At 36.2% G+C, this 57,671-nt stretch carries 58 protein-coding genes and 1 other annotated feature (2 of these 59 running past the window's edge); of the genes, 51 read left to right on the top strand and 7 right to left on the bottom strand.

Annotated elements, in window-relative coordinates:
* Nucleotides 1–36, top strand: the end of a protein-coding gene (locus tag MHH42_RS19930; protein ID WP_000358079.1) for a PhoH family protein. Its footprint begins 1,293 nt before the window's first position; the window shows 36 of its 1,329 coding nt (coding positions 1,294–1,329); the start codon falls outside the window, past its left edge; its stop codon occupies nucleotides 34–36.
* 128 nt (nucleotides 37–164) lie between these two features.
* Nucleotides 165–1,627, top strand: a protein-coding gene (locus MHH42_RS19925) for an IS1182 family transposase (RefSeq protein WP_375166148.1) whose coding sequence is annotated in 2 segments (ribosomal slippage) — nucleotides 165–726 and nucleotides 726–1,627 — 1,464 coding nt in all. Because the reading frame shifts where the segments join, the coding sequence is not laid out codon by codon here.
* Between the two features lie 43 nt (nucleotides 1,628–1,670).
* On the opposite strand, the gene MHH42_RS19920 is transcribed toward MHH42_RS19925, so the two are convergent.
* Complete coding sequence (locus tag MHH42_RS19920) at nucleotides 1,671–2,168, bottom strand: hypothetical protein (RefSeq protein ID WP_001289791.1); 498 nt, start codon at nucleotides 2,166–2,168, stop codon at nucleotides 1,671–1,673.
* Between the two features lie 150 nt (nucleotides 2,169–2,318).
* On the opposite strand from MHH42_RS19920, the gene MHH42_RS19915 reads away from it, so the two are divergent.
* The 3 genes from MHH42_RS19915 to pyc all read left to right on the top strand — a co-directional run bounded on the left by MHH42_RS19915 (nucleotide 2,319) and on the right by pyc (nucleotide 7,689).
* Nucleotides 2,319–2,606 (top strand): YlaN family protein, encoded by a 288-nt coding sequence (locus tag MHH42_RS19915; protein WP_000135695.1) that lies wholly within the window; start codon nucleotides 2,319–2,321, stop codon nucleotides 2,604–2,606.
* A 125-nt stretch (nucleotides 2,607–2,731) separates the two neighbouring features.
* Nucleotides 2,732–3,910 carry an FtsW/RodA/SpoVE family cell cycle protein gene (locus tag MHH42_RS19910; RefSeq protein WP_340893948.1) on the top strand — a complete coding sequence of 393 codons (1,179 nt, stop codon included), beginning with the start codon at nucleotides 2,732–2,734 and terminating at the stop codon, nucleotides 3,908–3,910.
* Between the two features lie 332 nt (nucleotides 3,911–4,242).
* The gene (gene pyc, locus MHH42_RS19905) at nucleotides 4,243–7,689 is read left to right on the top strand and encodes a pyruvate carboxylase (protein WP_340893945.1); all 3,447 of its coding nucleotides are present in this window, start codon (nucleotides 4,243–4,245) and stop codon (nucleotides 7,687–7,689) included.
* 84 nt (nucleotides 7,690–7,773) lie between these two features.
* On the opposite strand, the gene ctaA is transcribed toward pyc, so the two are convergent.
* The gene (ctaA, locus tag MHH42_RS19900) at nucleotides 7,774–8,709 is read right to left on the bottom strand and encodes a heme A synthase (RefSeq protein ID WP_001188753.1); all 936 of its coding nucleotides are present in this window, start codon (nucleotides 8,707–8,709) and stop codon (nucleotides 7,774–7,776) included.
* A gap of 498 nt (nucleotides 8,710–9,207) precedes the next feature.
* Between ctaA and ctaB the strand changes: the two genes are divergently transcribed.
* From ctaB to MHH42_RS19865, 7 genes are all read left to right on the top strand, one after another.
* Nucleotides 9,208–10,131, top strand: coding sequence for a protoheme IX farnesyltransferase (gene ctaB / locus MHH42_RS19895; protein WP_001015063.1), 924 nt, complete (start codon nucleotides 9,208–9,210; stop codon nucleotides 10,129–10,131).
* A 93-nt stretch (nucleotides 10,132–10,224) separates the two neighbouring features.
* A complete protein-coding gene (coxB, locus tag MHH42_RS19890) occupies nucleotides 10,225–11,274 on the top strand; it encodes a cytochrome c oxidase subunit II (protein WP_000745270.1) in 1,050 nt (349 codons plus the stop codon).
* A 60-nt stretch (nucleotides 11,275–11,334) separates the two neighbouring features.
* Nucleotides 11,335–13,170: a cytochrome c oxidase subunit I gene (ctaD, locus tag MHH42_RS19885; RefSeq protein ID WP_170957719.1), complete on the top strand. Its 1,836-nt coding sequence runs from the start codon at nucleotides 11,335–11,337 to the stop codon at nucleotides 13,168–13,170.
* Nucleotides 13,170–13,793 carry a cytochrome c oxidase subunit III gene (gene ctaE / locus MHH42_RS19880; RefSeq protein ID WP_000557861.1) on the top strand — a complete coding sequence of 208 codons (624 nt, stop codon included), beginning with the start codon at nucleotides 13,170–13,172 and terminating at the stop codon, nucleotides 13,791–13,793. The genes ctaD and ctaE overlap by 1 nt, the downstream gene beginning before the upstream one ends.
* Before the next feature lie 3 nt (nucleotides 13,794–13,796).
* Entirely contained in the window at nucleotides 13,797–14,129 is a 333-nt protein-coding gene (gene ctaF / locus MHH42_RS19875; RefSeq protein WP_001007827.1) for a cytochrome c oxidase subunit IVB, read from the top strand.
* 86 nt (nucleotides 14,130–14,215) lie between these two features.
* A complete protein-coding gene (gene ctaG / locus MHH42_RS19870; protein WP_000069007.1) occupies nucleotides 14,216–15,121 on the top strand; it encodes a cytochrome c oxidase assembly factor CtaG in 906 nt (301 codons plus the stop codon).
* A gap of 248 nt (nucleotides 15,122–15,369) precedes the next feature.
* The gene (locus MHH42_RS19865; protein WP_000535796.1) at nucleotides 15,370–16,368 is read left to right on the top strand and encodes a formamidase; all 999 of its coding nucleotides are present in this window, start codon (nucleotides 15,370–15,372) and stop codon (nucleotides 16,366–16,368) included.
* 46 nt (nucleotides 16,369–16,414) lie between these two features.
* Here the strand turns inward: MHH42_RS19865 and MHH42_RS19860 are convergent, their stop codons facing one another.
* A complete protein-coding gene (locus MHH42_RS19860) occupies nucleotides 16,415–16,780 on the bottom strand; it encodes a YugN family protein (protein ID WP_001160935.1) in 366 nt (121 codons plus the stop codon).
* A gap of 206 nt (nucleotides 16,781–16,986) precedes the next feature.
* Here MHH42_RS19860 and MHH42_RS19855 point away from each other — a divergent pair, with 206 nt between their 5' ends.
* The 6 genes from MHH42_RS19855 (at nucleotide 16,987) to MHH42_RS19830 (ending at nucleotide 20,447) form a co-directional block, all read left to right on the top strand.
* Nucleotides 16,987–18,021 carry a CAP domain-containing protein gene (locus MHH42_RS19855; RefSeq protein WP_000735382.1) on the top strand — a complete coding sequence of 345 codons (1,035 nt, stop codon included), beginning with the start codon at nucleotides 16,987–16,989 and terminating at the stop codon, nucleotides 18,019–18,021.
* Between the two features lie 112 nt (nucleotides 18,022–18,133).
* Nucleotides 18,134–18,580 carry a YlbD family protein gene (locus tag MHH42_RS19850; protein ID WP_001143329.1) on the top strand — a complete coding sequence of 149 codons (447 nt, stop codon included), beginning with the start codon at nucleotides 18,134–18,136 and terminating at the stop codon, nucleotides 18,578–18,580.
* Between the two features lie 11 nt (nucleotides 18,581–18,591).
* Nucleotides 18,592–18,837, top strand: a complete 246-nt coding sequence (locus tag MHH42_RS19845) for a YlbE-like family protein (RefSeq protein WP_001206442.1) — start codon at nucleotides 18,592–18,594, stop codon at nucleotides 18,835–18,837.
* A gap of 77 nt (nucleotides 18,838–18,914) precedes the next feature.
* The gene (locus MHH42_RS19840; RefSeq protein WP_000134951.1) at nucleotides 18,915–19,487 is read left to right on the top strand and encodes a histidine phosphatase family protein; all 573 of its coding nucleotides are present in this window, start codon (nucleotides 18,915–18,917) and stop codon (nucleotides 19,485–19,487) included.
* 114 nt (nucleotides 19,488–19,601) lie between these two features.
* Nucleotides 19,602–20,054, top strand: coding sequence for a YlbF family regulator (locus MHH42_RS19835; RefSeq protein ID WP_000634357.1), 453 nt, complete (start codon nucleotides 19,602–19,604; stop codon nucleotides 20,052–20,054).
* 126 nt (nucleotides 20,055–20,180) lie between these two features.
* Entirely contained in the window at nucleotides 20,181–20,447 is a 267-nt protein-coding gene (locus MHH42_RS19830; protein ID WP_002093356.1) for a YlbG family protein, read from the top strand.
* A 56-nt stretch (nucleotides 20,448–20,503) separates the two neighbouring features.
* On the opposite strand, the gene MHH42_RS19825 is transcribed toward MHH42_RS19830, so the two are convergent.
* The gene (locus MHH42_RS19825) at nucleotides 20,504–20,893 is read right to left on the bottom strand and encodes a DUF7147 family protein (protein WP_000616007.1); all 390 of its coding nucleotides are present in this window, start codon (nucleotides 20,891–20,893) and stop codon (nucleotides 20,504–20,506) included.
* Between the two features lie 651 nt (nucleotides 20,894–21,544).
* On the opposite strand from MHH42_RS19825, the gene rsmD reads away from it, so the two are divergent.
* Both rsmD and coaD read left to right on the top strand, forming a co-directional pair.
* Nucleotides 21,545–22,111, top strand: a complete 567-nt coding sequence (gene rsmD, locus MHH42_RS19820) for a 16S rRNA (guanine(966)-N(2))-methyltransferase RsmD (RefSeq protein WP_001266984.1) — start codon at nucleotides 21,545–21,547, stop codon at nucleotides 22,109–22,111.
* Nucleotides 22,108–22,599, top strand: a complete 492-nt coding sequence (coaD, locus tag MHH42_RS19815; RefSeq protein WP_000200597.1) for a pantetheine-phosphate adenylyltransferase — start codon at nucleotides 22,108–22,110, stop codon at nucleotides 22,597–22,599. Before rsmD ends, coaD begins: the two co-directional genes overlap by 4 nt.
* Here the strand turns inward: coaD and ylbJ are convergent.
* Complete coding sequence (gene ylbJ / locus MHH42_RS19810) at nucleotides 22,591–23,820, bottom strand: sporulation integral membrane protein YlbJ (RefSeq protein WP_016109036.1); 1,230 nt, start codon at nucleotides 23,818–23,820, stop codon at nucleotides 22,591–22,593. The genes coaD and ylbJ overlap by 9 nt on opposite strands.
* 113 nt (nucleotides 23,821–23,933) lie before the next feature.
* On the opposite strand from ylbJ, the gene MHH42_RS19805 reads away from it, so the two are divergent.
* Nucleotides 23,934–24,725 (top strand): patatin-like phospholipase family protein, encoded by a 792-nt coding sequence (locus MHH42_RS19805; protein WP_000662585.1) that lies wholly within the window; start codon nucleotides 23,934–23,936, stop codon nucleotides 24,723–24,725.
* On the top strand, nucleotides 24,718–25,764 hold the full coding sequence (locus tag MHH42_RS19800) for a SepM family pheromone-processing serine protease (protein WP_340893938.1): 1,047 nt from the start codon (nucleotides 24,718–24,720) through the stop codon (nucleotides 25,762–25,764). Before MHH42_RS19805 ends, MHH42_RS19800 begins: the two co-directional genes overlap by 8 nt.
* 16 nt (nucleotides 25,765–25,780) lie before the next feature.
* Here the strand turns inward: MHH42_RS19800 and MHH42_RS19795 are convergent, their stop codons facing one another.
* Nucleotides 25,781–27,022, bottom strand: a complete 1,242-nt coding sequence (locus MHH42_RS19795; protein ID WP_165406209.1) for a nucleotidyltransferase — start codon at nucleotides 27,020–27,022, stop codon at nucleotides 25,781–25,783.
* Nucleotides 27,023–27,175: 153 nt separating this feature from the next.
* On the opposite strand from MHH42_RS19795, the gene MHH42_RS19790 reads away from it, so the two are divergent.
* The 3 genes from MHH42_RS19790 (at nucleotide 27,176) to MHH42_RS19780 (ending at nucleotide 28,547) form a co-directional block, all read left to right on the top strand.
* Nucleotides 27,176–27,676, top strand: a complete 501-nt coding sequence (locus MHH42_RS19790) for a YceD family protein (protein ID WP_000872142.1) — start codon at nucleotides 27,176–27,178, stop codon at nucleotides 27,674–27,676.
* A gap of 61 nt (nucleotides 27,677–27,737) precedes the next feature.
* Nucleotides 27,738–27,911 (top strand): 50S ribosomal protein L32, encoded by a 174-nt coding sequence (rpmF, locus tag MHH42_RS19785; protein WP_001984764.1) that lies wholly within the window; start codon nucleotides 27,738–27,740, stop codon nucleotides 27,909–27,911.
* Nucleotides 27,912–28,040: 129 nt separating this feature from the next.
* Nucleotides 28,041–28,547, top strand: a complete 507-nt coding sequence (locus tag MHH42_RS19780; RefSeq protein ID WP_000246458.1) for an RsfA family transcriptional regulator — start codon at nucleotides 28,041–28,043, stop codon at nucleotides 28,545–28,547.
* A 32-nt stretch (nucleotides 28,548–28,579) separates the two neighbouring features.
* Here MHH42_RS19780 and MHH42_RS19775 read toward each other — a convergent pair whose 3' ends face one another.
* On the bottom strand, nucleotides 28,580–29,053 hold the full coding sequence (locus MHH42_RS19775) for an N-acetyltransferase (protein WP_000506686.1): 474 nt from the start codon (nucleotides 29,051–29,053) through the stop codon (nucleotides 28,580–28,582).
* Between the two features lie 294 nt (nucleotides 29,054–29,347).
* Between MHH42_RS19775 and panE the strand changes: the two genes are divergently transcribed.
* The 26 genes from panE to ileS2 all read left to right on the top strand — a co-directional run.
* Nucleotides 29,348–30,232: a 2-dehydropantoate 2-reductase gene (panE, locus tag MHH42_RS19770; RefSeq protein WP_016109034.1), complete on the top strand. Its 885-nt coding sequence runs from the start codon at nucleotides 29,348–29,350 to the stop codon at nucleotides 30,230–30,232.
* A 79-nt stretch (nucleotides 30,233–30,311) separates the two neighbouring features.
* The gene (bshC, locus tag MHH42_RS19765; RefSeq protein WP_016109033.1) at nucleotides 30,312–31,928 is read left to right on the top strand and encodes a bacillithiol biosynthesis cysteine-adding enzyme BshC; all 1,617 of its coding nucleotides are present in this window, start codon (nucleotides 30,312–30,314) and stop codon (nucleotides 31,926–31,928) included.
* A gap of 369 nt (nucleotides 31,929–32,297) precedes the next feature.
* Complete coding sequence (rsmH, locus tag MHH42_RS19760; protein WP_000472506.1) at nucleotides 32,298–33,230, top strand: 16S rRNA (cytosine(1402)-N(4))-methyltransferase RsmH; 933 nt, start codon at nucleotides 32,298–32,300, stop codon at nucleotides 33,228–33,230.
* Nucleotides 33,231–33,245: 15 nt separating this feature from the next.
* Entirely contained in the window at nucleotides 33,246–33,608 is a 363-nt protein-coding gene (gene ftsL, locus MHH42_RS19755) for a cell division protein FtsL (RefSeq protein WP_000182809.1), read from the top strand.
* A gap of 21 nt (nucleotides 33,609–33,629) precedes the next feature.
* Nucleotides 33,630–35,780: a penicillin-binding protein gene (locus tag MHH42_RS19750; RefSeq protein WP_000739951.1), complete on the top strand. Its 2,151-nt coding sequence runs from the start codon at nucleotides 33,630–33,632 to the stop codon at nucleotides 35,778–35,780.
* An 81-nt stretch (nucleotides 35,781–35,861) separates the two neighbouring features.
* On the top strand, nucleotides 35,862–37,778 hold the full coding sequence (locus tag MHH42_RS19745; protein WP_001266240.1) for a stage V sporulation protein D: 1,917 nt from the start codon (nucleotides 35,862–35,864) through the stop codon (nucleotides 37,776–37,778).
* A 208-nt stretch (nucleotides 37,779–37,986) separates the two neighbouring features.
* The gene (locus MHH42_RS19740; protein ID WP_000766323.1) at nucleotides 37,987–39,462 is read left to right on the top strand and encodes a UDP-N-acetylmuramoyl-L-alanyl-D-glutamate--2,6-diaminopimelate ligase; all 1,476 of its coding nucleotides are present in this window, start codon (nucleotides 37,987–37,989) and stop codon (nucleotides 39,460–39,462) included.
* Nucleotides 39,463–39,484: 22 nt separating this feature from the next.
* Nucleotides 39,485–40,459, top strand: coding sequence for a phospho-N-acetylmuramoyl-pentapeptide-transferase (mraY, locus tag MHH42_RS19735; RefSeq protein ID WP_000893065.1), 975 nt, complete (start codon nucleotides 39,485–39,487; stop codon nucleotides 40,457–40,459).
* Nucleotides 40,460–41,812 carry a UDP-N-acetylmuramoyl-L-alanine--D-glutamate ligase gene (gene murD, locus MHH42_RS19730; RefSeq protein WP_000860109.1) on the top strand — a complete coding sequence of 451 codons (1,353 nt, stop codon included), beginning with the start codon at nucleotides 40,460–40,462 and terminating at the stop codon, nucleotides 41,810–41,812. It abuts the gene before it with no gap.
* A gap of 90 nt (nucleotides 41,813–41,902) precedes the next feature.
* Nucleotides 41,903–42,994 (top strand): stage V sporulation protein E, encoded by a 1,092-nt coding sequence (gene spoVE, locus MHH42_RS19725; RefSeq protein WP_000753526.1) that lies wholly within the window; start codon nucleotides 41,903–41,905, stop codon nucleotides 42,992–42,994.
* A 101-nt stretch (nucleotides 42,995–43,095) separates the two neighbouring features.
* Nucleotides 43,096–44,190 carry an undecaprenyldiphospho-muramoylpentapeptide beta-N-acetylglucosaminyltransferase gene (murG, locus tag MHH42_RS19720; protein WP_001265419.1) on the top strand — a complete coding sequence of 365 codons (1,095 nt, stop codon included), beginning with the start codon at nucleotides 43,096–43,098 and terminating at the stop codon, nucleotides 44,188–44,190.
* A 62-nt stretch (nucleotides 44,191–44,252) separates the two neighbouring features.
* On the top strand, nucleotides 44,253–45,158 hold the full coding sequence (gene murB / locus MHH42_RS19715) for a UDP-N-acetylmuramate dehydrogenase (RefSeq protein WP_000437054.1): 906 nt from the start codon (nucleotides 44,253–44,255) through the stop codon (nucleotides 45,156–45,158).
* Between the two features lie 98 nt (nucleotides 45,159–45,256).
* Nucleotides 45,257–46,027: a cell division protein DivIB gene (gene divIB / locus MHH42_RS19710; RefSeq protein WP_000798216.1), complete on the top strand. Its 771-nt coding sequence runs from the start codon at nucleotides 45,257–45,259 to the stop codon at nucleotides 46,025–46,027.
* Nucleotides 46,028–46,428: 401 nt separating this feature from the next.
* Nucleotides 46,429–47,736, top strand: coding sequence for a cell division protein FtsA (gene ftsA, locus MHH42_RS19705; RefSeq protein ID WP_001087556.1), 1,308 nt, complete (start codon nucleotides 46,429–46,431; stop codon nucleotides 47,734–47,736).
* Nucleotides 47,737–47,775: 39 nt separating this feature from the next.
* Nucleotides 47,776–48,930 carry a cell division protein FtsZ gene (ftsZ, locus tag MHH42_RS19700; RefSeq protein ID WP_000888976.1) on the top strand — a complete coding sequence of 385 codons (1,155 nt, stop codon included), beginning with the start codon at nucleotides 47,776–47,778 and terminating at the stop codon, nucleotides 48,928–48,930.
* 384 nt (nucleotides 48,931–49,314) lie between these two features.
* The gene (gene spoIIGA, locus MHH42_RS19695) at nucleotides 49,315–50,232 is read left to right on the top strand and encodes a sigma-E processing peptidase SpoIIGA (protein ID WP_000261990.1); all 918 of its coding nucleotides are present in this window, start codon (nucleotides 49,315–49,317) and stop codon (nucleotides 50,230–50,232) included.
* A 19-nt stretch (nucleotides 50,233–50,251) separates the two neighbouring features.
* The gene (sigE, locus tag MHH42_RS19690) at nucleotides 50,252–50,971 is read left to right on the top strand and encodes an RNA polymerase sporulation sigma factor SigE (RefSeq protein ID WP_000976947.1); all 720 of its coding nucleotides are present in this window, start codon (nucleotides 50,252–50,254) and stop codon (nucleotides 50,969–50,971) included.
* Nucleotides 50,972–51,128: 157 nt separating this feature from the next.
* Nucleotides 51,129–51,908 carry an RNA polymerase sporulation sigma factor SigG gene (gene sigG / locus MHH42_RS19685; RefSeq protein WP_000197755.1) on the top strand — a complete coding sequence of 260 codons (780 nt, stop codon included), beginning with the start codon at nucleotides 51,129–51,131 and terminating at the stop codon, nucleotides 51,906–51,908.
* A 171-nt stretch (nucleotides 51,909–52,079) separates the two neighbouring features.
* Nucleotides 52,080–52,364: a YlmC/YmxH family sporulation protein gene (locus tag MHH42_RS19680; RefSeq protein ID WP_033657297.1), complete on the top strand. Its 285-nt coding sequence runs from the start codon at nucleotides 52,080–52,082 to the stop codon at nucleotides 52,362–52,364.
* A gap of 118 nt (nucleotides 52,365–52,482) precedes the next feature.
* The gene (gene pgeF, locus MHH42_RS19675) at nucleotides 52,483–53,301 is read left to right on the top strand and encodes a peptidoglycan editing factor PgeF (protein WP_001209014.1); all 819 of its coding nucleotides are present in this window, start codon (nucleotides 52,483–52,485) and stop codon (nucleotides 53,299–53,301) included.
* Entirely contained in the window at nucleotides 53,298–53,972 is a 675-nt protein-coding gene (locus MHH42_RS19670) for a YggS family pyridoxal phosphate-dependent enzyme (protein ID WP_000218001.1), read from the top strand. The genes pgeF and MHH42_RS19670 overlap by 4 nt, the downstream gene beginning before the upstream one ends.
* A 19-nt stretch (nucleotides 53,973–53,991) precedes the next feature.
* On the top strand, nucleotides 53,992–54,462 hold the full coding sequence (locus MHH42_RS19665; protein ID WP_000119137.1) for a cell division protein SepF: 471 nt from the start codon (nucleotides 53,992–53,994) through the stop codon (nucleotides 54,460–54,462).
* Between the two features lie 6 nt (nucleotides 54,463–54,468).
* Entirely contained in the window at nucleotides 54,469–54,732 is a 264-nt protein-coding gene (locus MHH42_RS19660) for a YggT family protein (protein ID WP_000214326.1), read from the top strand.
* Between the two features lie 15 nt (nucleotides 54,733–54,747).
* Nucleotides 54,748–55,515 carry a YlmH family RNA-binding protein gene (locus MHH42_RS19655; protein ID WP_000029703.1) on the top strand — a complete coding sequence of 256 codons (768 nt, stop codon included), beginning with the start codon at nucleotides 54,748–54,750 and terminating at the stop codon, nucleotides 55,513–55,515.
* 89 nt (nucleotides 55,516–55,604) lie between these two features.
* Complete coding sequence (divIVA, locus tag MHH42_RS19650) at nucleotides 55,605–56,111, top strand: septum site-determining protein DivIVA (RefSeq protein ID WP_001131611.1); 507 nt, start codon at nucleotides 55,605–55,607, stop codon at nucleotides 56,109–56,111.
* Between the two features lie 51 nt (nucleotides 56,112–56,162).
* Nucleotides 56,163–56,387: a binding site (T-box leader), on the top strand.
* Nucleotides 56,388–56,458: 71 nt separating this feature from the next.
* Nucleotides 56,459–57,671, top strand: partial view of an isoleucine--tRNA ligase gene (gene ileS2, locus MHH42_RS19645; protein WP_016109031.1) — the beginning only. 1,553 nt of this gene lie beyond the right edge of the window; the window shows 1,213 of its 2,766 coding nt (coding positions 1–1,213); the start codon lies at nucleotides 56,459–56,461; the stop codon falls past the right edge of the window.

Genomic DNA, 57,671 nt, shown 5'->3' with positions numbered 1-57,671 from the left:
TCGAATTTAGCTCAACTAGCAGCGGATTTATTATAAAAAGGAGTGAGCTTCAGCTCACTCCTTTTTCAGGCTGTGGAGAAAGTCTTCTCCACAGCCTGTTTATGTGTCTGAACCTCTTTTTATGTGTCAACACTGATAAAAAAGAGGTAAAGGAGAGATTTTTTATGATGGGTGCTTTAAAAAATCATCGTGATGAGCGTGTATCCGTTTCTGTAGAAGAATTAGTTCCGCAAGACCATTTCCTTCGTGCGATTGAAGCGACAATCAGTTTTGATTTTATTGAGGAAAAGTTACGCCCTTATTACTGTGAAAACAATGGTCGTCCGTCAATTCACCCTATCGTTTTATTTAAGATGATGTTTATCGGATATTTTTATGGTATTCGTTCAGAGCGACAATTGGAAAAGGAGATCAAAACGAATATTGCCTACCGTTGGTTTCTAGGTTTTTCTCTATCAGATACAATTCCAGATCATTCTACAATCAGTTGGAATCGCCGTACTCGTTTCATTCATACAAATATTTTCGAAGAAATTTTTGATGAGATTGTGAGTCAAGCGACCGAGCACCGTATGGTGGGAGGACGTGCGTTGATGACAGATTCTACACACATTAAGGCGAATGCCAATAAAAATAAATTTGTACATAAATATAAAAAAGAAAAGGCAAAGTTCTATATAGATGAACTAGAAGCTGCGGTAATCGAAGATCGTGAGGTACATGGAAAAAAGAATTAAGACCTAGAAAGGAAAGTGATACCCCCACTAAAAAAACTCGTATCAGTACAACGGATCCAGATAGTGGATTTTTAATGAGGGATGGAAAACCGAACGGTTTTCATTTCTTAGATCATCGTACGACTGATGCGAAATATAATATTATTACAGATACCTATATAACGGCTGGAAATATGGCGGATTCCGAGCCGTATTTAGCACGTCTACAAGCTCAAACTAATAAATTCGGATTCAAAGTTGAAGCTGTAGCTCTTGATGCAGGCTATTTTACAGGTTATATCTGTAAGAAACTATCAGAACAGAATATATTTATGGTGATGGGGTATCGCCGATTTGGAAAGCGAAATAAAGACGTTCCGAAAAGCCAATTTAAATATGTAAAAGAAATGAATGTATTTGCTTGTCCGATGGGATGTATTTTAGAATATACGACAACGGATCGCGAAGGATATCGTCAATATAAATCAAATCCAGAAGACTGCGCTGTTTGTCCGCTACGTGAGGTATGCTTTTCAAAAAAACAAAAACAAAAAGTTATCACTCATCATATATGGGAAAAATATAAAGATATCGCTAGAAAAAACAAACTAACAGCTACAGGGAAAAGACTGTATAAAGTACGCTGTTCAACTATAGAGCGAAGCTTTGCGGATGCCAAAGAACTACATGGCTATCGATATGCTCGGTTTCGAGGGCTGAAGTCTGTCCAAATGCAAGCTTACCTCACCGCAGCTTGTCAAAACATGAAAAAAATAGCCCTTCACCTAACCAAAAAGGGTCTGGTGGAGGGTTGTTTTTCTAAAATTTATTATTTTATATTGTTTTCATTTACTAAAATTAAAAAGGATTGCAGAATGTTGGGAACCCTAAAGGGTTTCCCAACACTCTGAAAAAGGAGTGAGCTTCAGCTCACTCCTTTTTTTAGTATACTCGTTAAATAATTGTGAATTTACGGATGTTACGGATTGGATTTTGTCTATTAGATCCATCATTGAAATATAGATGTACAGGTCCGTCCTCTTTTAATGGTTTTCCTTCTTTTGAAAAACCAAGAATGGCCTTGTTGACCGTTTCTAATGGTAGTGTAATGGTAGTATCTACTGTTTCAATTTCAACTTGCATAGCGTCCTCTAAAATTTCGGCGTTAGCAAGAAATGGATGAAATGGTATACCAAATGTCCCAGTAATCAGCTGTTCTTTTTTATATTTCTTTACACTTTGTTGTATTGGCGGGAAGGCAGCACCATCACGGATTTCACGATCCCAATGTTCTGAAGTGTTCTTTAAGTAAGCTTCTAGTTCAGACGTGTTTTCTCTAGTTTCATCAAAGTAAGTTGTCAAATCTACTTTTCGATCGTCAAAAATCCAAACAGTTGGATCAATAGTGATTGGAAAACGTACTTTTCCATTAATAAATAAAATTTCGCTCATTGTTGTTCCCCCATTTGTGTTATACTCCCACTTTTCAGTATAATAGTATTAGACACTGTTGTCACAAAAAATGTTTCTATTGCAATTTATTAAAACTATCGCTAATATTAATAGATATGAGAGAGTAGGACGGAAACGGAGGGAATCAATTTGGCGTCTGAGACAGTATCAAATCATCAGGAAAAGGCACTAGCCCTTCTACAAGCGGATGCAGAGAAGATTTTAAGACTTATTAAGGTGCAAATGGACCATCTTACAATGCCGCAATGTCCATTATATGAAGAAGTTTTAGACACACAAATGTTTGGACTATCCCGCGAGGTCGATTTTGCGGTTCGCCTTGGTCTTATTGCAGAAGAGCAAGGGAAAGCAATGTTAGGAGAGCTCGAACGTGAGTTATCTGCACTTCATGAAGCATTTACAAACAAACAACAATAACGGGTTCAAATAAGGGGGCTCAAACTAAAACAGTTTGAGCTTTTTATTTGTATAATAAAGCAGGAAGAACGTATATACATATGGAATACAACAATAATTAATTTGAAACAGAGAGAGGAAATGAAATGAAAAGAATATGGAAATCAATGGATTATTCATTATTACTTCCTCTTGTTATTTTATGTGTGCTGGGAGTCATAATGGTATATAGTTCTAGTTCCATTGTTGCGATTTCGCGGTTTGATAAACCAGCAAATTTCTTTTTTAAAAGACAATTACTTACTTTAGCTGCTGGGACAATGGTATTAATAATTATGGCTATTATCCCATATAAAGTGTGGAGAAAACGAATTTTCTTATTGGGAAGTTACGGTGCTAGTGTTGCCTTATTAGCGGCAGCAGCCTTTTTCACTAAGAAAGTAAATGGTGCAAATGGATGGATATTTGGAATACAGCCTGCGGAATTTGTAAAGATAACAGTTATTCTCGTATTGGCTCATTTTTTTGCGAAAAGGCAAGAAACAAATACGTCTGTTTTCAAAGGATCGGGACCGGTACTTTTAGGTATTGGTTTAATCATGTTTTTAATTTTAAAGCAAAATGACTTAGGTACCGATATGTTAATTGCGGGAACGGTAGGAATCATGTTTCTTTGTTCAGGAGTTAGTGTTAATTTATGGATAAAAAGATTCTTATTAACGTCTGTAGTATGGGTCCCAATGTTGTATTTTATTGGGGATTATAAATTAAGTTCATACCAAAAAGCGCGATTTTCAGTTTTTCTGGATCCGTTTAACGATCCTCAAAATGATGGATTCCAATTGGTAAATTCATTTATTGGAATTGCTTCAGGTGGGTTAAATGGTAGAGGGTTAGGGAATAGTGTGCAAAAGTATGGATACTTACCAGAGCCCCAAACGGATTTTATTATGGCGATTATATCTGAAGAACTAGGCTTTATAGGTGTAGCTATCATTTTAATCTGTTTATTGTTAATTATCATTCGCTCATTTAGAGTGGCGCAAAAGTGTACAGATCCATTTGGAAGTTTAATAGCCATCGGAATTGCAAGTTTGTTTGGAGTTCAAACGTTTATCAATGTCGGTGGTATGTCTGGATTAATACCGCTTACTGGGGTACCGTTACCTTTTGTTAGTTACGGCGGAAGTTCCTTGTTAGCTAATCTACTTGCGATGGGGATATTATTGAATATTGCTAGTCATGTGAAAAGACAAGAAAAACAACAAAATGAGTTAGTTAAAGAAAGAGAACAGGGTGGACCGCATCTTGTAGTTGTAAAATAAAAACACATTGCGCTGTAGAGCACAATGTGTTTTTTTATTTAAAGTAATTTCAAATGTGATATATTAATTGTTTTTATATCCAAAAGATATATCACATTAAAACAAATGTGATATACAATTAGGTTGTTCGAAAAGGAAGAGGTATGCTATACTATTTTTGTGAAACAAATTGCACAGAAAACTTATCATTTGTTAAAAAATAAGGTATGATGGATAAAAATAAAGTGAAACTTTCTAAGTATAATATAATGTGGAAAGTGAAGAACTTCACGCTTTTTATGGTGTGTATATATTTTATCTCTAGAGTGGTAGGAAAGTAGAGGGGGAAAATCATGACAAAGCTGCAACGTATTCAAAAAGTATTGGTAGCTAACCGTGGAGAGATTGCAATTCGTGTGTTTCGAGCTTGTTCGGAACTTGGATTAAAAACAGTTGCAATCTATTCTAAAGAGGATAGCGGTTCTTATCATCGCTATAAAGCCGATGAGTCCTATTTAGTTGGGGAAGGGAAAAAGCCAATTGATGCTTATCTAGATATTGAGGGCATTATTGAGATTGCGAAAAGCAATCATGTAGATGCAATCCACCCTGGATATGGTTTCTTGTCAGAAAATATCCAATTCGCAAAACGTTGTGAAGAAGAAGGAATTATCTTTATTGGTCCGAAAAGTGAGCATTTAGATATGTTTGGAGATAAAGTGAAAGCAAGAACACAAGCGCAGCTAGCACAAATTCCGGTTATTCCTGGTAGTGATGGTCCAATAGATTCAATAGAAGAAGTCGAAGAGTTTGCTGAAAAGTATGATTACCCGATTATTATTAAAGCGTCCCTTGGTGGTGGCGGTCGAGGTATGCGTATAGTACGAGCTAGTGAAGAATTAAGAGAATCGTATAATCGCGCGAAATCAGAAGCAAAAGCAGCCTTTGGTAATGATGAAGTATACGTTGAAAAATTCGTTGAAAAACCTAAACATATAGAAGTACAAATTTTAGCAGATGAAGAAGGCAATGTTGTTCACTTATTCGAGCGTGACTGTTCTGTGCAACGTCGCCATCAAAAAGTTGTCGAAATCGCACCAAGCGTTTCGCTTTCTGATGATTTGCGTCAACGTATTTGTGAAGCTGCTGTGAAGTTAACGAAAAATGTAAACTATTTAAACGCAGGAACGGTAGAATTTCTTGTAAAAGGTGATGAGTTTTACTTCATAGAAGTAAACCCACGTGTTCAAGTTGAACATACGATTACAGAGATGATTACAGGAGTGGATATCGTTCAATCGCAAATTTTAATAGCTGATGGACATGCATTACATAGTAAAATGGTAGGTGTTCCGAAGCAAGAAGAAGTGGTTGTGCACGGATTTGCAATCCAATCTCGTGTAACGACTGAAGACCCACTAAATAATTTTATGCCGGATACAGGAAAAATTATGGCGTACCGATCAGGCGGTGGCTTTGGTGTTCGTCTTGATACAGGTAATAGTTTCCAAGGTGCAGTTATTACACCGTACTACGATTCTTTACTTGTAAAAGTTACGACTTGGGCTCTTACTTTTGAACAAGCTGCTGCAAAAATGGAACGTAACTTAAAAGAATTCCGTATTCGTGGTATTAAAACAAATATTCCATTCCTAGAGAATGTAGTAAAACATAAAAACTTCTTATCAGGAGAATATGATACGTCGTTTATTGACGCGTCACCTGAACTGTTCTTATTCCCGAAACGTAAAGACCGCGGAACGAAAATGTTAAATTACATTGGTTCAGTAACAGTAAATGGTTTCCCGGGAGTAGGGAAAAAAGAGAAACCAATTTTCCCGGATGCTCGTATACCAAATGTAGTACACTCAGAGCCGATACAAAATGGAACAAAACAAATTTTGGATGAGCGTGGAGCGGATGGATTAGTAAAGTGGGTTCAAGATCAAAAACGTGTACTTTTAACTGATACAACATTCCGTGATGCGCATCAGTCACTACTTGCAACTCGTATTCGTACAAAAGATTTACATCAAATTGCAGAGCCGACAGCGAGAATGTTACCGAACTTATTCTCAGCGGAAATGTGGGGCGGTGCAACGTTCGATGTTGCGTATCGTTTCTTAAAAGAAGATCCATGGGAACGATTACTAGATCTTCGTGAAAAAATGCCGAATGTTTTATTCCAAATGTTACTTCGCTCTTCAAACGCAGTTGGTTACAAAAACTATCCAGATAATTTAATTCAAAAATTTGTGGAATGTTCTGCTCAAGCTGGCATTGATGTATTCCGAATTTTTGATAGCTTAAACTGGGTAGAAGGTATGAGAGTTGCGATTGATGCTGTACGAGATACTGGCAAAATTGCAGAAGCGACAATGTGTTATACAGGAGATATTCATGATTCGTTACGTAGTAAATATGATTTGAATTATTATAAAAACTTGGCGAAAGAATTAGAAGCATCAGGTGCTCATATATTAGGTATTAAAGATATGGCAGGTTTATTAAAACCTAATGCTGCATACGATTTAGTTTCTGCATTAAAAGAGACAGTATCGATTCCGATTCACTTGCACACACATGATACGAGCGGAAACGGTATATTAACGTATACGAAGGCAATTGAAGCGGGTGTTGATATTGTCGATGTAGCGGTGAGTTCAATGGCAGGTCAAACGTCACAACCAAGTGCGAACACACTATACTACGCATTAGGCGGAAATGAAAGACAACCAGATGTTAATATAGATTCATTAGAAAAACTATCTCATTACTGGGAAGATGTACGCAAATACTATGCACCGTTTGAAAGTGGTATGAATGCACCTCACACAGAGGTATATATGCACGAAATGCCGGGTGGGCAGTATAGTAATCTTCAGCAACAAGCAAAGGCGGTTGGGTTAGGAGATCGCTTCGATGAAGTGAAAGTAATGTACCGTCGTGTGAATGACATGTTTGGAGACATTGTAAAAGTAACGCCATCTTCAAAAGTTGTTGGTGATATGGCATTATTTATGGTTCAAAACCATTTGACAGAACAAGATATTTTAGAGCGTGGACATGCTTTGGATTTCCCAGGATCTGTTGTTGAAATGTTCTCTGGTGATTTAGGTCAACCGTACGGTGGTTTTCCGAAAGAATTACAAAAGATTATTTTAAAAGGGAAAGAGCCGTTAACAGTAAGACCGGGTGAATTGTTAGAGCCAGTAGATTTTGATGCTTTAAAAGAAGAGTTATTCCATAAACTTGGACGCGAAGTAACGATTTTCGATGTAGTTGCGTACGCGTTATATCCGAAAGTATTTATGGACTACGAAAAAGTTGCTGAGATGTATGGTAATGTATCTGTGCTTGATACACCGACATTCTTCTATGGTATGAGACTTGGTGAAGAAATTGATGTGGAAATTGAGCAAGGTAAAACATTGATGGTTAAACTAGTATCAATTGGAGAACCTCAGCCGGATGGAAATCGTATTCTTTACTTAGAATTTAACGGACAACCACGTGAGATTGTTGTGAAAGACGAAAGTGTGAAAGCAACAGTTGCACAACGTGTGAAAGGAAACCGTGAAAATCCAAACCATATTAGCGCAACGATGCCAGGAACGGTTATTAAAGTAGTTGTAAAAGAAGGCGATGAAGTGAAAAAAGGCGATTCTATGGCAATTACAGAAGCGATGAAAATGGAAACGACAGTTCAAGCGCCGTTCAATGGTAAAGTGAAGAAAGTATATGTTAACGATGGTGATGCAATTCAAACGGGTGATTTACTTATTGAATTAGATCACTAAAATAAGAAAAGAGCTGTGTAAATACAGCTCTTTTTTTATTGCAAAAAATCCCTTGCCGATTCGGCAAGGGATTTCAGTTTTAAATTATTTTGTTTGTTTAGAAGTTGATTCGGATTCTTTTGCGTTCACTTTACTTCTTGTTCCTAACATAACTAAATAGCATAATACAGCAAACAAGCAAGAAATGAATAGGGAATGTAATAATGCCATTGCTAAACTAGCATTTGTATATACAACTAAAATCCCAACAATAGCTTGAAGTGTTACAAGAATAAAGGAAATAATCCATCCCCAGTATACTACGCTTTGTTGCTTATATTGACGAATAGCAATAATCATTGCGTATAGTATCCAAAGGAATATTAATATCGCTGCAGCTCTATGCCCCATTTGAACCCACTCATGTAATTGAGTCGGCCATGGTCTATTTTTACTACATAAAGGAAAGTCTGGACAGGCTAAGCTAGCTCGTTCGTGACGTACTAAAGCCCCTGTGTAGACGACGATATAACTGTAAATTGTTACACCATAAATGTGAAATTTCATTTTTTTATCCATAATAAGTGAACGTGCATCAAATTTCTGATCAATTTCAAAAATAAGACACGTTAACAAAATAACAGAAGCGAATGAAATTAAGGAAATACCAAAATGGATAGCAAGTACAGCTGGCATTTGACCCCAAACAACGGCTGCCGCTCCCATTAATGCTTGTGCAACTAAAAATACGAAGGATAAAATTGCTAACGTTTTTGTTTCGCGCACATGTTTATAATACTTCCAGGATAAAATACAAAGGAGAGTGACAAGTATTCCTGCTGATCCTGATGTAAGGCGGTGACTTAGTTCAATAATAGTTTCCATCGATAAATTAGATGGAACTAACTCACCATTACAAAGCGGCCATGATTTACCGCAGCCTTGGCCAGAACCTGTTTTTGTAACTAAAGCGCCTCCTAATAATACTACTAATAAATCAAGACTTGTAATGACTGCTAACCATTTAATAAAGCGTTGCAATCTCTTTCACCATCTTTCTGCTATGAAGTTATTGCGAAATATTTTCATTCCATTATGTATAGAATAAAACGCGCTAGTTCCTATGATATATAAAAAATAATAAAATAGCAAAGAAATGGAGGGGGAAGACAAAGGGGAGAAAAAGGGTGTGAAAATAGAATTTATAAGGGGATTTTTAGGAGGAAAATAGGCTATTTTGAAAAGAAATGGGGAGAATACGTGTTAAATATGACAAAATAGTTTATTATAGAAAGTAACATCATGTTATGATAAGGATAAGTAAGAAGTAAGCTTTTTTATATTCGACACAAAAAGTTCATGTTTTCTTCACAAAATGTTCGGGAAATATGATTTAATATATTGGAGTATGGGCGTAGATTAGTAGTAGAATGGGTTAACAATATTTCTACTGTAATAATATTGCTATATAGAAGCGAATTATTTCATTCGAAATAGGCGCAAAAAGAAAGATGAAAGTTTTAAGAGGGGGTTAAAGTGATGAACCATGCAACAAGTGAGCTGCATGATGAGTCAGCTGTAACAAGTGTACCCGAAACAACTCGGTTACAAGATTTATCAGCGCTCGTTAAAATGGGGATTGTAAACTCAAATACACTTACTGTATTTACAGGATTTTGGTTGGCGTTACACTTTAATGGATTAAGTGTGATGGACAATCTGGATAAGCTATTTTTTACAATCGTTGGTTCCGGATTAATTATGGCAGGGGTATGTTGTTTAAATAACTACATTGATCGAGACATCGATCCGTTAATGGAAAGAACAAAAACCCGTCCAACGGTTACAGGAAAGTATAAACCAGGTTTTGCACTTACATTTGGACTAGTTATATTACTACTTGGATTTGTATTCTTATTATTAACAACACCGATGGCAGTATTAATGGGATTTATTGGTGCCTTCACATATGTTGTCTTATATACTTTATGGACAAAGAGAAAGTATACGCTAAATACTGTTGTAGGTAGTATTTCTGGAGCAGTTCCACCTTTAATTGGATGGGCAGCAATTGATCCATCTTTAGGCCATCCAATTGCTTGGATGTTATTTTTAATTATGTTTATTTGGCAAATCCCACATTTCCTTGCGTTAGCGATGAAACGTGTTGATGAATATCGAAATGCAGGAATTCCAATGCTTCCTGTAGTTCATGGATTTGAAATTACGAAACGCCAAATTATGATTTGGACAGTATGTTTATTACCACTACCATTTTATATGAGTGGACTTGGGATAACATTTATGGTACTTGCAACATTGCTTAACATCGGATGGATCGTTTTAGGATTTTATGGCTTCCGTAAGAAGGATGACATCAAATGGTCCGTACAAATGTTTGTTTATTCCCTAAATTATTTAACAATCTTATTTGTATCAATGATTGTAGTTACATTCTTCTAAGACAACGACATAATTGGATTTCTTTACGTTGAGATTTACTTTACTTAACTATAAAGTACAATCTAATTCACAAGGAAAGTGGGGGTTGTTTGTATGAAGAAACAGTGGCGACTGCTTTCGTTCGTTTCACTGCTGGCTTTACTGTTAGGGGGATGCGGTAAAGCCTTTCAATCTACTTTAATTCCGCAAGGAGAAGTAGCAAAAATGCAATATGATCTGCTCTTACTAGCGAGTGCGATCATGGTAGGAGTAGTACTAGTAGTTACTATTATTTTCTTGTATGTAATTGTGCGTTTCCGACAAAAGAAAGGTCAGGAAGATTATATTCCAGAACAAGTTGAAGGGAATCACAAACTAGAAATTATATGGACAGTTATTCCGATTATTCTTTTACTAATCTTAGCTGTTCCGACGGTTACATATACATTCAAACTTGCTGATGTAAGTGCGATGGAGAAAAAGAATATTGATAAAGATACGATCGTTGTTGATGTAACAGCGAATCTTTATTGGTGGGAATTTTCTTATAAATCAGAAAAAATAGTAACTTCTCAAGATTTAGTTATCCCCACAGGTAAGAAAGTGTATTTGAATTTGAAGGGTGCCGATATTAAACATTCATTCTGGGTTCCATCTTTAGCTGGTAAAATGGATACAAATACAGACAATGTAAACAAAATGTGGTTAAAGGCAGATAAATCGGGCACTTATAATGGTTTTTGTACAGAGTTTTGCGGCCCGTCACATTCTTTAATGCAATTTAAAGTGAAAGCTTTAGATGAAAGCGAGTACAAAAAATGGCTTGCTGATATGAAGAAGATTGATGGGAAAAAAGAAGTAGCTTCAACAAAGGCGCAAGAGGGCCAAGAAATATTTAATAAAAGCTGTATTGGTTGTCATGCAGTTGGATCTAATGATAGTAGACCACCTTCCGCTCGTATCGCACCAAACTTAGCGAACTTTGCTGATCGTGATACGGTTGCTGGTATTGCCGAAAATAATGAAGAAAACTTAAAAAAATGGCTGAAAGATCCTGAAAATATGAAGCCAGGAAATAAAATGACTGGTAAATATGGCAACTTAACGGATGATCAAATTGATGCATTAAATGCATACTTACAAACGTTAAAGATTGAAAAGTAAAGAGGGATTATTCGCGAAGGGGAGGTTGAAAACGTGAGCTCTGTAGCAAAAAAACAGGGGATGGGTGCTGTCATATGGGATTATTTAACGACAGTAGACCATAAAAAGATTGCCATTCTCTATTTAATTGCAGGTGGATTGTTTTTTATAATAGGCGGAATAGAAGCACTATTTATTCGCCTTCAATTAGCGATTCCTAACAACGCTTTTCTTGTTGGGGATGCTTATAATCAAGTATTAACGATGCACGGTACAACAATGATTTTCCTCGCAGCTATGCCACTCGTGTTTGCATTTATGAACGCCGCCGTGCCACTTCAAATTGGTGCGCGTGATGTAGCGTTCCCGTTTTTGAATTCACTCGGATTTTGGTTATTTTTCTTTGGTGGAGTATTTTTAAATTTAAGTTGGTTTTTAGGTGGAGCACCTGATGCAGGATGGACATCTTATGCATCATTAGCTTTAGCTTCTAAAGGCCATGGTGTTGATTTTTATGTACTCGGCTTGCAAATTTCAGGTATTGGTACATTAATTGGAGGTATTAACTTCCTTGTTACAATCATTAATATGCGTGCGCCAGGAATGACGTATATGCGTATGCCGATGTTTACATGGACAACGTTTGTAACATCTTCACTTATATTATTTGCTTTTCCGCCGTTAACTGTAGGATTAGGACTTTTAATGTTAGATCGTTTATTTGGAACAAGTTTCTTTAATCCAGCATTAGGTGGGAACACAATTATATGGGAGCATTTATTCTGGATTTTCGGTCATCCGGAAGTATACATTCTTATACTCCCAGCTTTCGGAATATTCTCAGAAATCTTCGCGACATTTTCGAAAAAACGATTATTTGGTTATTCATCGATGGTGTTTGCGACAGTATTAATTGGATTTTTAGGATTCATGGTATGGGCGCATCACATGTTTACTGTTGGCCTTGGTCCAGTTGCAAATGCTATTTTCTCAGTTGCGACAATGGCAATTGCGGTTCCGACAGGTATTAAAATATTTAACTGGCTCTTTACAATGTGGGGCGGAAGTATTCGTTTTACAACACCGATGATGTGGGCGGTAGCTTTTATTCCATCATTCGTAATGGGTGGAGTTACAGGCGTTATGCTTGCATCTGCACCAGCTGATTATCAATTTCATGATAACTATTTCGTAGTAGCGCACTTTCATTATGTAATCGTCGGTGGTGTTGTATTTGGTTTACTTGCAGGGGCTCATTATTATTGGCCACTGATGTTTAATAAAATATTAAATGAAACATTAGGTAAGATAACATTTTGGTTATTCTTTATCGGTTTCCATTTAACATTCTTTATTCAGCATTTCCTTGGATTGATTGGTATGCCACGTCGTTACTACACATATCTTGAGGGGCAAGGATTGGAAATGGGGAATATGATTAGTTCTATTGGAGCTGTGTTTATGGCTCTTGGAACGATTGTTCTTCTATTCAATGTAATAAAAACAACTGTATCAAAAGAGAAGGCTGGTCGTGATCCATGGGATGGACGTACACTAGAATGGACAATGCCAGCACCTACACCGGAATATAATTTCAAACAATTACCATTTGTTCGCGGGTTAGATCCGTTTTGGATTGAAAAACGTGAAGGTAATAAAGAGATGACGGCGGCGGAACCAGTTGGTGATATTCATATGCCAAATGCTTCATTTTCACCATTTATCATTTCTCTAGGCTTATTCATAGCGGCATTCGGTGCAATGTATATGCAAGGTGGAAAAGATAAGTTCTGGTTATTAGTAGCAATTATTGGTTTAATCATTACATTTGGCGCAATGTTCCTTCGTTCAGTAGTCGATGATCATGGATATCATATTCATAAGGAAGATTTAGAGGATAAGGGGGGCAAGGCATAATGCATGTAGATGAAAAATTAACGAATGAAACATTTCCAGCAGAGCCTGAAAAAGCAACCCTTGAGGGGAAAAATAAGTTTGTCGGTTTTTGGTTATTTCTTGGAGGCGAAACAGTATTGTTCGCTTCCTTGTTTGGCACATATTTGGCATTAAAAAACTCTACAAATGGTGGACCAACATCTCAAGAGATGTTTCAAATGCCGCTCGTTTTCATTATGACGATGCTTTTATTAACGAGTAGTTTAACGAGTGTATATGCGATGTACCATATGAAAAACTTTAATTTTAAGAAAATGCAACTTTGGCTACTTGTAACAGTGTTGCTTGGCTTAGGGTTTTTGGGATTTGAAATATATGAGTTTTATCATTATACACATGAATTTAAGCATACTATGAGAAGTAGTGCATTTGGCTCTGCATTTTATGCTCTTGTTGGTACACATGGACTTCACGTATTGTTTGGATTGTGTTGGATTTTAACATTAATCTTTAGAAATGCGAAGCGTGGTTTAAATTTATACAACGCACCAAAGTTTTATGTTGCATCAATTTATTGGCACTTTATTGACGTAGTTTGGGTGTTTATTTTCACTGTAGTATATTTAATGGGAATGGTGGGATAAACAATGGCGATAAGACAAACAAATAATCCTAAGGTGGATCTTGTTTATCGGAAGAGAAAAAGTGCAGAGGAGATGAAGCACCAAGTTATTACGTTTGCGCTAATGATTTTCCTGACATTAGTTGCATTTGTAGCGGTAGCATATCCAAAAACTTTTAGTCCAACCTTCTCTGTTCCGTTTATTTTACTATTAGCAGTGGTGCAAGTAATTTTTCAATTGTATTATTTTATGCATATGAGCCATAAAGGGCATGAGGCTGCAAGTTTCTTTCTGTATTCTGGCCTGTTAATAGGATTAATTACAATTTTAGCTTTTATGACAATCGTGTGGATTTGAAAAGTGAAGAATAAGGGGGCTTGTGTTGTCACAGCCCCCTCTTCACATTATGTGGAAGGATAACCATTAGGAAGGTGGGGGTGACAATGAGTAACTTATGGATATTTGGCTTTCAAGCTTTATGGAGTCCATTCTTTTTATTATTTATGCTTTCGATTCTTATTGGATACTTCTTAATTATTGGACCATATAGAACTCGATTTGAAAATGCGACGAAGGTAAGTAAAAAGCAAATTTTTTATTTTACGTCTGGAATTGTTCTTTTGTATTTTGTAAAGGGTGGACCTATTGATTTAATTGGCCATATTATATTTAGTGCACATATGTTTGAAATGGCAGTCATGTATATTGCAGTTCCGCCTTTATTATTACTTGGTATACCAGTTTGGTTATATCGTTATATTACTTCTTTTAAGCTAGTTCAAATTGTGTTGAAAATTTTTGCTAAACCGCTTATTGCATTGTTTGTATTTAATGGACTGTTTTCTTTTTATCATTTGCCAGTTGTTTTTGATGCAGTAAAACAAAGCCAAATTGCCCATCCGATTTGCCTCGCTATATTATTTTTTTCGGCAATCATGATGTGGTGGCCGATGTTAAATCCGTTACCAGAATATCAAACGTTAAGTGATATAAAGAAACTTGGTTATATGTTTGCTAACGGTATATTATTAACGCCAGCTTGTGCATTAATAATTTTTGCAACTGCACCGTTATTTGCAACGTATACGGATTCAGCTGCTTGGATGAAAGCGATGGAACTATGCGTACCTGCGGGAACTTTATCAGAATTAAATATAACTGGACCAGAATTTTTGCACTGGATGCCAGTAGTACAAGACCAACAAACGGGCGGTATCATTATGAAAATTGTCCAGGAAATAGTGTACGGTACGATTATCGGTTATGTATTCTTTAAATGGGCGCGTAGAGAACGCGAAAAGGATAAGGAACAGTTGCAACAATTGCCGCCATATTTACAGACTAAGTAAAAAAGTGTATGGGATTCCATACGCTTTTTCTTTTTCTTTTTTTTTAGTTTTAGCTTTAGGTATTTATGAAAGATTGAATTTTCAATCTTTTAGTGTTAAGTTAGTGTTGGCTTGTACTAAAAGTGGATATAAAATTTACTACTAGCTTTCATGTGTAATAATTCCATATGTAGTGCAAGTTTTTTAAAGAGTTACAAATTTATATTGTTATCTTTAATAAACACGAACTATTTTAAGGGGGAATTTAAATGGGTAGTAGCGGAAGTATGGTAAAGCCGATTAGTGGTTTTTTAACAGCGTTAATTCAATATCCAGTACCGGTAGTAGAGTCACGTGCAGACATTGATAAACAAATTAAACAAATCATAAAAACAATTCATTCAACTAAATCAGGTTATCCTGGATTAGAATTAATAGTATTTCCCGAATATAGTACACAAGGGCTCAATACAAAAAAATGGACTACAGAAGAGTTTTTATGTACAGTGCCTGGGCCAGAAACAGACTTATTTGCTGAGGCATGTAAAGAATCTGAAGTGTATGGTGTTTTTTCTATAATGGAAAGAAATCCTGATGGTGGAGAACCTTATAATACAGCGATTATTATTGATCCACAGGGTGAAATGATTTTGAAGTATCGTAAGTTAAATCCTTGGGTGCCGGTCGAGCCTTGGAAAGCTGGAGATTTAGGCTTACCTGTTTGTGATGGACCTGGAGGGAGTAAATTAGCTGTTTGTATTTGTCATGATGGCATGTTCCCTGAAGTAGCCCGTGAAGCAGCCTATAAAGGTGCGAATGTCTTGATCCGTATTTCCGGATATAGCACACAAGTTAGTGAACAATGGATGTTAACCAATCGTTCAAATGCATGGCAAAATTTAATGTATACATTGTCAGTGAACTTAGCGGGTTATGATGGTGTATTTTATTACTTTGGTGAAGGACAAGTATGTAATTTTGATGGGACTACTTTAGTGCAGGGGCACCGAAACCCTTGGGAGATTGTTACTGCCGAAGTATATCCAGAGCTAGCAGATCAGGCTAGATTAGGATGGGGGCTCGAAAATAATATATATAATTTAGGCTCAAGGGGATATGTAGCGACTCCTGGTGGAGTGAAAGAGAACCCGTATACGTTTGTAAAAGATTTAGCTGAAGGTAAGTATAAGGTTCCCTGGGAAGATGAGATTAAAGTGAAAGATGGATCCATTTATGGGTATCCAGTTAAAAAGACGATTCATTCTTAAGGAAGATAAATAGAACAAGCGCATCATATTGATGCGCTTGTTCGGTTTACTCAATAATTTGAAATTCTTTTAACTCTTTTTCGACATTTTGTAGGAGTTGTTCGCTTTTTTGGAGTACATTTGTTGGGAAAGTCTCATCATCACCATATTCAACACCGTGAGGATAATAATGTTTTCCTAATAAGGGAGGGAGTAGTTTTACTTCAGCGTGTCTGCTGCCAATGTCGCCTTCAACAGCAACTCCGCGCACTCGTAAGTAATAAATATCCTTTAATATTTCAAATTTATAATCGTATGTAACTCTTTCGTAATCCCACTGTCCAGCTAGTACAAAATGGTTCTTTTCCATAATCTCAGTTAAAAGGGATAAATCAACGACGGCCCCATTAAATTTCGTATTTGTAAATTGCATATAATACCTCCTTTTTTAATGTTACATCATTATTTTTATAATAGTATGAATAATAAGAAAGTGCAATTCATATTGAGAGAAAAGGGATAATCCAGACTTTTTTTGTGAAAATATGATATAGTGAAAAGAGTACGGTACACACAAAAAAGGAAATAAAAGGATTTGTGTATATCTCAATTTTATGTTTTGTGCAGGAGGTATATCGTTTGAAGAAATTATTGCGTATCGTAATGATTACATTTTTAATTTTAGCTGTTGATTTATACGGGAAATTACTCGTTTCACAATATATATTAACCCCATCTCAATCAAAACAAGAAAATAAAATTGTGAAAAAGAAAAAACAAGTCGATGAGGACTCCTCAGACACTGTTTTAAATATGATTGGTGGAGATTCTGAAAATCTATTGGCAAAGTGGGGAGAACCAGCTCGAATAGAGCCATCTGCTTACGGTTATGAATGGTGGGTGTACAATCAAGATTTAAATCAGTACGTTCAATTTGGAGTTGCTGAACGTAAAATTGTAACAGCGTATGTTGCTGGTGAACAAGTTAAGGTACCGCCTTATTATATAAATGAAAAATATGAAGATGTATACAAAAAGAATCCGCTCTCGCATGAGATTTCATTAAAAAGAGGGAAGAATAGTTATCAATTTGAGTTATCTGATACAGAAGTAATGGAACAGCCGTTAGTACCTGTAGAAGATGGATGGGCACAATTATATTTTGATCATTTCACACATGAACTCGTTGGTGTTCGTTATATGGATGATGAAACGTTATTGCGCCAAAGACCGTATCAGCTTGTTTATTCAGGTGAATTAATAGCAGAACAACCATTAACACCAGAAAAGATGAAACAAGTAGAGAATGGGAATATGCAACAAATTTTTGATTTAACAAATATTATTCGAAGTCGTCATGAACTACCATTGTTAACGTGGGATCAACAAACAGCAGATGTTGCTATTGGACATAGCAAAGATATGAAAGACAATAATTACTTTTCACATGATTCACCTACATTAGGTACGTTAGGAGATCGTTTACAACGAGGACGAGTAGGGTTTCAGCTTGCTGGTGAGAATATAGCGGCACAACATAGTGATGGAATTGCGGCGGTACAAGGTTGGTTAAATAGTGAGGGGCATAGAAAAAATTTATTTAATGAACAATTTACCGGATTAGGTGTTGGGGTATATGATAAATTTTATACGCAAAACTTTATTCGAAAATAAAGTGAAACTTTAAGTAGTGTAAAAAAAGGTGCATGAATCGTCTAAAAATAGGCGAACCATGCGCCTTTTTTTTCTTACAATATAAGTAGATATACATGAAGAGGTGAGGATTATGCCAACAACAAAAGGACCGTTACATCCATCGGTTCAACAGTTTAAAGAATTTGTAAACCATCACCCTAAAATGGTTCATGACGTTAGAAGTGGTCAAAAAACTTGGCAGCAATTTTATGAAGAATGGTACTTACTTGGTGAGGAAGATCCAATATGGGCAACTTATAGACCTGATGGAGCGCCTGCCTTTTCTTCAGTAAAAGAAAATAAAAAAGAGAAGGAAAAAGACAATCGAACTGAAGAGGAAAAAACTGCTGATGTGATGGGACAAATGCTTTCTTTTTTTAAAAAGCTAGATGTGGAACAAATGCAGCATCATTTAGCTAATGTGACGAGTGCTATCGGGAGTGTGCAACAAGTTATTCAACAGTTTCAAGGAAGTCGCACGCAACAAGAACAAAGTACTTCCAAAGAAAATAATCCATTTTTCTTTCAAAAGGATTAGGGGGAAAGATGATGAGAGAAGAACTTATGGAGTTTATAAAGGCTGATGAGGACTTATCGCGTTATATTAGGGAGCAGCCATACTGGTATAGGAAGTTAACCCGAAATCCTGAAGAAAAAGAAGCTTTTGAGCTGGCTGCTATGCAACATTTCAAAAAAACGATACCAGATAAAGTAGAAAAATTTCAAAATCAATTGGCGGTTGCTTCGATCATGATTGATATGTTTCAGTATATGAAGCAGCAAAATACGACATAATTGGAAGGGAAAACTATGTCCGTCATGCAGAACTTTTGTTACAATAGAAGCGGATTATTTAAAAGAGGAGTTGCAGCATGACGGAAATTTGTTTAGTACGACATGGACAAACTGATTGGAATTTTCAAGAGATTATTCAGGGGCGTGAAGATATTCCACTTAATGAAGTTGGGAAAAAGCAAGCGAGTCAAAGTGCGGCTGCTTTGCAAGTAGAATCGTGGGATATTATTATAAGTAGTCCGTTAATTAGAGCACAAGAAACGGCTAAGGCAATCGCAGAGGCAGCTGGATTACAATCCATTTTATTAGATGAACGATTTGTTGAACGGAATTTTGGAGAAGCTTCAGGGAAGCCGGTTGCGACTGTTAGAGAGTTAATTGCGGAGGGTAAAGTAGAAGGTATGGAGTTAGATAAAGAAATTGTAGCTCGTTGCTTTGCTGCTTTAGAAGATGTTGCAGTAACTCATTCTGGTAAACGTATTATTATTGTTGCTCATTCACATGCGATAAAAGCTATTTTACATGCAATTGCACCAGATGAAATTACGTTTAAGACCCCGTTAAAAAATGCATGTATTAGTTATGTGAAAGAAAACGGCGGAGAATGGGATGTTCTTAAATATAATATTGCGGGACATATTAATGTATAAGCGTATCTGAGATTGTTTGAAAATAGTTAGAGTCATATCTTTCTTTTAAGTGAGTCACTTCAATTAGTAGTTCTATTCTAAATGTGGTATGATGAATACTCGGAGGTGTCTCTCATGATTGTAGCGACGCTAGAAAGCGTATTAATATTAGATAAGGCAGAGCAGCTTGCAAAAGCGATCATCTGTTCAGATATAGCAGAAGATTATCGTAAGTGTTATAAAGAATTGCATGAGGATGTGGAAGTTCAGACATTAATTCAGCAATTTACAGCGATGAAGGAACGATATGAGGAAGTGCAGCGTTTTGGGAAATACCATCCTGACTATACTATCGTGTCAACAAAAATGAGGGAATTAAAGCGTTCTGTAGACTTGCATGATAAGATTGCAACCTTTAAACGAGCAGAAACTGCTTTACAAAAGTTATTAGATGAAGTTAGTGTAGCAATTGGTTCTGAGGTATCCTCTTCTATTAAAGTTCCAACAGGAAATCCATTTTTCGATGCTGGTGGCTGTGGCGGAGGTTGCGGTACTGGCGGAGGTTGCGGTTGTAAAAAAACGGGGTGATATACCCCGTTTTTTAGAAGATGTAAGAAAACGTATACAGAGTTTGTTTCATTATGTCATAAATTTCTGGTTAGTTTTCAAAAAATATAAAATATAAGTTTTTAAAAGGAGAAGATGGAGAAGATTATGTTCGGGCAACGACAAAGTATGATTGTTTATTTACATTCATTGAAACATGCCAAGATTTTAAGAAAATATGGTAACATACATTACATATCAAAACGATTAAAATATGCCGTTGTATATTGTGATATGGAACAAATTGAGCATATGATGCATAAGTTGAATAAACTTCCTTTTGTGAAAAAGATAGAACAGTCGTACCGTCCGTTTTTAAAAACGGAATTTGAAAATTCCCGTCCTGATCGGGCAAAAGAATACGATTATAGTTAAAGTAAAAAAATCCCCTGCTACGTTTAGCGTGGGATTTTTTTACTTTAAATAAAGTGTTATTTCATTGGAGGAATGAAATTATTCATTCGTAAAATACCAATTAGATGATTGAAAAATAGTTCTTTTTCTGGGAAAGTTGTGGACGGTTTTACAGTAAATGTGGTCACTTTTTTTCCTAGTTTTTCTGCCATTTCTTCAAATAAAATGACACGTTTACTTTTTTTATTTTCAGGCATAGGAATACCTTCACGACATATGTATAATGGCTGGAAATCACCAGTAGTGGTCGGTTTTAATATTACAACAAGCGAGCATACTTTCTTTTCGTTTTTAATTGTTTCAAATTGTAACATATGTGTTATACGTTCTTGGTTTGCTTTGGCAATTTCAAGTAATTCATATAAATCAGAGTAGCCTTCTCCAAGTTCTATAAAGCGTTGAATCATATCTTTTCCTCCTCTTTCTTTTACTGTACCATCTCACTTTTTAAATGAAAAGTAGACAAAGAAAAAAAACCCTGCAAAGCAGGGCCCTTCTTATACTAGTATGTACTAGTAAGAAGGCAAAGGGAGAGGAGAAACCGGAGGAAGAACTTATGGGGAAACGTAAGTCTTCTCCGCGGTTGGCAACAACATCGAAGGTGATGTTGTTATAATTATTTATGTCCAATCTAAATGAAGATATACATAATGAATTTAAATTTTATGTTTGGCTTTTTATTTTTCTTTTTTTTATTTTATGATAGGATAAAAAAAGATAAAGTGAAACTTTAATCAGTGGGGGGCATCCCCGCTGATTATTAGCCTTCACCAATCGGGCGTTTACGGGCAGTTAATTTCCCACCTCACTTTTTGTTCTAACCGAATTTTGAGTTGGGAGTTTTACTGCCCGTTAATGCGGGGGAAAGTGGAATTAATGTACATAATGGGTTTGTGTTAGCGAATGGCGAGATAAATACATAAAAAATGACGAGCGGTTATTTTTAGAGAAAGTTTCTTATGGATAGGTGAAAGTTACATATAGTTTTGCAGCGGTTACTGAAGTGGGAAATTATTTTATAAGCGCTCGATAGATTGAAATAAAGGTAGTGACAACAGATGAGAGTAGTTTCAGGAAAATGTAAAGGGCACCCACTTAAAGCGGTTCCCGGCAATACAACACGTCCAACGACGGATAAAGTAAAAGAATCTATTTTTAATATGATAGGCCCTTATTTTGATGGTGGTACCGCTCTTGACTTATTTGGCGGTAGTGGTGGCCTTGGAATTGAGGCTATAAGTAGAGGGATTGAAAAAGCGATTTTTGTTGATCGAGATAGTAAAGCAATAAAAGTCATTCATCAAAATTTAGAAAGTTGTAGAATACATGAACAAGCTGAAGTGTATCGAAATGATGCAGAGCGTGCGGTGAAAGCGCTCATAAAGCGTGAAATGTCATTCGATCTTATACTAATAGATCCTCCATATAAAGATCAAAAAATTGTATCTTTGATTAGTGTGATGGATCAACATGGATTGCTACATAGAGATGGATTAATTATGTCAGAGCATGGTAATGATGTTGTTTTACCTGATTCTATAGGGAATCTTGTAAAAGTAAGAGCTGAAAATTATGGGATTACAGCAATATCGATTTATAAGTATGAAGGTGAGGAGACGGAATGACAAGTATAGCTATTTCTTCAGGGAGTTTTGATCCAATTACCCTTGGGCATCTTGATATTATTAAAAGGGGAGCAAAAGTGTTTGATGAAGTGTACGTAGTTGTTTTAAACAATTCATCAAAAAAACCATTCTTTTCAGTTGAAGAACGTCTAGATTTAATTCGAGAAGCAACAAAGGATATCCCAAATGTAAAAGTGGATTCGCATAGTGGGCTATTAGTGGAGTATGCAAAAATGCGTAATGCAAATGCAATTTTACGTGGTTTACGAGCGGTTTCTGACTTTGAATATGAGATGCAAATTACTTCTATGAATCGAAAATTAGATGAAAATATTGAAACCTTTTTTATAATGACAAACAACCAATATTCATTTTTAAGTTCGAGTATTGTGAAAGAAGTTGCGAGGTATGGAGGAAGTGTAGTAGATCTTGTGCCTCCTATTGTAGAGCGTGCTTTAAAAGAAAAGTTTCAAACCCCGTTAAAGTGAACGGGGTTTTTCTTTATTCATGCGTAAAAACAATAAGATAACATATAAGTATAAACAAAATAATGTGAAAATCGGTCCGTAGTGTACAAAAGATGTCCAAATTTCAAGTAGTGTAGAAGAATGATTGGATAAAAATACGGGAATATCTTTTTCCATAGGTGAGAAAGAACTTACTTTCTCATAAAAAGGTTTCCAAAATATAAACGTAAAAATAGGAGCAAGAATACTTTGGATAATTCGTGCGAAAAAATATGGCTTAAATCGGATATCCGTTTCAGCTAGTATGCTAGCAACTTGTGCCTGAATTGAAAGGCCGCTAAATGCTAAAATGAAGCTTGTTACCATCGCTTGTTGCAGAAGGGGTGTTTCATTTATTTGACTAATCATTTGGCTTCCGAGTGTCATTTCAAAAATACCTGATAATATCGGAATACTAAAATCAGTACTTAGTTGGAAGAATGATAAAATATGTTGCATAATAAAAGAAAGAGTTGCTGTAATATGGAATACAGTAATCATTTTGTTTAACACAGAAAATAAAATAATAAATCCGCCAATCATAAGTAATGTTTGAATGGAAGAAACGATAGCGTCCCCAAGTAATTTTCCTATTGGTCTTTTTTCTTGCAAGCGTGTTTGGTGAAGGATTGAAAAAGGGTTTTGAAAAGGACGTTTTTTAGTAGTTTGTTTATCATTTGTGTAAGATGTGTTATGCCCGTAAAAACGCATTATTAATCCGACGGCAAAGTTGCTTAAATAATGTGCAGCAGCTAGTACGATTCCTAATTTCGGATTATTGAAAAAACCGATAGAAACAGCTCCAAAAATAAAAAGTGGATTAGAAGAGTTTGTGAAAGATACGAGGCGCTCGGCTTCAATTTGTGTTATTTGATCGCTTTTTCGCAGTCTAGCGCTTAATTTGGCGCCAGCAGGGAACCCTGAGGCCATGCCCATTGCCCAAACAAATCCACCTATTCCTGGAACGCGAAAAAGTGGTCGCATGAGTGGTTCTAATATAACGCCTATAAATTTTACAACACCGATACTAATTAGAAGTTCCGCAATGATGAAAAACGGTAATAGTGAAGGGAATACAACTTCCCACCATATATTTAACCCTCGAATGGAAGCTTGCAAAGCAGCTTGGGGGTGGAGTACAAGAGAAAAGGTTAAAAATAGTGTTGATATGGTAAGGAAAGCGGTTTTCCATTTTTCATACATGTAAGTAAATCCCCCTTTGTCCCAAAAAACGTTCATTTCAGTATACGTGGATACGTGGTGAATTTAGACCATAAGTATGAAAAAGGGATGAAAAAAATTAAAGGGTGAGAAAAATGAAAGAACCGAAGATTGGTTTAGCGCTTGGATCTGGGGGAGCGAAAGGATTTGCTCATATTGGCGTTATAAAAGTTTTAAGGGAAGCGGGTATCCCGATTCATATGATTGCAGGGAGTAGTATGGGGGCCTTAATAGGTACATTTTATGCAGCTGGCTGTAACGTTGAACGATTGTATAAATTGGCGACTGTTTTTAAGAGGAAATACTATTTAGATTTCACGGTACCAAAAATGGGGTTTATTGCTGGTAAACGTGTCAAAGATATGATTAAAATGTTTACATATAATAAAAATTTAGAAGAGTTAGATATCCCGACAGCTGTTGTGGCTACTGACATATTGAAGGGGGAGAAAGTGGTTTTTACAAGTGGTCCTGTTGCAGATGCGGTGAGGGCTAGTATATCTGTCCCTGGAGTGTTTGTGCCAGAAAAGGTAAATGGACGATTATTAGTAGATGGTGGAGTGATTGATCGCATCCCAGTTTCGGTTGTAAAAGAGTTAGGTGCCGATATTGTTATTGCTGTTGATGTATCTCCGATTAAGGTGAATGGTGAGGTTACATCTATTTATGATGTAATTATGCAAAGTATTGAAATTATGCAGCATGAGCTTGTAATGAATCGGCAAATTGCATCAGATTTAATGATGCGACCAGCTGTGGAACAATTTAGTTCACGTGCTTTTACAAACATTGAAGACATTATTCGAGTCGGAGAAGTAGAAGCAGAAAAACATGTTTCAAATATTTATTTATTAATTGAGCAGTGGAAGGAGAAACATAATGTTTAAGCGTTTTCGGTTTATATATGCAATCTTAATAGGTGTGATATTGGCGATGTTACTTGTTTATGTGCGTTTACCGTACTATGTAACAAAACCAGGAATGGCTGCGAAATTAGAGCCGTATGTCCAAGTTGAGGGTGGAACAAAAGAATCTGGTGATTTTATGCTTGTAACGGTTTCGATGGGGCCGGCAAATGTGGTGAATTTAATAGCGGCACAATTTAATAAATATACACATGTTTCGAAGGCGGAAGAAATATTGCAAAGGGGCGAGAGTGATGAAGAATATCAATTCCGCCAAAATTATGCAATGAAAGACTCGCAAAATGCAGCAATTTATAATGCGTATAAACAAGCGAATCGTACTGTTTCTTTTGAAAATAAAGGTGTATTAGTTGCTGGTGTAGCGAAGGGTATGCCGTCAGAGGGGAAGCTTAAGCTTGGAGATATCATCATAGCTGTCGACGGAAAAACATTCGAAAAGACGGATCAATTTATTGAGTATATGACAGGGAAAATGACAGGGAAAAAAGAAGGAGATACAGTAAATATTGAGTACATGCGAGGCGGAAAACAGTTAAAAGAAAATTTAAATGTAAAGACAATTCCTAATGGAAATGGCCGCGTAGGTATAGGTGTCTCTATCGTGACGGAAAGAGAGTTAGTAGTAGATCCGAAAGTGAAAATTGATTCCCATGAAATAGGTGGGCCATCAGCAGGCTTAATGTTTACATTAGAAATATATAATCAACTTGTGGAAGAAGATTTAACAAAAGGACATGAAATTGCTGGAACAGGTACAATTAATGAAAAGGGAGAAATTGGCCCAATTGGTGGTATACAGCAAAAAGTGGTAGCTGCTAGTGATGCGGGTGCTGAGGTGTTTTTTGCGCCAAATGAAAAAGGTGCGGAGAAATCCAACTATAAAGATGCACTTGAGGCTGCGAAAGATATTAAAACAAAAATGAAGGTTGTACCAGTGGATACGCTGGATGATGCGTTGAAGTATTTGGAAAAAATGGGTGAGAAAAATAAACCTCTCTGAAATAGAGAGGTTTTTCTTATAGAAACGTTGTAGTTGTTTCATCGTAACGAATTGGACGGTGTGTTACGTCTTGTTTTAGTAGTTGTGTCCGTAATGGTTCTTGCATGATAGAGAAATATACAGAATTGGCTTTTCGCTCTATATGTAAAGTAGGATGGTCAAAACTTTTTGTATGAGTAAGGATTGGAAGTTCTATTTTTTTCTTGTTTTTTGAAATATAAGTTTGTCCTTTTTGTGACATGCCGAGTAGACGAATATACGGTGCATGTTGTTCTATATTTGCCGTATGCATCTCTTCTTTTGTCGTGTTTGTTAAAATATGTGTACAGGCTCTTTGTAATCTAGTCCATGTATAACGTTTTGTTTTTAATGCTTCCATGAATGAGTGGAAGGAAGAGCTGTTTTGTATTTTTGATAAAATACGATGCTCTAAACCTTCTTCGATTTCATATATATGTCGTAAGTCCCCTGGAGACATCGTCATAAGTTTGTATTTAAAAAATGAAAAGTATTGTTCCCAATTATGTAATATCCCGAAGTTTTGTTTATAAGTTGCTAAAAGAGAAGCGGTTGCTTTCGGGATAAAAGGCTCAATTTCTGTAAATGAACCATTTTCGCTAAAGAGTTGTTTACGAATACTCGTTGCACTTGCGATATGTTGGTTGCTAAATGTTTCATCGTGATAATGAGATGCGTATCTTTTTATAGTTTGTGCTTGTATAGAACTATTTTGCGCCAGAATTGCTTTTATGTATTGAAAGCCTAAAATGTTATTTGGTTGTGACATATCGATGTTTTTTTTGGATGGTAAAATGTGTAGAAAGGCTTCAGATGTAGCTTTGGCGTAACTATTACCTGCGCTCATAAATTGCTTTACGAGACGATTAAAAGTCGCTTCTTCGTTTTTTTGTACAGAGATGGTATTATAAAAATTTTCGATTTGTCCATCTTCACTGCCAAAACAAATTTCAGAAACGCGTAAGGCATTTAAGATGGAAATAGCACCATTTGCAAAAGTTTCAGCTTTTTGTGTTGCAAATGCGTATGGAAGCTCTACAATAAGGTCTACACCGCTTGCTAAGGCCATTTTAGTGCGATACCATTTGGAAATGAGTGCGGGCTCACCACGCTGCAAAAAAGGGCCACTCATAACGGCAATTATAATATCAGAGTGTGTTAACTTTTTTGTTTGTTGCACATGATAATCATGACCGTTATGAAAAGGGTTATATTCAACGACAATACCACTGGCTTTTATGATAATCTCTCCTTTCGATGTAGCATCTTTTTGGAAAACATGATACTCTATATATTATTTACTATGATGACTTCATTATAGTGTAAAGAAAAAACATTGACAAATATAAAATGGCTAGCTATAATTTTGTTTGTTGCCTTGAGGTGATATGATATGAAATGGTCCATCCATCAATTGAATAAATTGAGAAATAAAGGATTGACATTGGATGAGATGGTAGATGTAAGTGAGCTAAAAGAGGTCGAGAAAGATATTCGTGAAATTAATCCTGTTCATGTAACAGGAAGAGTTGATTTTGGCTCCGGGAAGTTTACGTTCCATCTACATATAACTGGAAGCATGGTTTTACCATGTTCTCGCTCTTTAGTAGATGTGACATTACCATTTGACATTAAAACAACTGAGGTGTTCCAAACTTCAGAAGAAGAGTTTGAAACAGAAGCTGAAATTCATTGTTTAGAAGGAGAAGTACTTGACTTACTGCCCGTAATCAAGGAAAATATACTTTTGGAGATTCCAATGCAAATTTTCAGTGATGATGTTTCTGGTGGAGCACCGATGCAAGGTCAAGACTGGCAAGTGATTTCGGAAGAAAACAAAGAAAAGGCTGTTGATCCAAGATTGGCAGGACTTGCAAAGTTTTTTGACAAATAATCGGAAGACTGGTTTAGGCCTTCATATGAAAATAATTATTTCTTTTAAGGAGGTGGGAAGAATGGCTGTACCTTTTAGAAGAACTTCTAAAACAGTAAAAAGAAAGCGTCGTACGCATTTCAAATTATCAGTACCTGGTATGGTAGAGTGCCCAAGCTGTGGTGAAGCGAAATTAGCTCACCGTGTATGTAAAGCATGCGGTACTTACAAAGGTAAAGAAGTAATCAGCAAGTAATTGCGGGAAAATAAACGTAGAAGATATCTTCTGCGTTTATTTTTTTTGTTTTATTCTTTAGTTGTTGTATTCTATCTTTTCTAGTAACTGCATATGCTTAATAAAAAATGCATAGGGAGGACTAGAGAGATGGCGACAACAAGACAAGATGCTTGGACTGATGATGAAGATTTGCTTCTGGCAGAAGTAGTACTCCGGCATATTCAAGAAGGTGGAACGCAACTTTCTGCCTTTAAAGAAGTGGGAAGACATTTGTCTCGTACACCAGCAGCATGTGGATTTAGATGGAATTCTTACGTGAGAAAGCAATATAAAGAACGTATTGAAGAAGCGAAACAACTTCGTAAAGTAGAAAATTATGAAGTGAAAGAGACGGAGGTATTAGAGCCTACGTCAATTACACTGAATGATGTTATTGATTTCTTGCAAAATTATAAAGATGAAAACTCTTTAATGGTGTTGCAAAAACAAGTTGAATCGCTACAAACAGAGAGAGAACGACTTCTAGAGCGATTATCAGTATATGAGGAAGAGTATAGAACATTACTTGATTATATCGATCAAAAAAGAAGTGTAATGGTAGCGGAAAGAAATAGTGTTCGTTCGAATGGAAAGTTAGAGAAGTTAAAGAAATAAAAACAGCTGTTACGCAGCTGTTTTTTTATTTCTTATGCAGATTCCTCGTTTGTAATCGCATTCATATTTGTTTCTGGATGCCAAATATAAAAATCACCATTAGTTACTGATACAGGTTGGAAATTTAATTTATCCCAAAAACCAGCCGAATGGATACGTGCTATCGTTTTAACTGGGAACTGTAGTTGTTTTGCATAATTCACAAGCATTTGTCCAAATCCTTGTTTTTGAAAAGTTGGTAACACTTCAAGTTTATAAAGTTCTAGGTAAGGGCCAGTAATTTCAAATGGTTCGCCACCATCCCTTTTCATATATAGACTCATACGTGCGATTAGTGATCCGCCATAATAAATACCATAAAATGGTGATTCGCTATTGTTTTCAATAATGTTTGCTTGTAACTCTTCCAACATAGATAGTTCTAGAGCTCCGCAACCTTTAAATTTTTTAAATTCATCTAATGTTTTATAATTGATGAGCAAGCGCTCAACTTTTGGGAATCCCATTACATCACATCCTTTTCTTATCTTGTTGAATCCAGAAAAGTAAAAATATTTATAATAATATTATAACTTATTTTTTTATTTTTATGAAGAAGATAGTATATTTCTTTTATTATTTTTTTGAGGATTTGCTAAACTAAGAATAGAAGCACGTTAATAAGTAGTATATACATAGTGAAAGAAGAGGTTGCATTTATCTGTTAGGAGTCAGTGCAAGCGTAGGATGTGTGCATGTGAATTAGAAAGATACAAAGGGAGGGAAGGCAAGGAAATTTAATATGAATTCCTTGGGTGAAAATGAAAATTGGAATTGTAGGATCAGGTGCTATTGGTCTATTATATACATTTTATTTACAAAAAAGTAATCAAGATGTCACGTTGTTTACAAGGACGGCTAAGCAGGCTGAAGAATTGAATAAAACAGGTGTAACTTGTATTAGAGATGGGAAACGTGAAACGGTATTTCCATCCATTTTACCGATAGAATATATGTTAGATCAGAAGTTAGATTATACATTTATTGCTGTGAAGCAATACCATATAAATGACATATTACCGTTTGTGCAAGGAGAATCATCATTAATCTTTTTGCAAAACGGAATGTCGCATCTTCATGCTATACAGAAAATAAGGAATGAGAATATAGCTGTTGGTATTGTAGAACACGGTGCGAAAAAAGAAGAAAGGTATACGGTCCATCATACTGGAATAGGTATAACGAAGTTTGGGGTAGTGCGCGGTCCATCTTTATATTTTGAAAAAGTATTCAATTATTTTCCTTTTGCTCATTTTCCAATTCAAATAGAGGCTGATTGGAAAGGTATTATGTACAAAAAATTAGTAGTAAATGTATGTATTAATCCATTGACAGCGTTATTGCGGGTTCAGAACGGTGAGTTAATTACGAATCCTTTTTTTTATCAAATGATGGAGCAAGTATTTAGGGAAGTTGCATTTCTTGTTAGTGAAGAACAAGAAATGGTATGGGAAATGGTACGAGGTATATGTGAAAGAACGTCTCATAATACATCATCTATGCTAGCAGATGTAAGGGCGAATAGACAAACGGAAATCGATGCGATTGTTGGATATGTGTTAGAGGAAGCTAAGAAACAGCAACGACCAGTTCCGACACTTCAATTTTTGTTCGATGCAATAAAAGGATTAGAAGTAAAAGAATAAGTGTTATTCTTTGCTTTTACGTGAAACATTGACTACAATGTGGATTGGTGAGAGAACTGGATACGAAAGGAAGAATTATATGGAGATAAACGAAATCTCTGTTCCGCAACAAGGTATTGTAGCGGACTATATGAACGGTAAAAAAGAGATACAGTCGTGTTTTGATTATATGTTAACAGAAGTTGCTTTTAAACAACGTTTACATGATTTGCGTGAAAGGAAGTTTTTCCGCCAAGAGTTAGTAGCGCATTTATTAGAATATAATACAAAATTGCAAGCGGGAGAATCTACAATTCAAAATGTAAAAGCGCTTGGAGATGAAAATACATATGTTGTTATAGCTGGACAACAAGCGGGGTTATTAACTGGACCGCTTTATACAATTCATAAAGTTATTTCAATTTTACAGCTTGCAAAGGAAAAGGAAGAAAGTTTAGGCGTTAAAGTCGTTCCTGTATTCTGGATTGCTGGTGAAGATCATGATATGGATGAGATTAATCATACTTTTGTAACGAAAAATAAAAAAATAAAAAAGACTATTTTTCATGACCGTAATCCGAAAAAGGCGAGTGCTTCTGAGTCTGAACTGTCTGTTGAAGATTGTAGAAAATGGATGGAAGAGATTTTTAAAACATACCCAGAAACGAATTTTACAAAGGATGTATTACGATTTGTAGATGATGCTTTGAATAAATCGAATACGTATGTAGATTTCTTTGCTTACCTTATTACAAAAATGTTTGCTAATTCTGGTTTAATTCTTGTTGATTCGCATCATCCTGAATTAAGGAAGTTAGAGGTTCCATTCTTCAAACGTATTATAAGCAAGTATAAAGAAGTGCAAGAGGGGCTTCACAATCAGCAGGAAGTAATTAAAGAATTAGGGTATAAACCAATTATTGAAACAAAGTCTAATGCAGTGCATATATTCATGGAAATCGATAATGAGCGAGTGCTGCTTGAAGACAATCAAGGAAAGTTTGTCGGAAAAGATGGGACACATTCTTTTTCATATGAAGAATTGATTGAAGAGTTGGAGAGAAGTCCAGAGCGTTTTAGTAATAATGTTGTAACACGTCCTCTTATGCAAGAGTATGTATTTCCTACGCTAGCGTTTATTGGAGGTCCAGGGGAGATAGCTTATTGGAGTGAACTGCAACAAGTATTCCATACTGTTGGTTTCCAAATGCCGCCTGTCGTTCCTCGTCTTACGATGACTTATATAGAGAGAGATATAGCGACAGATTTAAATGATTTACAGTTGCAAGAAAATGATCCGTTTTTACATGATGTAGATAAATTACGTGAAAACTGGTTGTCTGATCAAATAGAGGAACCAATCGATGATCGATTTGTAGAGGCGAAAAAAGAAATTATTGATATTCATACATCATTACAACAGTTTGTGAAAAAAATAGATCCAGGATTAAGTGAGTTCGCAGGGAAGAATGAGTTGAAAATTAATGAACAAATTGAACTGTTAGAAAGAATGTTGAAAAGAAATGTTGAGAAAAAACATGAAGTTCAACTAAATAAATTCCGCCGTATACAATGTGCAATTCGTCCATTAGGAGCTCCGCAAGAGCGCGTGTGGAATGTATGTTATTATTTAAATCAGTTCGGTTTGGATTTCGTTGATCGAGTGATGGAGAATTCATTTTCTTGGGATGGAAAACATCATGTTATAAAACTATAGAATCTTGCTCTTTGGAGCAGGATTTTATTTTTATTCTGTTGAATTTACTGTGAAGTGAAATTTTTCTGAATTATCGTTTTATAACTGGTAGAGATTGTATATATGTAGGATACTTAAATATATGACAAAATCACACAAAATGTAAACGTATTATTCTCTTTTTCGACAGTTTTTTATTTAAATTCCCGCAAAAAATGATAAAATTTAGTATATAATAAAAGAAAATAGCGATTTGTATAGTATGCTGCCTTTGTTGGTAAGTTAACTGAGTCGTTCTTTAGTAGTATTTCGTTCTCTGATCGTGAGAAATACGTTTAGAGGAAGAAATACATTTAACATAAATTAATTGGAAAAAGAGTAGGTGCAACAATGTTTAAACACGTAACAGTACTTTTGAAAGAAACAGTAGACGGCTTAGATATAAAGCCAGATGGTACATATGTAGATTGTACACTGGGGGGAGGAGGACATAGTTCTTATTTATTATCCCAATTGACTGATGGGGGAAAATTAATTGCTTTTGATCAAGATGAGATAGCGATTCAAAATGCAAAAGAAAAATTTTCTTCATACGGTGAGCAGTTTATAACGGTAAAGAGCAATTTCCGTTACTTATCTGAAAAACTACAGGAATTAGGCATAACAGAGGTAGACGGTATTTTATTCGATTTAGGTGTTTCATCCCCACAATTAGATACACCAGAGCGAGGCTTTAGTTATCATCATGATGCACCGTTAGATATGCGGATGGATCAAGATGCCCCATTAACAGCATATGATGTTATAAATAGCTGGTCATATGAACAACTCGTAAGAATTTTCTTCCAGTATGGTGAAGAGAAATTTTCAAAGCAAATAGCAAGAAAAATTGAAGCGTATCGTGAAAATAAAGCTATTGAAACGACAGGAGAATTAGTGGAATTAATAAAAGAAGGTATTCCGGCTCCTGCGCGTAGAACTGGTGGACATCCTGCGAAGCGAGTTTTCCAGGCAATCCGTATTGCTGTAAATGATGAATTGAAAGTATTTGAAGAAGCGTTGGAATCTGCTATTGAGATGGTCAAGCCTGGTGGAAGAGTTAGTGTTATAACATTCCATTCATTAGAAGACCGTATTTGTAAAACAACATTTAAGCGAAATAGTACAACGCCGCAATTGCCGCCAGGGTTACCAATTATCCCAGATGAATTTAAACCGAAATTAAAGCTTATTACAAGAAAACCGATTTTACCTTCTGATATAGAGCTGGAAGAAAATAATCGAGCGCGTTCTGCGAAGTTGAGAATCGCTGAAAAACGATAAAAAGGAGAGAGAGGTATGACTAATTTAGCTGTAAAGTACAAACAACAAGCGCAAGAAGAGGTACAAATTCAAACGCCCCCACAGCAGATGGTTAAGCCAAAGGTTAAAGCAAAGATTACAAGGGTCGAAAAACTGATGTATGTAGCGTTTATTGGCTTTTTATTGTATGCCTGTGTAGCGTTTATTGGGAATAAAGCAGGGCTTTATCAAGTTAATGTAGAAGCAGCGACGATCGAAGAAAAAATTGTACAGCAGCAAAAAGAAAATCAAGAATTGCAGGCTGAAGTAGAGAAGCTAAGTCGCTATGAACGAATCGCTGAAGTTGCAAAAAAACATGGGCTAGAAATTAATGCGAATAATGTGAAAGGCCTCAAGTAAGGCAATAGGTGTGAAGGAAAGATGAAGAAAAATATGACTAAATTTCATACCAATAAAGGAGCAGGTTATTTTATGATATTTTTCCTCCTGCTCTTTTTGCTGTTATTAGCCCGATTTTTTTACATACAAGCGACAGGAACAGTGCATAATCAGGATTTGGATGAACTTGCTAGGCAAAAACATAGTAAAACAGGAGTTCTCGAAGCGAATCGAGGAACGATTTATGACCAAAATGGTCATGTGTTAGCGCAAGATGCAAACTCTTATAAACTTGTAGCTGAATTAAAAGGTGCGAAACCTGTTGAGAATAAAGAGGATACTGCAAAGAAAATTGCGGGAGTACTAGGAAAAGGCGAAGAGGATATTTTAGCTGCATTAAATAAGGAAGGCAGAAGTCAAGTCGAATTTGGAACACTAGGCAAGGATTTGACGAGAGAACAGAAGAAACAAATAGAGGCATTGAATTTGCCGGGAATATCTTTTATTACAGAAAATGCAAGAGTGTATCCAAACGGTGATTTTGCGTCTTACGTCATAGGTCATGCGAAACCAAATGAAAAGGGAACTTCGGTAGGACAATTTGGCTTAGAAAAAAGTTTGGATAAATATTTAAGCGCTTCTAACGGAAAGGTAGCATATACAGGCGATCGTAAAGGTGTATCTCTTGATGGTGGCAAAGTGAACGTAGAGGCACCAAAAAATGGAGATAACGTGTATTTAACAATGGATCAACGGGTTCAAAGTTATTTAGAAGATGCGATGAAAGCGGCGAGTAAACAATATGATCCAGAAAGTTTAATAGGGATTGTTGCGGATCCGAAAACTGGAAAAATATTAGCGATGTCTACTAAACCTAGTTATGATCCTAATGATCGTCAAATTAAATATTTCTTCAATGATGCGATTTCAAATGCATTTGAACCGGGGTCAACAATGAAAATTTTCACATTAGCGGCAGCTATTAATGAAGGTGTGTACAAAGGACAAGATTATTATCAGTCTGGTACATATCAAGTTGGAAACCGGAAAATAAAAGATCATAATGGCGGTGCTGGCTGGGGCTCTATTACCTTCGATGAAGGGGTAGAGCGATCTTCAAACGTAGCGTTTGCTATTTTAGGTGATCAAAAACTTGGTCCAGAACGTTTCCGTAAATATATTAATGCTTTTGGGCTAGATGAGAAAACAAATATTGATTTACCTGGTGAAGGTTCTAATACAATTTTATTTGATCAGCAAATACAGCAAGTAACAACGGCTTTTGGACAAGGTTCTACTGTAACGCCAATTCAGCTTGTACAAGCTGCAACGTCAATTGCAAATGATGGGAAAATGATGAAACCATATGCGATTGACAAAATTGTAGATCCGATAACAGGGGAAGTAAAATTAGAGCATAAACCAGAAGAAGTAGGAAAGCCTGTTACAAAAGAAACAGCAGCGCAAGTAAGACAGTTGTTAGAACGTGTTGTTACATCTCCGAAAGGAACAGGAACTGCTTATAAAGTCGATGGATATTCAGTCGGTGGTAAAACAGGGACAGCGCAAATTCCGGATGGAAAAGGTGGCTATATGACAGGGAGAGAGAATTATATATTCTCATTCTTAGGGATGGCGCCGATGGACGATCCGCAACTTGTTGTGTATGTAGCTGTTAAACAGCCGAAATTGAAAGATGATGAGAACGGTGCACAGCCGTTAGCTGATATTTTTAAATATGTAACAAAAAATAGTTTAGAGTATTTAAAGATAAAGCCAAATGAAGTGAAAGATCCGAAGAAACATTTAAAAGAGCAACAAACTGCTGTTCCGGATGTAACTGGTAAAACGATGGCTGAAGCGGGGAAAGCGATTGAAAAAGCAAAACTCCGTCCAATCATACTAGGTGAAGGAAAAGTGCAGCAACAAGTACCGAAAGCAACTGAACAAACATTAAAAGGCGATCGAGTCTTCTTAGTGGGAGATAAGCCAACAATGCCAAATATACAAGGGTGGGCACTGCGTGATGTTATGAATTTGGCGAAAACATTACAGCTTAACTTAAAACCTTCTGGTACCGGATACGTAACTGAACAAAGTGTAGCAGAAGGAACGTTACTGCAACCGGGTACAGAATTAGGTGTAACACTAGTGCCACCACTTGAACCGCAACAAGAAGCAGAAAAACCATAATGGTAAGAAGCAAGGAGTTCTAATTAAATAAGTACAAGCATATATTGGAACAAGCTAGGCGTAAGGGAGGCTTGTTCCAATATGCGTGTATCAAATGTAACGGTTAGAAAAAGACTTATTTTTATACTTATATCAGGTATACTTATTTTCACTATCATCGATATTCGTCTTGGATATGTACAGTTTTTTCTTGGGAATATGTTAACGGATCGCGCGAAAGATTCGTGGAGTCGTAATATTACTTTTGAGCCTGAAAGAGGGAAAATTTTAGACCGAAACGGTGTGGAACTTGCCACAAATAAAAGTGCCCCAACGGTATTTGTAGTACCGAGGCAAATTGAAAAACCAGCAGAGACTGCAGAGAAGTTAGCTGCAGTATTAGGTGTGGAAAAAGACGAGATTTATAAGAGGGTTACAAAAAAGGAATCAATTGTAAGATTAGATAAGGGTGGCAGGAAAATATCGCATGACAAAGCGAAAGAGGTACGAGGATTAAGTTTAAAGGGAGTTTATATTGCAGAGGATTCTATCCGGTACTATCCATTTGGGAATTTTTTATCACACGTATTAGGGTTTGCAGGTAGTGATAATCAAGGTCTTATGGGGTTAGAAAAATATTATGATAAAGAGCTGAATGGTGATAAAGGTCATGTCCGTTTTTTTGCAGATGCGAAAGGACAAAGAATGCCTAATATTGGTGATGATTTCAAAAAACCAGAAGCTGGATTGAACTTAGGCTTAACAATTGATGCGCGTATTACGAGAATTATGGAAAGAGAAATGAATATCGCAGAGTCAACATATAATCCCGACGGTATGATTGCAATTGCAATGAATCCAAAAAATGGTGAGATTTTAGGCATGTCGAGTCGACCGAGTTTTGATCCAGCAGATTTTCAAAGTGTTTCTCCAGAAGTGTATAATAGAAATTTACCTGTATGGAGTACGTATGAGCCTGGTTCAACATTTAAGATCATTACGTTAGCGGCCGCTTTGAATGAAAATTTAGTAGACTTAGAGAAAGATACGTTTTATGATGATGGAGCAGCTGAAGTTGGTGGGGCCAGATTAAAATGTTGGAAAGCTGGAGGTCATGGTAGCCAGACGTTTTTAGAAGTCGTTCAAAACTCGTGTAACCCAGGGTTTATTGAACTTGGTGATCGTCTTGGTAAAGACAGATTGTTTAAATACATTCGCAACTTCGGCTTTGGACAGAAGACTGGAATCGACTTGCAAGGTGAAGGTAGTGGGATTTTATTTAATTTAGATAAAGTTGGTCCAGTTGAGCAAGCAACAACTTCATTTGGGCAGGGTGTTTCTGTTACACCAATTCAACAAGTAGCAGCTGTAGCAGCGGCTGTAAATGGTGGAACGTTATACCAACCATATATAGCTAAGGAATTTATTGATCCAAAAAATAATCAAGTTGTTAGTAAAAAAACACCTGTTGATAAAAGGAAAGTTATTTCCGAGGAAACTTCAGAAAAAGTTCGTTATGCATTAGAGAATGTTGTAGCGAAGGGATCTGGTAAAGGTGCGTTTATTGACGGATATCGTGTAGGTGGAAAAACAGGTACTGCTCAAAAGGTGAAAGATGGTAAATATTTAGAGAATAACTATATCGTATCTTTTATTGGTTTTGCTCCAGCGGATGATCCGCAAATTGTTGTTTATGTAGCTGTCGATAATCCAAAAGGAGTCACTCAATTTGGTGGAGTAGTAGCGGCTCCAATTGTTGGGAATATTCTTCGGGATGCACTTCCTGTTATGGGAGTGAAACCTAGAAAAGAACAAGTTGAGAAAGAATATAAATGGGGCGACACACCAACTGTTGAAGTTCCGAATTTAATTGGCATGAAAAAGAAAGATTTACAAACTCAACTTGTTGATTTGAAGCTAGATATAAGCGGAGATGGAGAGAAAGTAATTAAACAATCACCAGAAGCTGGGGCCAAGGTAAAAGAAGGCTCAAAAATTAGAATTTACTTCGGGAATTAAAGGTAACATAATGTGTTTTATGGTACAATTGGTGGAAGTGAGTTCTTTATAGAAGAGTTACTTAATTTGAGACAGGAAGTGTCTCATTAATAAATAGGTCTATGTATTAGACGATAGTAGCACGTACCTCCTATTTAAATTAACTAGGAGGTAATGTGTTGCTTACTAAAAAAGAGATAAATAAACAATGTAGAGAGGGTTTAGTGAAATGAAGTTGCATACACTTGTATCATGTTTGCATGATTTTCCAGTTGTTCCAAAAGAAAATCCAGAAATCACATCTATTGAAGCTGATTCACGTAAAGTGAAAGAAGGAAGCTTATTTGTATGTATGAAAGGGTATACGGTTGATAGCCATAATTTTGCTAAGCAAGCAGCGGCACAAGGAGCGGCTGCTATTGTTGCGGAAAGACCAATTGATGTTGACGTTCCAGTTGTACTTGTGAAAAATACTTTTCGTTCGTTAGCGGTTTTAGCTGATTATTTTTATGGTCAACCAACACACAAGTTACATTTAATCGGTATTACAGGTACAAATGGAAAGACAACAACATCGCATATTATGGATGAAATTATGCGCGCACATGGTCACAAAACAGGGCTAATTGGAACGATTAATATGAAAATCGGTGATGAAACATTTGAGGTGAAAAATACAACACCAGATGCACTAACACTTCAACAGACGTTTTCAAAAATGGTTGAACAAGGTGTAGATAGCACAGTAATGGAAGTTTCGTCTCATGCTTTAGATCTTGGGCGTGTACACGGATGCGATTATGATGTTGCAGTATTTACGAATTTAACACAAGATCATTTAGACTATCATAAAACGATGGAAGAATATAAACATGCGAAGGGCTTGCTTTTTGCACAGCTTGGCAATAGTTATAATCATAATCGTAAAAAATACGCTGTATTGAACAGCGATGATCCAGTTACGGAAGAGTATATGAGAAGCACAGCGGCAACTGTTGTAACTTACGGTATAGATGTTTCAAGTGACATTATGGCTAAAGATATCGTTATGACGAGCGGTGGTACGACATTTACACTTGTAACACCGTATGAAAGTGTAGATGTTACGATGAAATTAATTGGTAAGTTTAATGTATACAATGTGTTGGCTGCTACAGCAGCAGGGCTTGTTTCGGGCGTAAGCTTACAAACAATTATTGATGTAATTAAAGAGCTTGCTGGTGTGCCTGGACGTTTTGAAGTTGTTGATGGAGGACAAAATTACACAGTTATTGTGGATTATGCACATACACCTGATAGCTTAGAGAACGTTCTAAAAACAGCGAAACAGTTTGCGAACGGTGATGTGTATTGTATCGTTGGTTGTGGTGGTGATAGAGATCGCACGAAAAGGCCAGTGATGGCAAGTGTCGCGGTAGAATATGCAACTCAAGCGATTTATACATCAGACAATCCAAGAAGCGAAGATCCAGTGGCTATTCTAGATGATATGATAAAAGATGCAAAAGGGAATAATTATGAAGTAATTGTTGATCGAAAAGAAGCGATACGTTATGCTATTTCGAAAGCCAAAGCAGAAGATATTATTATTATTGCTGGTAAAGGGCATGAAACGTATCAAATTATTGGTAAAGAAGTTCATCATTTTGACGATCGTGAAGTTGCTAAAGAAGCAATTACAGGGCGTCTAAACAACGAAGAGTAACAACGTGAGAGGAGGACTACATGTGCTTGAGCAAGGTTTATTAGTAACGGCAGGGGTAGCATTCTTAATTTCTGTTGCCCTTTCGCCACTGTTTATTCCATTTTTAAGAAAATTAAAGTTCGGACAGAGTATTCGTGATGAGGGACCGAAGTCACATCAAAAAAAATCAGGGACACCAACGATGGGCGGTATTGTCATATATGTATCTATGATGGTAACGACCTTAATTATGGCAATTAAGTTTAATCATTTAGGTGCAGAGGTTTCGTTACTATTATTGGTGACATTTGGTTATGGATTAATTGGTTTTTTAGATGACTACATAAAGGTAGTTAAGAAAAGAAATCTTGGTTTAACATCGAAACAAAAATTACTAGGACAGCTTATTATTGCAATTGCGTTCTTTTTAATTGGAAAAGGGCAAGCATTTCACACATACATTATGATTCCAGGGACGGATGTTAAGTTTGAACTAAGCTGGGCGTATTTTGTTCTTGTATTATTTATGCTTATTGGTGGGTCGAATGCAGTTAACTTAACTGATGGTTTAGATGGTTTATTATCGGGAACAGCCGCTATTGCATTTGGAGCGTTTAGTATTATTGCTGTGGCACAAGAGCAATTCGGAGTAGCAATATTCTGTATGGCAGTTGTAGGAGCTGTACTTGGATTTTTAGTATTCAATGCGAATCCAGCGAAAGTATTTATGGGAGATACGGGTTCCTTAGCTTTAGGTGGAGCGATCGCAGCTGTAGCAATTTTACTAAAACAAGAATTGTTACTTGTAATTATTGGTGGAGTATTCGTAATGGAAACTTTATCTGTTATTATTCAAGTCATTTCGTTTAAAACAACCGGAAAGCGTGTCTTTAAAATGAGTCCATTACACCATCATTATGAATTATGTGGTTGGTCAGAATGGCGCGTCGTTGTGACGTTTTGGTCTGTAGGATTTTTATTAGCTATGTTAGGAATTTATATCGGGGTGTGGATGTAATTGAAAACTGTAACTGAATTTCAAAATAAAAATATTCTTGTATTAGGCATTGCAAAAAGTGGTTATGCAGCAGCTACCTTGTTACAAAAATTAGGGGCAAATGTTATTGTAAATGACGGAAAGCCTTTAGCAGAAAATACGCTTGCTGCAGAATTACAAGCAAAAGGAATGGACGTTGTATGCGGGGGGCATCCTTTGGAATTATTAGAGAGAAATATTTCTCTTGTAGTAAAAAATCCAGGGATTCCGTATTCTAACCCAATATTAGTTGCTGCGAAAGAAAAGCAGATTCCAATCGTTACGGAAGTTGAATTAGCATACCGTATTTCAGAAGCGCCATTTGTTGGCATTACGGGGTCTAACGGTAAAACGACGACGACAATGCTTACGTTTGAAATGCTAAAAGAAGGACGAAAGCATCCTATTATTGCAGGGAACATAGGCACTGTAGCTTGTGAAGTAGCACAGGATGCAAAAGAGAATGAAGTTGTAGTTACAGAACTTTCATCGTTCCAACTGATGGGAGTAGAATCTTTCCAGCCTAAAATCGCTGTGTTTTTAAACTTATTTGAGGCCCACTTAGATTATCATGGGACGAAAAAAGAATATGGTTTAGCAAAAGCTAATATTTTTAAAAACCAAACAGAAAACGATTATAGTGTAATAAATGCAGATGATGCAGATGTGATGGCTTTATCTGCTTATAGTAAAGGTCAAAAAATACTATTCTCGACAGCGAAAGAAAATGAAGATGGTGCGTGTATAAAGGATAACGCTCTTTATTTCAAAGGTGAAAAAGTTGTTGAAGTAAGCGATATTGTTTTACCTGGTCAGCATAATTTAGAGAATATTTTAGCTGCGATGAGTATTGCGAAACTATTAGGTGTTTCTAATGAAGCTATTACGGTTGTGTTAAAACGTTTTACAGGTGTAAAACATCGATTAGAATATGTAACAACTATTAACAACCGTAAGTTTTATAATGACTCAAAAGCGACGAATATGTTAGCGACTGAGAAAGCTTTATCTGCGTTTACACAACCAATTGTGTTATTAGCAGGTGGGCTTGATCGTGGAAATGAATTCGATGATTTAATTCCATATTTCAAAAATGTAAAAGCGCTTGTAACATTTGGACAAACAGCACCAAAATTAGTAAGAGCAGCAGAAAAAGTGGGATTAGATATAATTGAAAGTGTCGACACTTTAGATGAAGCAGTAGTGAAAGCTTACGCTCATTCTACGGAGGGCGATGTAATTCTTCTTTCCCCAGCATGTGCAAGCTGGGATCAATTTAAAACATTTGAAGAAAGAGGAGACATTTTTATACAAGCTGTGCATAAACTTATATAAAGTAAATCAAAACATCAGTAGGCTAACACCTGCTGATGTTTTGTTACATAGGGCAAAAGATTCTGCCTAAAGAGGTGGTGTTCATGGCTAATGAAGAAGACGCCTGATTATATTCTTATTATCGTTACACTTGCGTTGTTAACAATCGGAATGATTATGGTTTATAGTGCGAGTGCGGTTTGGGCCTCTTATAAAATGGGTGATTCATTCTTTTTTGCAAAAAGACAATTGTTGTTTGCGAGTATTGGTGTAGTGGCTATGTTTTTTATCATGAAAATTGATTATTGGGTGTGGCGGACATATTCAAAAGTAATTTTGCTAGTTTGTTTCGTTCTTCTCATTCTCGTTCTAATTCCAGGAGTAGGTCTTGTCCGTGGGGGAGCACGAAGTTGGATTGGAATCGGTGCATTTTCCATTCAACCGTCAGAGTTTATGAAATTCGCGATGATTATTTTTTTAGCGAAATTTTTAGCGGAACGACAAAAGTTAATTACATCGTTTAAACGTGGATTACTACCTGCTCTTAGTTTTGTATTTCTTGCTTTTGGGATGATTATGTTACAGCCAGATCTTGGTACGGGAACGGTAATGGTTGGGACATGTATTATTATGATATTTATCTCGGGAGCAAGGGTCTTTCATTTTGCAATGTTTGGTTTGCTTGGTGTAGCAGGATTTGTAGGGTTAATTGCATCAGCACCATATCGAATGAAACGCATCACATCATATTTAGATCCGTGGTCAGATCCGCTCGGAAGTGGATTTCAAATTATTCAATCGTTACTCGCAATTGGACCTGGTGGTTTATTTGGGCTTGGACTTGGGCAAAGTAGACAAAAATTTCTTTATTTACCTGAACCACAAACAGACTTTATATTTGCAATTTTATCCGAGGAATTAGGTTTTATTGGCGGTTCATTTGTGTTATTATTATTTAGTCTATTACTATGGCGCGGGATTCGTATAGCATTAGGAGCGCCAGATTTATATGGTACGTTTTTAGCAGTAGGTATTGTGGCGATGATTGCGATTCAAGTAATGATTAATGTTGGTGTTGTAACGGGACTAATGCCTGTTACGGGTATTACTTTGCCATTTTTAAGTTATGGTGGATCAAGTTTGACCTTAATGTTAATGGCAGTAGGTGTATTATTGAATATAAGTCGCCATTCTCGCTATTAAACCCTGTTTAAAAGACAGGGTTTTTCGTATGTGTGGAAAATACAATATGTATATGGAAATAAATACAATTGAATAAGAACAGGGAAGTGGAGGAATTAGTAGTGCGAGTATTAGTAAGTGGTGGGGGTACTGGAGGCCATATTTATCCAGCTCTTGCTTTAATTAGAGAAATAAAAAAATTAAATCCGGAAGCAAGATTTTTATACATTGGTACAGAAAATGGATTAGAGAGTACCATCGTTCCAAAAGCTGGTATTCCGTTCCAATCTATTGTTATAAGTGGATTTAAACGAAAAATATCGTTAGATAATGTGAAAACGGTTATGCGTTTTCTAAAGGGTGTACAAGATAGTAAACGATATATTCGTCGTTTTAATCCGGATATAGTGATTGGAACGGGTGGATACGTATGTGGACCTGTTGTATATGCGGCAGCAAAACTAGGTATTCCAACTATTGTACATGAACAAAATAGTGTACCAGGTGTAACGAATAAATTTTTAAGTCGTTACGTTGATAAAGTTGCGGTTTGTTTTGAAGCAGCTACAGAACATTTTCCACAGTCAAAAGTGGTAATGACAGGTAATCCGCGAGCATCAGAGGTAATGGATCAAAACGGAATGAAAGGGAAACGTTCAGTTGGTCTATCTCTTCCTAAAAAGTCCGTACTTATTTTTGGGGGAAGTCGCGGAGCTAGACCGATTAACGATGCTTTCGTAGAAGCAATTGAACAGTTTGGAAATAAAAGTTACGAAGTATTGTACGTAACAGGTGAAGTGCATTATGACAAAGTGATGGATGCTGTGAAGGAAAAAGGCAATCCGAATAATGTTATTATTAAACCTTTCATTCATAATATGCCAGAGGTACTAACTGGCGTTGATCTTGTTGTTTCAAGAGCCGGAGCAACAACACTTGCAGAATTAACAGCATTAGGTAAGCCGAGTGTGTTAATTCCGAGTCCGTACGTAACAAATAACCATCAGGAGAAGAATGCACTTTCAGTTGTTGATAAAGGAGCGGCGAAAATGTTACTTGAAAAAGAATTAACAGCTGAAACGCTTATTCGTGATATTGATGAGATTTTATTAGATACACAAACATTACAAAATATGAAGCTAGCTGCTAAGCAACTAGGTATTCCTGATGCAGCAAATAAGTTGTATGGAGTAATGAATAAGCTTGTGAAAAAATAACGTTAGGTGAACGCCCTGCATATTACTGTAATAAGGAAACTTAATATTGGGGGAGAGCGTCTATGGAACAATTAGTAAATGAGCTTATAGAAGCAAATGTTGGTCGCGTGTTAGTTAACGAGCCGTTAGCACGTTATACAACTATGAAGATAGGTGGACCAGCTGATATTTTAATTGTGCCAAAGCATGTTGCCGGTATTGAGAAAATATTGCAGTTAGTAAAGAAATATAAAATAAAGTGGACTGTAATTGGTCGAGGTTCAAACCTTCTTGTATCTGATAAAGGGATAGAAGGCGTTGTTATTCGTTTAGGAGAAGGATTAGACCACTTAGAGGTCGAAAAACATAGGGTAAGAGTTGGTGGCGGATATCCCCTTATTAAATTGTCAACATTACTTAGTCGCCAAGGGTTGGCTGGATTGGAATTTGCAAGTGGTATTCCAGGGAGTGTCGGTGGTGCAGTGTATATGAATGCTGGAGCACATAAATCAGACATATCAAACATATTGTCAAAGGCTCTAATTCTATTTGAAAACGGAACAATTGAATGGTTAACGAATAGAGGAATGGAGTTTTCATATCGTACATCTGTATTGCAAACGAAACGTCCTGGTATTGTTTTGGAGGCGGAGTTTCAATTACAGGTAGGAGAGCGTGAGAAAATCGTAAGAAACATGCAAAAGAATAAAGATTACCGCCGTGAAACACAACCGTGGAATCATCCTTGTGCTGGAAGTGTGTTTCGGAATCCAATCCCGTATTTTGCAGGAGATTTAGTAGAGAAAGCTGGGCTTCGTGGCTATCAAATAGGTGGAGCTCAAATTTCTGAAATGCATGGGAATTTTATTATTAATACTGGGGGAGCCTCAGCGCAAGATGTATTAGATTTGATTTCATTAATAAAGCATACAATTAAGGATAAATTTGGTGTAGAAATGCACACAGAAGTAGAAATCATTGGAAGATAACGGTTATTCATTCCGCTCATTATCATTTATGTTATAATAAGAAGATAAGAACGGCATGAGGAACATGCCGTTCTTTATGTTACATAGGGGGATCGTACATGAAAAATAGTAAAGTGATTAAACTACAAGATCGTGTACCAAAATTAAAAAATCAAAAGAAAAAAAACAAAAAAAATGTTAATCATCGGTTGATTTTATACATATCAATTTTATTTTTATTAGTACTCTTTTTAATTTATTTTCGGTCTCCGCTTAGTAATATAAAAAAGATAAGTGTGTATGGAAATCATTATATGACAGATGACCAAGTAATGAAGGAATCAGGTGTGACATATGATACAAGTTATTTCCGAGTGACAGCACATAAAGCGGAAGAAAATTTAACGAAACGAAAAGAAATTAAAGCAGTAAATGTAAAAAAACGTTTTCCAAACAAAATTGATGTTCATATTAAAGAATATGTAACGATTGGTTATATAAACAAAGATGGAAAATTACAACCGTTATTAGAAAATGGGAAAACACTTGATGTACTCCCGAATGGAAAACTTCCTGTTGCAGCACCAATTTTTGAACCTTTTAAAGAGGAGAAAATGAAGGGACTAATTGCTGAACTAGAAAAGTTAACTCCGACTATTTTAAGGTCTATTTCTGAAATTCGTTATTCACCGACGAATGCGAATGAAGACCATCTTACTTTATATATGAATGAAGGATATGAAGTGAGCACTACGATTCAAAATTTCGCAAAGCGTATGGAAACTTATCCACTTATTTTAAAAACAATTGAGCCAGGTAAGAAGGTGTTAATTGACTTAGAAGTAGGTGCATATACGAAAGAGTTAGGTGTAGAAGAAAAAAAAGAATAGAACGGTAGTATTCACTGCATTAATATAGAAAAAAGAGAAACGAATGTTCTATCATATGCATACGAATTTACTAGAATGGTTCATTTGATGAAAAATATGTAAAAATTCTTAGATTCATACTAGGATTGGTACAAGTTTCACTTTTCTATGAGTACATCTTAGTGTAGACTTATACTTGGCGGTAATTTTTACACTTGAAATAAAATTATTTCAAGATAAGCAGTTCTTCACAGGTTACTGCGATATTCTTAAATGAATGTTAAATAAAAATAAGAAAAATATAGGGTTAAAAAAGGGAAACGTATAAAGACGTTGAATATTTTTCTTATAAATAGTAAAGTTGCGATTGTTGTTCCATATATTGAGTTGTATGGTATAAATAAAGAAGGAGGTGCCAAAGAATGAACAGCAATGAAATATATGTTAGTCTTGACATCGGTACATCCAATGTTAAAGTCATCATTGGTGAAATGGTTAATGACAGCTTAAACATTATTGGTGTTGGAAATGTAAAATCGAATGGTTTAAAGAAGGGATCGATAGTCGATATAGATGAGACTGTTCGATCAATTAAAAAAGCAATTGAACAAGCTGAGCGCATGGTGGGAATCCACATTGAGCAAGTTGTAGTAGGTGTCAATGCAAACCAGGTACAGCTACTTCCTTGTCATGGAGTAGTCGCTGTTTCAAATGAAGATCGTGAAATCGGGAATGAAGATGTCTTACGCGTTCTAGATGCAGCACAAGTTGTGTCAATTGCTCCAGAACGTGAGTTTATTGATGTGGTACCTCGACAGTTCATCGTAGACGGTCTTGACGAGATTAACGATCCACGTGGAATGATCGGTGTAAGATTAGAAATGGAAGGTACACTTATTACAGGATCGAGAACCTTACTACATAACTTACTTCGTTGTGTAGAAAAAGCAGGTCTTGAAATTGTTGATATTTGTCTTCAACCTTTAGCGGCTGCAACAGTTGCTATATCTTCGGATGAAAAAAATAGAGGAGTAGCCCTTGTTGATATGGGGGGAGGATCTACGACTTTATCTATTTTTAAAGATGGAGAGTTACAAGCGACAAGCGTATTACCATTAGGTGGAGACCATATAACGAAGGATATTGCGATTGGGTTGAAAACTTCAACAGAAAATGCAGATCAAATTAAGTTGAAATATGGACATGCTTTTTATGATACAGCATCGGAAGAAGAAATGTTTACGGTTCCTATTATGGGAAGCGATCAAACAGAACAATATTCTCAGTTGGAGTTATCGGATATTATCGAGGCTCGTGTAGAGGAAATTTTAATGTTTGTTCAAGATGAAGTACGTAAGTTAGGAGTAAAGCAAGTAGCTTCTGGGTATGTACTAACTGGTGGAATAGCTTCTATGCCAGGTGTTCTTGATCTTGCATATGATATTTTACATGAAAATGTTCGTGTAGCAACTCCTGACTATATTGGTGTGCGTGAGCCCCAATATACAAGTGGAGTTGGATTAATTAAACATTCATATCAAAAAGCTAAATTACGTGGGAAAAATGTGCAGGAAAAGCAAGAACATTTTGAACCAGTACCAGCACCAGCACCAATGCCGGTACAACAACAACCTGCGAAACAAAAAACCCGTAATCAAAACAATAATAATCAAAATGATGACCGTATGATGTCAAAAGTAAAACGTGTATTCCGTTATTTATGGGATTAAAATTGGACACGAAAAATGAGGTTCTAGGGGGATTTCGACATGTTAGAGTTTGATACTACTCAAGATCAATTAGCGAATATAAAAGTTATCGGTGTCGGCGGTGGCGGAAACAATGCTGTAAACCGTATGATTGAGCACGGTGTACAAGGTGTTGACTTTATCGCTGTGAATACTGATGCACAAGCGTTAAATCTATCAAAAGCTGAAACAAAAATGCAAATTGGTGGAAAATTAACGCGTGGACTTGGTGCAGGCGCAAACCCTGAAGTAGGGAAAAAAGCGGCAGAAGAAAGTAAAGAACAGATCCAAGAAGCACTTCGTGGTGCAGATATGGTATTCGTAACTGCTGGTATGGGCGGCGGAACTGGAACTGGTGCAGCTCCAGTTGTTGCTCAAGTTGCAAAAGAACTAGGTGCATTAACAGTTGGTGTTGTAACACGTCCATTTACGTTTGAAGGACGTAAGCGTGCAACACAAGCTGCGTCTGGTATTGCGGCATTTAAAGAAAATGTAGATACACTTATTGTAATTCCAAACGATCGCTTATTAGAGATTGTTGATAAAAATACGCCAATGTTAGAAGCGTTCCGTGAAGCAGATAACGTATTACGTCAAGGTGTACAAGGTATTTCTGATTTAATTGCTACACCAGGTCTAATTAACTTAGACTTCGCAGACGTAAAAACAATTATGTCTAATAGAGGTTCTGCTTTAATGGGTATCGGTTCTGGTAATGGGGAAAATCGTGCTGCTGAAGCTGCGAAAAAAGCGATTTCTAGTCCATTACTAGAAACATCTATTGATGGAGCTCAAGGTGTTATTATGAATATTACGGGTGGAGCTAACTTAAGCTTATACGAAGTACAAGAAGCAGCAGACATTGTAGCTTCAGCTTCGGATCCAGAAGTAAATATGATCTTCGGTTCTGTTATTAATGAAGGATTAAAAGATGATATCATTGTAACTGTAATTGCAACTGGTTTTGATGATAGTATTGCAACTCAACCACCAAAACCAATGATTCGTCCGAATGCGAATCACGCGCAACAACAGCAACAACCAGTAGCTCAGCCTTCAAAACAACGTGAAGTAAAACGTGAAATGAAGCGTGAAGAGCCGGTTGTACATGAGCGTCATTCAGATTCAGATGATATCGATATTCCAGCATTTTTACGTAACCGTCGTAGACGATAAAAAAAGGGGCATTCATGCTCCTTTTTTGTTTCTGAATGGAAAAGACCTGCTAAGCAGGTCTTTTTTTATTTTGTATATTTAAATTTATCTCGCATTAACGGCCGTAAAAGCTCGGTTTATGTGGGTTAAAAGGAACCGATTCTACTGATTAAAATTGCGCGTTAAAGTTGTAGTACAGGATTTTTAATTTTCGTTACATATAGTTCAGCCCATCTGTCGGTAAAAAATAAAAACATATCATTCTATGAAACTATACTTTTATTTTTTACCGACAGATTATGTCTAGAAATCACAAAATAACAAAAAAACACCTCCGCAAATTGACACACTTTCCCATTGGATATGCATTATACTAGTCTCAACTTAAAAAAAGAGGTGAATTGTTTGGTTGTTTACGCCGACGTTGTTTGGTTGTTAAACGCCTGCATTGATTTTCTTTTACTTTTATTAACAGCTACCGTGTTAAAAAAGAAGATCAAAAGATGGAGGCTTGTGTTAGGGGCATTTATAGGTTCCACCATTGTTATTTTTGCCTTTACTCCTTTTGCTTCTATGATGACACATCCGATTATGAAACTACTGTACTCGTTACTTATTGTGTATACAGCCTTTGGGTTTACAACGTTTAGAAATTATACACAAACTGTTTTTACTTTTTACTTTGTCACTTTTATGGTTGGTGGAGGATTAATGGGAACTCATTTCTTTTTGCAAACGAATGAGATGGTAAATGGATTGGTTCAATCTCAATCGATTTCTTACGGTGATCCAATTAGTTGGTTGTTTGTTATTTTAGGTTTTCCAGTAATTTATTATTTTTCTAAAAAGCGTATTGAAAGCGTAGAAATCACGAAAATACACTATGACCAAATCGTGAAAGTGAAAATTCAATTAGCTGAAGAAGAATTGGAACTAGCAGGTTTAATTGACAGTGGGAATCAACTTTACGACCCGTTAACAAAAACACCCGTAATGATTATGCATATTTCATCATTAGAACATTGTTTGCCATCTTGGTTAACAGAACAAATTTATTCCAAAACAGAAATTCCTCAAATACCAGAAAAAGATTCTGGATGGGCGACAAAATTACGCTTAATTCCTTTCCGAGCAGTAGGAGTAGAGAGTCAATTTTTGTGGGCAATTAAGCCTGATAGTGTGCAAGTTGATCATGAAGGTAGTTCAATCGTTGTAAACAAAGTATTGATTGGGTTAAATACACAACAACTGTCTACCAACGGAGAGTATCAATGCATTGTACATCCAAAAATGTTGATTTCGCAAAAAATGGTAATTGCTTAATTATGAGAGGCGGGATAATATGATGAAATTAAAATTTTATTTAGTATACCTTTGGTATAAAGTATTGCTGAAACTAGGAATTAAGACCGATGAAATTTATTATATTGGTGGAAGTGAAGCGTTGCCACCGCCGTTAACGAAAGAAGAAGAAGAAGTTCTTTTGAATAAATTGCCAAAAGGCGATCAAGCGGCAAGGTCATTACTTATTGAACGCAACTTACGGCTAGTTGTATATATAGCAAGGAAATTTGAAAATACAGGGATAAATATTGAAGATTTAATCAGTATAGGAACAATTGGCCTTATTAAAGCGGTAAATACATTTAATCCAGAAAAGAAAATAAAATTAGCAACATATGCATCTCGTTGTATAGAAAATGAGATTTTAATGCATTTGCGCCGAAATAATAAAAATCGTTCGGAAGTGTCTTTTGATGAACCGCTTAACATTGATTGGGATGGGAATGAACTGTTGTTATCAGATGTATTAGGTACAGATGATGATATTATTACAAAAGATTTAGAGGCTACTGTAGATCGTCATCTTCTAATGAAAGCATTGCACCAATTAAATGATCGGGAAAAACAAATTATGGAGCTTCGATTTGGGCTTGCTGGAGAAGAGGAAAAGACGCAAAAAGATGTGGCGGATATGCTTGGGATTTCACAGTCATACATTTCACGTTTAGAAAAAAGAATCATAAAAAGGTTACGAAAAGAATTTAATAAAATGGTGTAAAGAATAAGACCAGCCTTTATGTAGGCTGGTCTTATTCTGTTTAGTTGTAGAAGAAGGGGGAATTAAAATGAAAAATGAAGAGAAAACCACATGCATAAAATCCCCTTCAAAGGAAATACTTTACACTGTACAGCAACTCCCGATAGGAGGGAACACTTTGACGAGAAACAAAGTAGAAATTTGCGGTGTTGATACAGCAAAACTTCCAGTACTAAAAAATGAAGAAATGCGTAAATTATTTCGTGAAATGCAAAGTGGAGAGATAAGCGCAAGAGAGAAATTAGTGAATGGAAACTTACGTCTTGTATTGAGCGTCATCCAAAGATTTAATAACAGAGGAGAATATGTTGACGATTTATTTCAAGTTGGTTGCATCGGACTTATGAAATCCATTGATAACTTTGATTTAGGCCAAAATGTAAAATTTTCAACGTATGCTGTGCCGATGATTATTGGAGAAATACGCAGATATTTGCGTGACAACAATCCGATTCGCGTATCTCGCTCGTTACGAGATATTGCGTATAAAGCGTTGCAAGTAAGAGAAAAATTGATCGCAGAAAATTCAAAAGAACCAACAGCAATGGATATTGCAAAAGTGCTAGAAGTGACTCACGAAGAGATTGTATTTGCTTTAGATGCGATTCAAGATCCAGTGTCATTATTTGAGCCGATTTATAACGATGGGGGAGATCCTATCTTTGTTATGGATCAATTAAGTGATGAAAAACAAAAGGACGAGCAGTGGGTTGAAGAGTTAGCGCTGAAAGAAGGCATGAAGCGTTTAAATGATCGTGAAAAGATGATTATTCGAAAACGGTTCTTTCAAGGAAAAACACAAATGGAAGTTGCAGAAGAAATCGGGATTTCTCAAGCTCAAGTATCACGCTTAGAGAAATCGGCTATTAAACAAATGAATAAAACGATTCAAGGATAAGGTCTCACCATTTATGGTGAGGCCTTTTTATATGTACTATTATAGTTTGCGTTCATAGCAATGAGGTCGTGTTCATATAATGAAAATAATATGAACCTTAGTAGCGGTTACTTCCTGTTAATATGAAATACAGTAGTCTGTGTACTTCCAATTCGCCATATAAGGGAGAGGATGAGAGTGATACGGATTTCAGAGTTACAGATGAAGGATGTTATAAATATTTCAGATGGGAAAAGGCTTGGAAATATTGGAGATATTGAGATTGATATCGATACAGGGAAGATTTGCTCTATTATTATTTCCAAACAGGCACGTATGCTTGGGATTTTTGGGAAAGACGTAGAAATTATAGTTCCTTGGGAGGAAGTTATGAAAATCGGGGAAGATGTCATACTTGTAAGAGTAAATCCTGTTAATTCTGTAACAGAATCAATACAAACAACGACAATTTCATAAAGAATATTACAAATTCCTCTTTTTTTTCTGTTGGTATTATGAAAAAATAAAAGTATGGTAAAATAGACAGGAAGTACCATGCTTTTTTCTGTTATTTTAATTAAAAAGGAGCCGCTTTATGAGAGAACCATTTAAATATGTGGACGGTATACTGTATTTACAAGCGTGGAAAGAACTTGGAAACATTACTGCTGGATTTACGACAAAAGATGGTGGGATAAGTACGGGCTCCTTTCATGCGATGAATTTAGGATTACATGTGAATGATATCGTGGAGAACGTTCATGAAAACAGACGCATTTTAGCAAATAAGTTACAAAAACCATTGGAAAACTGGATTTGCTCTGAACAAGTTCATGATCACCAGGTTGAAAAAGTAGGACAACAAGAAAAAGGAAGTGGCGTCTATTCATATGAGGATGGCATTTCAAAAACAGATGGCATTTATACGACTAATAACGATGTTCTTTTAACGTCTTGTTACGCGGATTGTGTCCCACTCTATTTTTATGCACCATCACATGGTATGATAGGACTTGCGCATGCTGGGTGGAAAGGGACTGTAAAAGAGATTGCAAATGAAATGATTCAAAAATGGAGTGCAGAAGGGATTTCAAGTGATGAAATTCATGTTGCAATTGGACCGGCAATCGGATCTTGTTGTTATGTTGTTGATGATAGAGTGTTAACAGCGGCACAGCAAGTAGTAAACGGTTCTGTCCCATATAAAAAAATTTCTGATGGACAGTACGCAATTAATTTAAAAGAAATTAATCGTATATTATGTGTACAAGCAGGCATAAAAGAAGAGCATATTGTAATGTCATCTCTTTGTACAAGCTGTGAAGAACAACTATTTTTCTCTCATCGTCGTGATCAAGGGAAGACAGGGAGAATGTTGAGTTTCATAGGTTTTAAGGAGGAAGAAAACAAGTGACAGTACAAGAAAATTTAATAATTGTAAACGAAGCTATTAAAGAATCTTGCACACGAGCTGGACGTTCGTTGCAAGATATTAAACTTGTTGCAGTTACAAAAACTGTAGGGATTGAAAAAACAAACGAAGTAATGGAAGCTGGAATTATCGATTTAGGTGAAAATAGAAATGAAGGTTTCTTACAGAAATACGAGCATTTTGGCTCAAAAGTTAATTGGCACTTTATTGGCTCATTACAAACGAGAAAAGTAAAAGAAATCATTAATGAAATTGATTATTTACATTCGTTAGATCGTCTTTCTCTGGCGAAAGAAATTCAGAAACGTGCTGATAAGAAAGTGAAATGCTTTATTCAAGTGAAAACCTCATCTGAAGAATCAAAGCAAGGATTGGCAATAGAAGAAACAGTTTCTTTTATTCAAAGTTTGCAAGAATTGGATAAGATTGAAGTGGTTGGACTAATGACGATGGCGCCATTTACAGAAGAAGAGGAAGAAGTTCGTCGCTGCTTTAAGGACTTGCGCAAGCTACAAATAGAGGTGCAGGAGCTAAATCTATTACATGCGCCATGTAAAGAATTATCAATGGGAATGTCCAATGATTACACGATTGCAATTGAAGAAGGTGCTACATATATTCGTTTGGGAACGATTTTAGTAGGAAAAGCGTAAAAGGAAGGAGAATCTTATTATGAGTTGGTCAAAAGTAAAATACTTCTTTTTTGATACACCAGAAGAAAAAGAAGCAGCTCAATATAGCTATGAAAAGGAGCAAACGGATATGAAGAAGCAGCAAGATCCGCCGGAACAACAAGATGTTACGTTTCCGAAAGCACAACCGAAACAAAATGTTGTGAGCATTGAAACGGCAAAGCAATCTTCAAAAGTTGTTTTATTAGAACCACGCACGTATTCGGAAGCGCAAGGTATTGCGGACCATTTGAAAGGTAGACGAGCTGTTGTAATTAATTTGCAAAGAATGTCTACTGATCAAGCAGTACGTATCGTTGACTTTTTAAGTGGTACTGTATACGCTATAGGCGGGGACATTCAAAAAATAGGTCCGAAAACATTTATGTGTACACCTGAAAATGTAGATATTGTTGGTGCAATTTCAGAATTATTCGGCGAAGAAGAAGAAACAAATATAAAGAGGTGGTAATACGCCATGACAACCGTTTTAAATGTTTTACTTACTGCTATCGAGATTTACTCGTGGGCACTTATCATTTACATCCTCCTATCATGGTTTCCTGGTGCAAAGGAATCAACTTTTGGAGATTTTCTTGCACGTATTTGTGAACCGTATTTAGAACCATTTCGCAGATTTATTCCGCCGTTTGGTATGATTGATATCTCTCCACTCGTTGCGATTTTTGCGTTAAAACTTGCTAAAAGTGGTTTGTTCAGTTTGTTCAGCTATTTCTTGTAATAAGAGGCTAAATACATGAGCATTTACGAACATTTCAGACCTGATGAAGAGGTCTTTGTAGATAAAGTGCTAGAGTGGAAGCGAGCAGCAGAGTACCATCAAGTGAAACTAACAGATTTCCTTGATCCAAGACAGCAACAAATTGTTTCTATGGTAATTGGACAAGGAGATGTTGCTGTGCAATTTGATGGTGCAACGCCTTACGCAGAGCGTAGAAGAGCACTTATTTATCCAGACTATCTAGAATTAAATGAAGAAGAATTTCAAGTAGAAGTATTAGAAATTGACTATCCTTCCAAGTTTTATACGCTAGAACATAGGCAAATATTAGGTACATTTATGTCACTTGGTTTAACGAGAGAAAAATGTGGTGATATTTTGCTTCAAGAAAATCGTGCCCAAATTGTAGTTGCGAAAGAAATCGTATCTTACATTGAGATGAACTTACAAGCAATAGGGAAAGTAAAAGTCTCCTTATCAGCAGTACAAGGAGAACAAATTCTACAGACTCATGAAACGTGGGGAGAGAAATCTGGAACGGTTTCTTCACTTCGCTTAGATGTTATGTTGGCTGAAATGTTACATATATCCAGACAGAAAGTGCAACCTTTCATAAAAAATGGTTTAGTAAAAGTCAATTGGAAAACAGTAGAGCAAACTTCTTATGAATGTTATCCAGGAGATGTGTTTTCGGTGAGAGGATATGGGCGAAGTAAATTGTTTTCTGTAGAAGGTAGAACAAAACGCGACAAATGGAGAATTTTGTATGGTATACTAAAATGATTGGTTTTTTAGAAGGAAATCCTCCTATTTTGTCGAAGAAAAGATATAATTGAAAGAGGAAATTTAGATAACTACTTGGAGGTGGCGTTGTGCCGTTAACACCATTAGATATTCATAACAAAGAATTTGGTCGCGGATTCCGTGGCTATGATGAAGATCAAGTAAATGAGTTTCTTGATCAAATTATCAAAGATTATGAATTAGTCATTCGTGAGAAAAAAGCTTTAGAAGAAAAAGTTGCGCAATTAGAAGGAAAGTTAGATCATTTTTCTAACATTGAAGATACGTTAAACAAATCTATCGTTGTTGCACAAGAAGCAGCGGAAGAAGTAAAACGTAATGCACAAAAAGAAGCGAAATTAATCGTACGTGAAGCTGAAAAAAATGCAGATCGTATCATTAACGAAGCTTTAGTAAAATCAAGAAAAGTTGCTTTTGATATTGAAGAGCTAAAGAAACAAGCGAAAGTATTCCGAACTCGTTTCCGTATGTTATTAGAGACACAGCTTGAAATGCTAAACAACGATGATTGGGATAAACTAATTGAGTTAGAAGACGAAGTAGATGAGCTGTTGAAAAAAGAAGAAACAGTGTAAGCTTGACGTTTTTCTCATTATTACATATAATTTTAAACAACATATTTATTAAGAAAAACGAAGATAGGGATAAGTACCTTTTCAAACCTTATATAGCGAACTGAGGACGGTGTAAGCTCAGGATAAGGAGATTAGTGGGAATATCACCCTGGAGTTCCGCGCTGAACAAATAGAGTAAGCGTAGGCGTGTATTCGCGTTAAGAATATAAAGAGGGTTTTATACATATGTATAGAATCTACTAGGGTGGTACCGCGGGAGACTTTCTCGTCCCTTTTTGGGATGAGAAGGTCTCTTTTTTATTCCGTTTTTTAAGTATTTCTTTTATACATGTAAGGAGGAATTGAGCATGGAGTACAAAAATACATTACTGATGCCAAAAACAGAGTTCCCAATGCGTGGGAATTTACCAAAACGTGAGCCTGCAATGCAAGAAAAATGGGCTGAAATGAATATTTATGAAAAAGTACAAGAACATACAAAAGGCCGTCCTTTATTTGTGTTGCATGATGGACCTCCATATGCGAATGGTGACATTCATATGGGACATGCATTAAATAAAGTGTTAAAAGACTTTATTGTTCGCTATAAGTCAATGACTGGTTTCAGTGCACCATATGTTCCAGGTTGGGATACGCACGGTTTACCAATCGAACAAGCGTTAACGAATAAAGGTGTAAAACGTAAAGAAATGACAGTTGCTGAGTTCCGTAAGTTATGTGCAGAGTATGCATATGAACAAGTAGAACGTCAACGTGAACAATTTAAGCGCCTAGGTGTACGTGCAGATTGGGATAATCCATATATTACTTTAGAGCCAGCTTATGAAGCACAACAAATTAAAGTGTTTGGTGATATGGCGAAAAAAGGTTACATCTATAAAGGGCAAAAACCAGTTTACTGGTCTCCAACAAGTGAGTCTGCTTTAGCAGAAGCTGAAATTGAATACCAAGATAAAAAATCAGCATCTATTTATGTAGCGTTCCCTGTAAAAGACGGAAAGAACGTATTAGAAGGTGATGAGAAATTTATCATTTGGACAACAACTCCTTGGACATTACCTGCGAACTTAGGTATTTCTGTTCATCCAGAGCTTGAATATAGCATTGTAAAAGTAAATGATGAGAAATATATTATCGCTTCTGAATTATTTGAGACAGTTGCAAAAACGTTAGAGTGGGAAAATGCTGAAGTTGTGAAAACGGTAAAAGGTAGCGAACTTGAGTATACAGTTGCAAAACACCCATTCTACGAGCGTGATTCATTAGTTATGCTAGGAGATCACGTAACAACAGATGCAGGTACAGGTTGTGTTCATACAGCACCAGGACATGGGGAAGATGACTTCGTTGTTGGTAAAAAGTATGGATTAGAAGTACTTTGCCCAGTTGATGATAAAGGTGTATTAACAAATGAAGCACCTGGATTTGAAGGCTTATTCTATGATAAAGCTAACAAGCCAATTACAGAAAAATTAGAAGAAGTAGGCGCGTTACTGAAACTAACATTCATTACGCATTCATACCCACATGATTGGAGAACGAAAAAACCAATTATTTTCC

Origin of the sequence: Bacillus sp. FSL L8-0099 (assembly GCF_038006385.1) — a bacterium.
Classification (GTDB): domain Bacteria; phylum Bacillota; class Bacilli; order Bacillales; family Bacillaceae_G; genus Bacillus_A; species Bacillus_A toyonensis.
The sequence above is the reverse complement of the archived record's forward strand: the minus strand, read 5'-3'. Positions and strand labels throughout refer to the sequence as shown.

Excerpts from the sequence above, each read along its gene's own strand:
- pyc (WP_340893945.1), top strand. The coding sequence starts at position 4,243 with ATGACAAAGCTGCAACGTATTCAAAAAGTATTGGTAGCTAACCGTGGA.
- ylbJ (WP_016109036.1), bottom strand. The coding sequence starts at position 23,820 with ATGTATGAAAAATGGAAAACCGCTTTCCTTACCATATCAACACTATTT.
- MHH42_RS19745 (WP_001266240.1), top strand. The coding sequence starts at position 35,862 with ATGCGTGTATCAAATGTAACGGTTAGAAAAAGACTTATTTTTATACTT.
- MHH42_RS19655 (WP_000029703.1), top strand. The coding sequence starts at position 54,748 with ATGAGCATTTACGAACATTTCAGACCTGATGAAGAGGTCTTTGTAGAT.
- ftsA (WP_001087556.1), top strand. The coding sequence starts at position 46,429 with ATGAACAGCAATGAAATATATGTTAGTCTTGACATCGGTACATCCAAT.
- MHH42_RS19665 (WP_000119137.1), top strand. The coding sequence starts at position 53,992 with ATGAGTTGGTCAAAAGTAAAATACTTCTTTTTTGATACACCAGAAGAA.
- MHH42_RS19920 (WP_001289791.1), bottom strand. The coding sequence starts at position 2,168 with ATGAGCGAAATTTTATTTATTAATGGAAAAGTACGTTTTCCAATCACT.
- MHH42_RS19860 (WP_001160935.1), bottom strand. The coding sequence starts at position 16,780 with ATGCAATTTACAAATACGAAATTTAATGGGGCCGTCGTTGATTTATCC.
- ctaF (WP_001007827.1), top strand. The coding sequence starts at position 13,797 with ATGGCGATAAGACAAACAAATAATCCTAAGGTGGATCTTGTTTATCGG.
- ctaG (WP_000069007.1), top strand. The coding sequence starts at position 14,216 with ATGAGTAACTTATGGATATTTGGCTTTCAAGCTTTATGGAGTCCATTC.
- rsmH (WP_000472506.1), top strand. The coding sequence starts at position 32,298 with ATGTTTAAACACGTAACAGTACTTTTGAAAGAAACAGTAGACGGCTTA.
- MHH42_RS19790 (WP_000872142.1), top strand. The coding sequence starts at position 27,176 with ATGAAATGGTCCATCCATCAATTGAATAAATTGAGAAATAAAGGATTG.
- pgeF (WP_001209014.1), top strand. The coding sequence starts at position 52,483 with ATGAGAGAACCATTTAAATATGTGGACGGTATACTGTATTTACAAGCG.
- MHH42_RS19740 (WP_000766323.1), top strand. The coding sequence starts at position 37,987 with ATGAAGTTGCATACACTTGTATCATGTTTGCATGATTTTCCAGTTGTT.
- MHH42_RS19865 (WP_000535796.1), top strand. The coding sequence starts at position 15,370 with ATGGGTAGTAGCGGAAGTATGGTAAAGCCGATTAGTGGTTTTTTAACA.
- bshC (WP_016109033.1), top strand. The coding sequence starts at position 30,312 with ATGGAGATAAACGAAATCTCTGTTCCGCAACAAGGTATTGTAGCGGAC.
- MHH42_RS19800 (WP_340893938.1), top strand. The coding sequence starts at position 24,718 with ATGTTTAAGCGTTTTCGGTTTATATATGCAATCTTAATAGGTGTGATA.
- coaD (WP_000200597.1), top strand. The coding sequence starts at position 22,108 with ATGACAAGTATAGCTATTTCTTCAGGGAGTTTTGATCCAATTACCCTT.
- MHH42_RS19835 (WP_000634357.1), top strand. The coding sequence starts at position 19,602 with ATGATTGTAGCGACGCTAGAAAGCGTATTAATATTAGATAAGGCAGAG.
- MHH42_RS19680 (WP_033657297.1), top strand. The coding sequence starts at position 52,080 with ATGAGAGTGATACGGATTTCAGAGTTACAGATGAAGGATGTTATAAAT.
- MHH42_RS19910 (WP_340893948.1), top strand. The coding sequence starts at position 2,732 with ATGAAAAGAATATGGAAATCAATGGATTATTCATTATTACTTCCTCTT.
- divIB (WP_000798216.1), top strand. The coding sequence starts at position 45,257 with ATGAAAAATAGTAAAGTGATTAAACTACAAGATCGTGTACCAAAATTA.
- ctaB (WP_001015063.1), top strand. The coding sequence starts at position 9,208 with ATGAACCATGCAACAAGTGAGCTGCATGATGAGTCAGCTGTAACAAGT.
- ftsZ (WP_000888976.1), top strand. The coding sequence starts at position 47,776 with ATGTTAGAGTTTGATACTACTCAAGATCAATTAGCGAATATAAAAGTT.
- ftsL (WP_000182809.1), top strand. The coding sequence starts at position 33,246 with ATGACTAATTTAGCTGTAAAGTACAAACAACAAGCGCAAGAAGAGGTA.
- rsmD (WP_001266984.1), top strand. The coding sequence starts at position 21,545 with ATGAGAGTAGTTTCAGGAAAATGTAAAGGGCACCCACTTAAAGCGGTT.
- ctaE (WP_000557861.1), top strand. The coding sequence starts at position 13,170 with ATGCATGTAGATGAAAAATTAACGAATGAAACATTTCCAGCAGAGCCT.
- MHH42_RS19775 (WP_000506686.1), bottom strand. The coding sequence starts at position 29,053 with ATGGGATTCCCAAAAGTTGAGCGCTTGCTCATCAATTATAAAACATTA.
- ctaD (WP_170957719.1), top strand. The coding sequence starts at position 11,335 with ATGGGTGCTGTCATATGGGATTATTTAACGACAGTAGACCATAAAAAG.
- MHH42_RS19805 (WP_000662585.1), top strand. The coding sequence starts at position 23,934 with ATGAAAGAACCGAAGATTGGTTTAGCGCTTGGATCTGGGGGAGCGAAA.
- MHH42_RS19850 (WP_001143329.1), top strand. The coding sequence starts at position 18,134 with ATGCCAACAACAAAAGGACCGTTACATCCATCGGTTCAACAGTTTAAA.
- MHH42_RS19840 (WP_000134951.1), top strand. The coding sequence starts at position 18,915 with ATGACGGAAATTTGTTTAGTACGACATGGACAAACTGATTGGAATTTT.
- MHH42_RS19825 (WP_000616007.1), bottom strand. The coding sequence starts at position 20,893 with ATGATTCAACGCTTTATAGAACTTGGAGAAGGCTACTCTGATTTATAT.
- murB (WP_000437054.1), top strand. The coding sequence starts at position 44,253 with ATGGAACAATTAGTAAATGAGCTTATAGAAGCAAATGTTGGTCGCGTG.
- spoVE (WP_000753526.1), top strand. The coding sequence starts at position 41,903 with ATGAAGAAGACGCCTGATTATATTCTTATTATCGTTACACTTGCGTTG.
- panE (WP_016109034.1), top strand. The coding sequence starts at position 29,348 with ATGAAAATTGGAATTGTAGGATCAGGTGCTATTGGTCTATTATATACA.
- coxB (WP_000745270.1), top strand. The coding sequence starts at position 10,225 with ATGAAGAAACAGTGGCGACTGCTTTCGTTCGTTTCACTGCTGGCTTTA.
- MHH42_RS19845 (WP_001206442.1), top strand. The coding sequence starts at position 18,592 with ATGAGAGAAGAACTTATGGAGTTTATAAAGGCTGATGAGGACTTATCG.
- MHH42_RS19750 (WP_000739951.1), top strand. The coding sequence starts at position 33,630 with ATGAAGAAAAATATGACTAAATTTCATACCAATAAAGGAGCAGGTTAT.
- sigE (WP_000976947.1), top strand. The coding sequence starts at position 50,252 with ATGATGAAATTAAAATTTTATTTAGTATACCTTTGGTATAAAGTATTG.
- MHH42_RS19660 (WP_000214326.1), top strand. The coding sequence starts at position 54,469 with ATGACAACCGTTTTAAATGTTTTACTTACTGCTATCGAGATTTACTCG.
- MHH42_RS19780 (WP_000246458.1), top strand. The coding sequence starts at position 28,041 with ATGGCGACAACAAGACAAGATGCTTGGACTGATGATGAAGATTTGCTT.
- rpmF (WP_001984764.1), top strand. The coding sequence starts at position 27,738 with ATGGCTGTACCTTTTAGAAGAACTTCTAAAACAGTAAAAAGAAAGCGT.
- MHH42_RS19830 (WP_002093356.1), top strand. The coding sequence starts at position 20,181 with ATGTTCGGGCAACGACAAAGTATGATTGTTTATTTACATTCATTGAAA.